General features: G+C 43.9%; 47 protein-coding genes and 4 pseudogenes. 25 read left to right on the forward strand and 26 right to left on the reverse strand.

Annotated features, from left to right (window positions below; all coding sequences use genetic code 11):
• Positions 1 to 25 precede the first annotated feature (25 nt).
• The gene (locus tag EYS00_RS18665; RefSeq protein ID WP_130639477.1) at positions 26 to 937 is read left to right on the forward strand and encodes an ExeA family protein; all 912 of its coding nucleotides are present in this window, start codon (positions 26 to 28) and stop codon (positions 935 to 937) included.
• Positions 930 to 1,940, forward strand: a complete 1,011-nt coding sequence (locus EYS00_RS18670) for a general secretion pathway protein GspB (RefSeq protein ID WP_130639402.1) — start codon at positions 930 to 932, stop codon at positions 1,938 to 1,940. Before EYS00_RS18665 ends, EYS00_RS18670 begins: the two co-directional genes overlap by 8 nt.
• A 14-nt stretch (positions 1,941 to 1,954) precedes the next feature.
• Here EYS00_RS18670 and EYS00_RS18675 read toward each other — a convergent pair whose 3' ends face one another.
• The 6 genes and pseudogenes from EYS00_RS18675 to EYS00_RS18700 form a co-directional block, all read right to left on the reverse strand.
• A complete protein-coding gene (locus tag EYS00_RS18675; RefSeq protein WP_130639404.1) occupies positions 1,955 to 3,151 on the reverse strand; it encodes an HD-GYP domain-containing protein in 1,197 nt (398 codons plus the stop codon).
• A 105-nt stretch (positions 3,152 to 3,256) separates the two neighbouring features.
• The gene (gene leuD, locus EYS00_RS18680; RefSeq protein ID WP_130639406.1) at positions 3,257 to 3,865 is read right to left on the reverse strand and encodes a 3-isopropylmalate dehydratase small subunit; all 609 of its coding nucleotides are present in this window, start codon (positions 3,863 to 3,865) and stop codon (positions 3,257 to 3,259) included.
• A 5-nt stretch (positions 3,866 to 3,870) separates the two neighbouring features.
• A pseudogene (gene leuC / locus EYS00_RS18685) lies at positions 3,871 to 5,270 on the reverse strand (3-isopropylmalate dehydratase large subunit).
• A 4-nt stretch (positions 5,271 to 5,274) separates the two neighbouring features.
• On the reverse strand, positions 5,275 to 6,372 hold the full coding sequence (gene leuB, locus EYS00_RS18690) for a 3-isopropylmalate dehydrogenase (RefSeq protein ID WP_130639408.1): 1,098 nt from the start codon (positions 6,370 to 6,372) through the stop codon (positions 5,275 to 5,277).
• Positions 6,373 to 7,932 carry a 2-isopropylmalate synthase gene (leuA, locus tag EYS00_RS18695; RefSeq protein ID WP_130639410.1) on the reverse strand — a complete coding sequence of 520 codons (1,560 nt, stop codon included), beginning with the start codon at positions 7,930 to 7,932 and terminating at the stop codon, positions 6,373 to 6,375.
• A 432-nt stretch (positions 7,933 to 8,364) separates the two neighbouring features.
• The gene (locus tag EYS00_RS18700) at positions 8,365 to 8,913 is read right to left on the reverse strand and encodes a hypothetical protein (protein ID WP_242618835.1); all 549 of its coding nucleotides are present in this window, start codon (positions 8,911 to 8,913) and stop codon (positions 8,365 to 8,367) included.
• A 684-nt stretch (positions 8,914 to 9,597) separates the two neighbouring features.
• Here EYS00_RS18700 and EYS00_RS18705 point away from each other — a divergent pair.
• Positions 9,598 to 12,549, forward strand: a complete 2,952-nt coding sequence (locus tag EYS00_RS18705; protein WP_130639414.1) for a TonB-dependent receptor — start codon at positions 9,598 to 9,600, stop codon at positions 12,547 to 12,549.
• 151 nt (positions 12,550 to 12,700) lie between these two features.
• Here the strand turns inward: EYS00_RS18705 and eno are convergent, their stop codons facing one another.
• The 3 genes from eno to mutS form a co-directional block, all read right to left on the reverse strand.
• Positions 12,701 to 13,993 (reverse strand): phosphopyruvate hydratase, encoded by a 1,293-nt coding sequence (gene eno, locus EYS00_RS18710; RefSeq protein WP_130639416.1) that lies wholly within the window; start codon positions 13,991 to 13,993, stop codon positions 12,701 to 12,703.
• A gap of 59 nt (positions 13,994 to 14,052) precedes the next feature.
• Positions 14,053 to 15,684 (reverse strand): CTP synthase, encoded by a 1,632-nt coding sequence (locus EYS00_RS18715; protein ID WP_130639418.1) that lies wholly within the window; start codon positions 15,682 to 15,684, stop codon positions 14,053 to 14,055.
• 139 nt (positions 15,685 to 15,823) lie between these two features.
• Positions 15,824 to 18,373: a DNA mismatch repair protein MutS gene (gene mutS / locus EYS00_RS18720; protein WP_130639478.1), complete on the reverse strand. Its 2,550-nt coding sequence runs from the start codon at positions 18,371 to 18,373 to the stop codon at positions 15,824 to 15,826.
• 292 nt (positions 18,374 to 18,665) lie between these two features.
• Here mutS and EYS00_RS18725 point away from each other — a divergent pair, with 292 nt between their 5' ends.
• The 5 genes from EYS00_RS18725 (at position 18,666) to EYS00_RS18745 (ending at position 23,021) form a co-directional block, all read left to right on the forward strand.
• Positions 18,666 to 19,181 (forward strand): CinA family protein, encoded by a 516-nt coding sequence (locus tag EYS00_RS18725; protein WP_130639420.1) that lies wholly within the window; start codon positions 18,666 to 18,668, stop codon positions 19,179 to 19,181.
• Between the two features lie 85 nt (positions 19,182 to 19,266).
• A complete protein-coding gene (locus tag EYS00_RS18730) occupies positions 19,267 to 19,587 on the forward strand; it encodes a hypothetical protein (RefSeq protein ID WP_130639422.1) in 321 nt (106 codons plus the stop codon).
• Between the two features lie 133 nt (positions 19,588 to 19,720).
• Positions 19,721 to 20,764, forward strand: a complete 1,044-nt coding sequence (gene recA, locus EYS00_RS18735; protein ID WP_130639424.1) for a recombinase RecA — start codon at positions 19,721 to 19,723, stop codon at positions 20,762 to 20,764.
• Between the two features lie 270 nt (positions 20,765 to 21,034).
• Positions 21,035 to 21,841 (forward strand): ABC transporter ATP-binding protein, encoded by an 807-nt coding sequence (locus tag EYS00_RS18740; protein ID WP_130639426.1) that lies wholly within the window; start codon positions 21,035 to 21,037, stop codon positions 21,839 to 21,841.
• Positions 21,825 to 23,021, forward strand: a complete 1,197-nt coding sequence (locus EYS00_RS18745; protein WP_130639428.1) for an ABC transporter permease — start codon at positions 21,825 to 21,827, stop codon at positions 23,019 to 23,021. The genes EYS00_RS18740 and EYS00_RS18745 overlap by 17 nt, the downstream gene beginning before the upstream one ends.
• A gap of 61 nt (positions 23,022 to 23,082) precedes the next feature.
• Here the strand turns inward: EYS00_RS18745 and EYS00_RS18750 are convergent.
• Together EYS00_RS18750 and EYS00_RS18755 are read right to left on the reverse strand one after the other, a co-directional pair.
• A pseudogene (locus EYS00_RS18750) lies at positions 23,083 to 23,298 on the reverse strand (EscU/YscU/HrcU family type III secretion system export apparatus switch protein); the annotation flags it as partial.
• A gap of 93 nt (positions 23,299 to 23,391) precedes the next feature.
• Positions 23,392 to 25,704: a flagellar hook-length control protein FliK gene (locus tag EYS00_RS18755; protein WP_130639430.1), complete on the reverse strand. Its 2,313-nt coding sequence runs from the start codon at positions 25,702 to 25,704 to the stop codon at positions 23,392 to 23,394.
• 217 nt (positions 25,705 to 25,921) lie between these two features.
• Here EYS00_RS18755 and ccmA point away from each other — a divergent pair, with 217 nt between their 5' ends.
• From ccmA to EYS00_RS18805, 10 genes and pseudogenes are all read left to right on the forward strand, one after another.
• Complete coding sequence (ccmA, locus tag EYS00_RS18760; protein WP_130639432.1) at positions 25,922 to 26,551, forward strand: cytochrome c biogenesis heme-transporting ATPase CcmA; 630 nt, start codon at positions 25,922 to 25,924, stop codon at positions 26,549 to 26,551.
• On the forward strand, positions 26,548 to 27,216 hold the full coding sequence (ccmB, locus tag EYS00_RS18765) for a heme exporter protein CcmB (RefSeq protein WP_130639434.1): 669 nt from the start codon (positions 26,548 to 26,550) through the stop codon (positions 27,214 to 27,216). Before ccmA ends, ccmB begins: the two co-directional genes overlap by 4 nt.
• A complete protein-coding gene (locus EYS00_RS18770) occupies positions 27,216 to 27,974 on the forward strand; it encodes a heme ABC transporter permease (RefSeq protein WP_130639435.1) in 759 nt (252 codons plus the stop codon). The genes ccmB and EYS00_RS18770 overlap by 1 nt, the downstream gene beginning before the upstream one ends.
• A gap of 22 nt (positions 27,975 to 27,996) precedes the next feature.
• Entirely contained in the window at positions 27,997 to 28,188 is a 192-nt protein-coding gene (gene ccmD / locus EYS00_RS18775) for a heme exporter protein CcmD (RefSeq protein WP_307723763.1), read from the forward strand.
• A 20-nt stretch (positions 28,189 to 28,208) separates the two neighbouring features.
• On the forward strand, positions 28,209 to 28,691 hold the full coding sequence (gene ccmE, locus EYS00_RS18780) for a cytochrome c maturation protein CcmE (protein WP_130639437.1): 483 nt from the start codon (positions 28,209 to 28,211) through the stop codon (positions 28,689 to 28,691).
• A 2-nt stretch (positions 28,692 to 28,693) separates the two neighbouring features.
• A pseudogene (locus EYS00_RS18785) lies at positions 28,694 to 30,698 on the forward strand (heme lyase CcmF/NrfE family subunit).
• A complete protein-coding gene (locus tag EYS00_RS18790; RefSeq protein ID WP_130639438.1) occupies positions 30,695 to 31,309 on the forward strand; it encodes a redoxin family protein in 615 nt (204 codons plus the stop codon). The pseudogene EYS00_RS18785 and the gene EYS00_RS18790 overlap by 4 nt, the downstream one beginning before the upstream one ends.
• The gene (locus tag EYS00_RS18795) at positions 31,306 to 31,743 is read left to right on the forward strand and encodes a cytochrome c-type biogenesis protein (RefSeq protein ID WP_130639439.1); all 438 of its coding nucleotides are present in this window, start codon (positions 31,306 to 31,308) and stop codon (positions 31,741 to 31,743) included. The genes EYS00_RS18790 and EYS00_RS18795 overlap by 4 nt, the downstream gene beginning before the upstream one ends.
• Positions 31,743 to 33,008 (forward strand): c-type cytochrome biogenesis protein CcmI, encoded by a 1,266-nt coding sequence (gene ccmI / locus EYS00_RS18800; protein WP_130639440.1) that lies wholly within the window; start codon positions 31,743 to 31,745, stop codon positions 33,006 to 33,008. Before EYS00_RS18795 ends, ccmI begins: the two co-directional genes overlap by 1 nt.
• 2 nt (positions 33,009 to 33,010) lie before the next feature.
• Positions 33,011 to 33,838: a VacJ family lipoprotein gene (locus EYS00_RS18805; RefSeq protein ID WP_130639442.1), complete on the forward strand. Its 828-nt coding sequence runs from the start codon at positions 33,011 to 33,013 to the stop codon at positions 33,836 to 33,838.
• 31 nt (positions 33,839 to 33,869) lie between these two features.
• Here the strand turns inward: EYS00_RS18805 and galE are convergent, their stop codons facing one another.
• The 8 genes from galE to EYS00_RS18845 form a co-directional block, all read right to left on the reverse strand.
• On the reverse strand, positions 33,870 to 34,889 hold the full coding sequence (galE, locus tag EYS00_RS18810; protein ID WP_130639444.1) for a UDP-glucose 4-epimerase GalE: 1,020 nt from the start codon (positions 34,887 to 34,889) through the stop codon (positions 33,870 to 33,872).
• Between the two features lie 2 nt (positions 34,890 to 34,891).
• Positions 34,892 to 35,188, reverse strand: a complete 297-nt coding sequence (locus EYS00_RS20720; protein ID WP_130639479.1) for a DUF6170 family protein — start codon at positions 35,186 to 35,188, stop codon at positions 34,892 to 34,894.
• 140 nt (positions 35,189 to 35,328) lie between these two features.
• On the reverse strand, positions 35,329 to 36,855 hold the full coding sequence (locus EYS00_RS18820) for a peptide MFS transporter (protein ID WP_130639446.1): 1,527 nt from the start codon (positions 36,853 to 36,855) through the stop codon (positions 35,329 to 35,331).
• 201 nt (positions 36,856 to 37,056) lie between these two features.
• The gene (locus EYS00_RS18825; protein WP_130639448.1) at positions 37,057 to 38,172 is read right to left on the reverse strand and encodes a capsule biosynthesis protein; all 1,116 of its coding nucleotides are present in this window, start codon (positions 38,170 to 38,172) and stop codon (positions 37,057 to 37,059) included.
• Positions 38,173 to 38,195: 23 nt separating this feature from the next.
• Complete coding sequence (locus EYS00_RS18830) at positions 38,196 to 38,861, reverse strand: ABC transporter ATP-binding protein (protein ID WP_130639450.1); 666 nt, start codon at positions 38,859 to 38,861, stop codon at positions 38,196 to 38,198.
• Positions 38,862 to 39,024: 163 nt separating this feature from the next.
• A complete protein-coding gene (locus tag EYS00_RS18835) occupies positions 39,025 to 39,636 on the reverse strand; it encodes an ABC transporter permease (RefSeq protein ID WP_242618836.1) in 612 nt (203 codons plus the stop codon).
• A gap of 1 nt (position 39,637) precedes the next feature.
• Complete coding sequence (locus EYS00_RS18840) at positions 39,638 to 41,458, reverse strand: polysaccharide biosynthesis/export family protein (protein WP_130639452.1); 1,821 nt, start codon at positions 41,456 to 41,458, stop codon at positions 39,638 to 39,640.
• Between the two features lie 13 nt (positions 41,459 to 41,471).
• Positions 41,472 to 41,789, reverse strand: coding sequence for a hypothetical protein (locus tag EYS00_RS18845; protein ID WP_130639454.1), 318 nt, complete (start codon positions 41,787 to 41,789; stop codon positions 41,472 to 41,474).
• A 376-nt stretch (positions 41,790 to 42,165) separates the two neighbouring features.
• Here EYS00_RS18845 and wecA point away from each other — a divergent pair.
• The 4 genes and pseudogenes from wecA to galU all read left to right on the forward strand — a co-directional run bounded on the left by wecA (position 42,166) and on the right by galU (position 46,302).
• Positions 42,166 to 43,250: pseudogene (wecA, locus tag EYS00_RS21235) on the forward strand (UDP-N-acetylglucosamine--undecaprenyl-phosphate N-acetylglucosaminephosphotransferase).
• A gap of 145 nt (positions 43,251 to 43,395) precedes the next feature.
• Positions 43,396 to 44,217 carry a glycosyltransferase gene (locus EYS00_RS18855; RefSeq protein ID WP_130639456.1) on the forward strand — a complete coding sequence of 274 codons (822 nt, stop codon included), beginning with the start codon at positions 43,396 to 43,398 and terminating at the stop codon, positions 44,215 to 44,217.
• A complete protein-coding gene (locus tag EYS00_RS18860; RefSeq protein ID WP_130639458.1) occupies positions 44,214 to 45,074 on the forward strand; it encodes a glycosyltransferase family 2 protein in 861 nt (286 codons plus the stop codon). The genes EYS00_RS18855 and EYS00_RS18860 overlap by 4 nt, the downstream gene beginning before the upstream one ends.
• A 331-nt stretch (positions 45,075 to 45,405) precedes the next feature.
• Entirely contained in the window at positions 45,406 to 46,302 is an 897-nt protein-coding gene (gene galU / locus EYS00_RS18865) for a UTP--glucose-1-phosphate uridylyltransferase GalU (protein ID WP_130639460.1), read from the forward strand.
• A 163-nt stretch (positions 46,303 to 46,465) separates the two neighbouring features.
• Here galU and EYS00_RS18870 read toward each other — a convergent pair whose 3' ends face one another.
• The 7 genes from EYS00_RS18870 to queF form a co-directional block, all read right to left on the reverse strand.
• Positions 46,466 to 46,768: a helix-hairpin-helix domain-containing protein gene (locus EYS00_RS18870; protein ID WP_130639462.1), complete on the reverse strand. Its 303-nt coding sequence runs from the start codon at positions 46,766 to 46,768 to the stop codon at positions 46,466 to 46,468.
• Between the two features lie 147 nt (positions 46,769 to 46,915).
• Positions 46,916 to 47,923, reverse strand: coding sequence for an isocitrate dehydrogenase (locus tag EYS00_RS18875; protein WP_130639464.1), 1,008 nt, complete (start codon positions 47,921 to 47,923; stop codon positions 46,916 to 46,918).
• Positions 47,924 to 48,280: 357 nt separating this feature from the next.
• Positions 48,281 to 49,801, reverse strand: a complete 1,521-nt coding sequence (locus EYS00_RS18880) for a hypothetical protein (RefSeq protein ID WP_130639466.1) — start codon at positions 49,799 to 49,801, stop codon at positions 48,281 to 48,283.
• Between the two features lie 6 nt (positions 49,802 to 49,807).
• Complete coding sequence (locus tag EYS00_RS18885) at positions 49,808 to 50,182, reverse strand: DUF3192 domain-containing protein (protein ID WP_130639468.1); 375 nt, start codon at positions 50,180 to 50,182, stop codon at positions 49,808 to 49,810.
• A 123-nt stretch (positions 50,183 to 50,305) separates the two neighbouring features.
• Positions 50,306 to 51,688 (reverse strand): nucleotide 5'-monophosphate nucleosidase PpnN, encoded by a 1,383-nt coding sequence (gene ppnN, locus EYS00_RS18890; protein ID WP_130639470.1) that lies wholly within the window; start codon positions 51,686 to 51,688, stop codon positions 50,306 to 50,308.
• Positions 51,685 to 53,259 carry a GGDEF domain-containing protein gene (locus EYS00_RS18895; protein ID WP_242618839.1) on the reverse strand — a complete coding sequence of 525 codons (1,575 nt, stop codon included), beginning with the start codon at positions 53,257 to 53,259 and terminating at the stop codon, positions 51,685 to 51,687. The genes ppnN and EYS00_RS18895 overlap by 4 nt, the downstream gene beginning before the upstream one ends.
• A gap of 36 nt (positions 53,260 to 53,295) precedes the next feature.
• The gene (gene queF, locus EYS00_RS18900; RefSeq protein WP_130639473.1) at positions 53,296 to 54,156 is read right to left on the reverse strand and encodes an NADPH-dependent 7-cyano-7-deazaguanine reductase QueF; all 861 of its coding nucleotides are present in this window, start codon (positions 54,154 to 54,156) and stop codon (positions 53,296 to 53,298) included.
• 95 nt (positions 54,157 to 54,251) lie between these two features.
• Here queF and syd point away from each other — a divergent pair, with 95 nt between their 5' ends.
• The 3 genes from syd to EYS00_RS18915 all read left to right on the forward strand — a co-directional run.
• Positions 54,252 to 54,806 carry a SecY-interacting protein gene (gene syd / locus EYS00_RS18905; protein WP_130639474.1) on the forward strand — a complete coding sequence of 185 codons (555 nt, stop codon included), beginning with the start codon at positions 54,252 to 54,254 and terminating at the stop codon, positions 54,804 to 54,806.
• A 244-nt stretch (positions 54,807 to 55,050) separates the two neighbouring features.
• The gene (locus EYS00_RS18910) at positions 55,051 to 55,422 is read left to right on the forward strand and encodes a DUF3192 domain-containing protein (RefSeq protein WP_130639475.1); all 372 of its coding nucleotides are present in this window, start codon (positions 55,051 to 55,053) and stop codon (positions 55,420 to 55,422) included.
• 93 nt (positions 55,423 to 55,515) lie between these two features.
• On the forward strand, positions 55,516 to 56,226 hold a 711-nt coding region (locus EYS00_RS18915), incomplete at its 3' end, for a GNAT family N-acetyltransferase (RefSeq protein ID WP_130639476.1).

Genomic DNA, 56,226 nt, shown 5'->3' on the forward strand with positions numbered 1-56,226 from the left:
AAAACTAAACGACGCAGTGGAACGCATGTATCTTAACTATTTTGGGTTGAATGATAACCCATTCTCAATAGCGCCAAATCCCGACTACCTGTATATGAGCCCAAGGCACAAAGAAGCCCTTGCGCATTTAACATTTGGCCTGCGTGAAAGTGGTGGCTTTGTTATGCTCACAGGAGAGGTTGGTACGGGCAAAACCACAGTGTCGAGAAAGTTGCTGCAGCAATTACCCGATAACACGCAAGTGGCAATGATACTCAACCCCACGCTGTCTGCTTTAGAACTTTTGGCAACGGTGTGTGATGAATTAGGGCTCGCTTACGATGCAGACAAAGCCAGCCTTAAGTATTTTACTGATTTGATTTTGTCTAAATTGGCAGATAATCATCAGGCGAGTATGAACACCGTACTGATGGTCGATGAGGCGCAGCATTTGTTACCAGAAGTGCTCGAACAGTTGCGGCTACTGACTAATCTTGAAACGAATCGGGAAAAGTTACTCAAAGTGGTATTGATTGGTCAGCCCGAGTTACAGCAATTACTCAAGCGCAATGAATTAAGGCAGTTGGCACAGCGTATTACAGCTAGATATCATTTGTTGCCGCTCACTGCGCCTGAAGTGTCATCCTACATTGCTCATCGCTTAAGTGTGGCTAATGGCGATATCAGTATCTTTGGTCGTTCGACCTTACGGGCGGTGCATCAAATTACTGGTGGCATTCCGCGAGTCATCAATTTGTTGTGTGACAGGGCTCTGACTCTCTCATTTACCAAGCAAAATGCGGTGGTTAAAAAATCGATATTTTTAGCGGCTGCTGAACAGATTTTAGGCGAAGATGTTGTTACTCAGCGTGTGCAAAACCAAAGGAAATGGTGGATGTTAAGTGCGTTTGCAGTGGCCATTGTTTGTGGCTACGGAATAGGAAGTTTGTATGTCTAATCTAGTAGCGATAGCACAGTTAAAACCTGGAATGGTGATCCTTTCGATTACGCAACAAAACGGCCCGGTTAAAATTCGAAAGTCAGGATTGGTGACCAGTGATGCCATGGTGCAAGGCCTGATGGAAATGGGCGTTCAAGAAGTCGAAATCGATCCTGAACAAACCGTTGAAATTGCACCAACCACACAGCACAGAACGCAAACCCAAGCGTTACTTCGCGGTGATAGAGATACTAACGCGCAAATAGATAATACCCTGTCTGAACAGTTTAATCGCAGCCTGTTTTTACCTACGGTACAAGGCTTGCCCTCAGTTTGGAAACGTTATGGAAAAGACGCTGCTGTTTATGCTGTGTTGATTGTGGGGGGGCTATGTATTGGTTACACCATAGCTACGTCTTCACAATGGTTGAGAGCATTCGAACCTATACCGGCAACGCGCATAGTACAGACAACTCCACCTTCAGTTGCTCCCAATCCAACGACAAGTGTTGCCCAGTTGCCGCCTGAGCAAACATTATCACCTGAGGTTAGCACGCAAGCTTCACTACCGGTGGAACAAAATGAGGCAACGACAGAAGCTTTGCAGCAAGTAGTCTCCTCATCTGCACAAGATGAAGGACGAATTATCAACACTCAAGATGAGGACGATGTGCAAGTATCCCCAGAGTTACTTGCTCGGTTTAATGCTGCTATCGAAGCACTGGATACACCATCAACGTCTGAACCGCAGACACAAGCACCAGAAGTGAATGTTCATAATGAACTACCTCGGGTAGACCAGCTCCCGGTGCGGCTAATGACTCGATTACCTACTATGAATTTCAGTGCTCATATGTATGCGTCACGCCCAAGTGATCGCTGGGTCAGAGTCAACGGAGCTCAAGCGGTCGAGGGAGATTGGATCGACGGTAAGGTTCAGATAGTCAACATTGAGGCACAGAAAGTAGTACTCTCCTTTGAAAACACCTTATTTACTATGGCTGCATTGACCGATTGGTAGTGAGATGATTGTTCTTACTTGTCGGGCATTTGGTGAACAAAGACTTCTCGGAAGAACTTACCTAGGTTGATGTTGAAGTCATCGGGCCTAACACCGGAGACGATTTCATCATCTACTAAGCTAAGGTCCAACCGTTTTATTTCGTTATAGTGGTTGGACGTGGCACTGTAGAATGTCATAACCACGGGGCTCAACATATCCTCTTTGCCTTGTTGGCTAACTATTCCCAATTTTCCACTTTTTAATCTGACAACAGATCCAACTGGGTGAACGCCGATACATTTGATAAATGTACTCACAAGGTTTTGGTCTAATGAGCTGTCTTTGCTAAGACGTTTCAGTGCTTGAGAGGGAGTAATACTCTTTCTATAACAGCGGTTGGAGGTCATTGCATCGTAGGTGTCAATAATACCTGCGATTCTTGCAAACTCTGGAATATCATCACCTTCGATACCTCTTGGATAACCCGAACCATCAACCCTTTCATGATGGTTAGCAATAATCGATAGGGCAAGGTCGGAGATTTCACCGGATTGTTCCACTAAAGCCTGACCAATTTCGGTATGCATTTTCATCATTTCACGGTCGGCGGGCGTATACTCGCTAGTAGAGTTTCTAATATCCTCTGGCAGAGTAGACATTCCCACATCCATCAAAAGCGCGCCTAAACACGCTTCTTCGATAGTGTCGCGGTCGTATCCTAGATGTTCCAAAAACATACCCATAAGAATACTGCAGTTAATTGAGTGTTCGAGTAGGTAAGCATCGGCATTTTTGATCATGGTTAAACATGACAATGCATCGCGATTGTCGAACATACTTTCGATTAAACTTTGCGATAGATCTTCTAAAGGCTTTAGGTCTTTAGCAGCCCCGCGCTTAAGCGATTCAACAAAACCATTCTGTATGTTGACAGCATCGGTATACAAATCAGAAGCATTAGAGAGTGATGCCTTGCTAATTGGCGGGCTCTGTTTAACTTCTGATTTTTCTGGGAGCGTTTCTTCTTCAACGGGAGGGGGAGGCGGTGCGATGGACGATTTACTGTAATCGACCTCAACCACAAGTATCCCTTTGTCTTTTAACGAAGCAATAACCGACGTGGTTTTTACTAAGCCTTTAGAGCGCATTTTTAACGTACCACGTTGTTCTATCACCTGATTTACATACATGCCAGGTTCGAGATCGTGAATGGGTACGTTTTTAAGCATGCTAGCTCCAAGGGGGAAATGATTAAACGTCGGCTAATAAACAATAGCGCAGTTTTTTTAAGTTTGTTGATAGCCTAACGACTATCAACATTAACTTATTTTAACCTATAACCAGGCAGGTTGCTTGGCTTCAAACCCTTCAATTGTATCGATAAGTGCAAGGGTTTGGCCTATTGCGTCAAGACCCTGAACAAGATTTACCTTATGGTGTTCCGCGATATCAAAAGTATAGCTGTGATCACCAAAGGTGACTGTTTGCGCTGGTAGATCAACAGTAATCTCTACCGAAGGGTTAGCCTGTACGTCGGCAAATAGCGTGTCCATTTGCTCGCTTGATAATGCCACGGGTACTAACTGATTGTTGATACAGTTGCCATAGAAAATGTCTGCAAAGCTGGTGGCAATTACCGCGCTAAAACCGTAGTCAGTCAGTGACCATGGTGCGTGCTCACGGGAAGAGCCGCATCCAAAGTTTTCTCGAGCAAGTAGAATCGACGCACTCGCGTGTTCTGGTTTGTTTAACACAAACTCTGGATTAGGTTCTTTTTCTTCCAAATCCAAGTAACGCCAGTCGTGGAATAAGTGTTTTCCATAGCCTGCTCGGGTAACACTGGTTAGGAATTGCTTTGGAATGATTTGGTCCGTATCCACGTTGGCTTGATCAAGTGGAACGGCACTTCCTGTGTGTTGCGTAAAGCCTTTTGTGTCTGTCATGTGGCTTACTCCTGAAAATCTCTAACATCTGCGAAATAGCCTTTTAATGCAGCAGCCGCTGCCATGGCTGGACTCACCAAGTGGGTTCTTGCACCGCGACCCTGGCGACCTTCGAAGTTTCTGTTACTGGTAGAGGCGCAGCGATCACCAGCGACAAGTTTATCGTCGTTCATACCCAAACACATAGAACATCCTGGTAAGCGCCACTCAAAACCTGCGTCGGTAAAGACTTTGTCTAAGCCTTCGGCTTCCGCTTGAATCTTCACTGCACCTGAGCCTGGTACCACAATTGCGGTGACGTCTTGGGCGACCTTACCGTTGCGAGCAATATGCGCGGCTGAACGAAGATCTTCAATACGACCATTGGTGCACGAACCAATAAATACGTGATTAACGGGAATGTCGGCTAGCTTCTCACCTGGGTTTAATCCCATATAATCCAGTGCTTTACGGGCACTTTCTTTCTCAATCGGATCACTAAAAGACTCTGGTGCAGGTACGGGAGCATCAACACCGATAACCTGACCTGGGTTTGTCCCCCAAGTGACTTGAGGTGCTATGTCTGCGGCTTCAAGGTTAACAACCGCGTCGAACTCTGCTCCATCATCGCTGTGTAGCGACTTCCAGTAGGTGACTGCATCGCTCCATTTGTCGCCTGTTGGTGCGTACTCACGACCTTCTAAATAGTAAATGTAGTGTCATCAGGGGCGATTAAACCCGCTTTTGCACCCGCTTCAATACTCATGTTACAGATAGTCATACGCTCTTCCATAGACAGGCTACGGATGGCCTCGCCGGCGTACTCAATAACATAACCCGTAGCACCTGCGTGACCAATTTTACCAATAATGGCAAGGATAATGTCTTTTGCAGTAATACCTACAGGAAGTGCTCCATTTACATTGATAAGCATGGATTTAGCACGAGACTGCTTCAATGTTTGCGTGGCTAATACGTGCTCAACCTGAGAGGTACCAATACCAAAAGCGAGAGCGCCAAATGCACCGTGAGTTGCCGTGTGTGAGTCGCCACACACCACCGTCATACCCGGTTGAATAAGGCCTAGTTCAGGCCCCATAACATGTACAATACCCTGCTTTTTGTGACCCACAGGGTAAAGTTTTATGCCATGGGCTTCACAATTGTTTGCAAGGGTTTGCAATTGGAGGGCGTTTTGTGGGCCACAGGCATCAATGGCTAAGGAGCGTGTTGAAATACTGTGATCCATAGTACCTATAGTGCGGTCAGGACGACGTACTTTGCGTCCTTTCTCGTTTAATCCTGCGAACGCTTGCGGTGATGTCACTTCGTGAATAAGGTGACGGTCAATGTATAGTAAGCTGTCGTCACCGACCTGTTCGATAACATGTGCTTCAAATACTTTGTCGTATAAGGTCTTGGCCATGGTCTTATTCCTGATCCAACAATTGTTTAACGATTTCACTACCTACTTGTTCGGTAGTTGACGCGCGGTCTCTTTGGTCTTCTGGTAGTAACTCGCCCGTAAGTACACCAGCTTCCAAGGTAGAGACAACCGCTTTTTCGATGGCGTCTGCAGCTTCACCTAAACCAAGACTAAAGCGCAACATCATGGCGGCAGATAATATTTGTGCAATAGGATTTGCTATACCCATACCAGCAATGTCTGGTGCCGAACCGCCCGCAGGTTCATAGAGGCCGAAACCTGCTTCATTCATACTGGCAGAGGGAAGCAAGCCCATAGAGCCAGTCATCATGGCGCACTCGTCAGACACGATGTCGCCAAAAAGATTAGAACACAGCATAACGTCAAATTGTGCTGGGTTCTTCATGATTTGCATGGTCGCGTTATCGATATAGATGTGGTCTAGTTCCACATCAGGGTAGTCTTTGGCGACTTCTTCGGCGATTTCACGCCACAATCGACTGGTAAGCAATACATTAGCTTTGTCTACTGAGGTAACTTTACCGCGGCGCTTTTTCGCAGCTTCAAAGGCTGCAATAGCAATGCGACGTACTTCGCGTTTACTGTATCGCATGGTGTCGTAAGCGAATTCTTCTTCGCCTTCACCTTCACGCCCTTTCGGCTGACCGAAATAGATACCGCTGGTCAGTTCGCGAACCACCAATACATCAACACCTGACTTGGCAATATCTTCTCGAAGGGGAGATAGTGCTTCTAGTCCCGGATAAATGCGAGCCGGGCGAAGGTTACTGAACAAATCAAAATGACTACGCAAGGTAAGTAGTGCTGCCCGTTCAGGGCGTTGGTCTAAAGGCAAAGTATCCCATTTTGGACCACCAATACTACCGAATAAAATAGCATCGGCGTCTTCGCAGCCCTCAAGGGTTTTCTTAGGGAGTGCTTCACCTTCAGTATCAATGGCAAATCCGCCCACTGGGTATGCTGTTCGGTTAATTTTAATGTCGAACTTTTGTTCAACTGCATCCAACACTTTGTTGGCTTCTTGCATTACCTCAGGGCCTATACCGTCTCCGGCTAATACCGCTATGTTGTACTGACTCATTTACACTCCTGAAACACGTACTTGTTGATTTTTCTGCTGGTCAATTTGGTCAGCCAAATAGGTATTGTTCAATACAAAAATAAGGGCTTTTACGCCAGCTTCTACAATGTCTGTCGCCAATCCAATACCATGGAATCGACGTCCGTTATAAGTGGCAATCACACTAACTTGAGCAAGGGCGTCTGCGCCTTCACCTTTTGAGTCAAGTTTAAAGTCAACCACTTCGATATCTTGATGGCCGAGAATGGCTAATATGGCGTTGTACGCGGCATCAACAGGGCCATTACCAATACTTGATTGGGTAATTTCTTCACTACCGACTTTTAAAGTGACGGTAGCACTTGGAATAATTTCTTTGCCTGAGTTGGCTTGTAAATAAAGCAGTTGATAGTGCGCTTGATCGTGCTTTTGTTTATCAAAGAACAACAGCGCTTCTAAGTCATAATCGTAGACCTGCCCTTTTTTGTCTGCCAACTGCAAAAAGGCCGCATAAACTGCTTCTAAATCGTACTCATCGCTACTGTATCCGAGTTCGGTCAAGCGATGTTTAATTACATGACGCCCCGAGCGAGAAGTCAGGTTCAAGTTGTTTTTATTAATACCGACACTTTCCGGTGTCATTATCTCGTAGGTGTTTTGCGCTTTTAAGACACCGTCTTGGTGAATACCCGACGAGTGACTGAAGGCGTTAGCACCAACAATGGCTTTGTTGGCTTGAACAGGCATATTGCACAGCTGACTAACAAGCTTTGATGTACGAGAGATTTCCGTTGCATTAATATTGGTATCGATACCTAGCATGCCCTTACGAGTTTGCAAAATCATTGCTATTTCTTCTAACGATGCATTACCCGCTCGCTCGCCAATACCATTGATAGTACATTCAACTTGTCTCGCGCCTTGCTCTACCGCAGCCAACGAGTTGGCAACCGCTAATCCCAGGTCATTGTGGCAATGCACAGAGATAGTTGCTTTATCAATATTCGGAACACGATTGAACAATTGCTGGATAATTCCGCCAAACTCTGTTGGCGTGGTGTAACCTACGGTATCTGGAATATTAACTGTGGTAGCACCTGCGTTAATTGCTGACTCGACCATGCGACACAAATAATCGATATGAGTTCGCCCAGCATCTTCGCAGGAGAATTCCACATCGTCGGTATATTTACGGGCGTGTTTAACTGCAGCCACAGCCATTTCGACGATTTCGTCTTGTGACTTTCTTAGTTTAGCACCTACATGAATTTCTGAGGTCGCAATAAAGGTGTGAATTCTGAAGTGCTCAGCAACACTAAGTGCCTGACCACAGGCATCAATATCTCCAGCGAGTGCCCGAGACAAACCACACACCGTCGAATTCTTTACTTCTCGAGCGATCATCTGCACTGATTCAAAATCACCCGGCGATGATACGGGGAAGCCAGCTTCAATAATGTCCACGCCTAACCGTTCGAGTGCGAGAGCGATCTGCAACTTTTCTTTAGCACTTAGGCTCGCAGGCAATGCCTGTTCACCATCTCGCAAAGTGGTATCAAATATTTTTACTTGATTTGTCATGACGCTCTCTCATTGTGAAGTTAAAAAAAAACCCCGTGCGATGCACGGGTTTTTGTGTGATTTGTTGCTAGATGCAATCTACCCGTGCAGTCTTGCTGCCATGAGGAGTAGAGTTGTCAGTAGAATGCGTGAGTTCATTTACGCTTCGCCAGTGCACCTTCAAGTTATGCCGACAATGTAACCAGTAGTGGGGAACAGGTCAACCTTTAGTTAGCAATAATAACTATAATTTTTGATTATAAAGTGTGACATTTCGCGGGAGGGTAAATTTATCCTAATTTTCAGGGTGAATATGGAGTGATAATCGTTTTTTATCGGATAAAGTTGCTATTTCTCTGTATTACTAGGATGTTTATCCTAAACAGTCGCGAATCTAAATGGTGAAAAGTTGCTATTGGGTGGGGTTTTTATCTACTATTTTTGACTAGTTATTCACTTTTTGGCTCGTAGTGTAAAACCTTTCCAATTGATTTGGGTTGATAATCGCATTTCTCTGAGTTGCAGAGAGCGGTTTATACCCTTTCCTTTGTGTCGCCACGTATGTCCACAACAAGCTGCTGTTAAATTGGCCTTACTCGGCTTAAGTAACGCTTTGCTGATGTGTTTATTGTCATCTGGAGTGAGTTGTTCACCACGAAAGTCAAACCAGCCATGCTTATTTAAATGAACGCCTTCACTGGGCAAAGAGATCTTGTCAATCGCATCAAGCTCGATATGTTTGCCCTCCATTGATTCTATGAGAACCGGCAATACCAAACCATAATCCGCGTATTTAACCAGCCAGCTAAACAATATGTCGGGTGTTTTGTTGGTGTTGGGGCATTGAGTCGCTTGCTTGGCAAACCAACTGCCATTATGAGCATCGATGGCTAGGGGAGAGGAGTTGTCGAGTAAAAAGCGCGCTACGCTGCGAACATGATAGGGTAGGCCACCAACTTTTCTTCGCATGATAGAAATATTGTTAGGACTATTATGCGCCAAATACAATAACTCCCTCTCGTACAGCGCCGTACATATTTCAGCAAACTGTGGATGCGAGCTACTCAGCTCCCCAGATTCTTCGAAAAAGCCAGATTGCAAATCAGTCTGATCGCCAGAGTTAACCATAAATACGGATGGAGTTTGGTTGATTTTTCTTCAATGTCGTCACCCTATCAGGATTTTCTCACATTAGCTAGCGGCCGAGTAACGCCAGAACACAGGAAAAGCTTTGCTATAGTTTGAATGGCAAGTTGAATAGTTTTTACATTTTGGTTTTTGTAAGACCAATTTTGTGTGTTGGTAGATGTTAGAGCACATATTAAGACTATTTAGAATAGTCTTAAATGTATTGTTTAACATTTTGGTTAACCAGGCTTTATAGCTTCTATATATGTATTGATAAATTTTTAAATTCTTGTTTTTTATGGTTTAAATTTTATTTATGGATTATTGGTATACCTTTTTGTGTTTGTTTTTAAAGTATTGGTATGGCCAATATGTTAAATTTGTTAAAAAAATATCTCGTTAAAGATTGACCAATTTTTATTTTTGGCATATTTTGTAATAACCTTGTAAACCTGTTGTGAGGTTCTTGGTTTTCAAGGTAAGTCGTTAGCACATTTAATACGGTTAAAATGGGCAAGTGAATTGGTTGTCCATTTTGTGCCGAAAAGGAACACACACATGGGTCACAAACTATCAAAAATCACGTTAGCACTGCTATCAGCGAGCTCGCTAAGCATTGCTGCAACAGCAAACGCACAAGAAGAACCAACTGAAGATTCGCTTGAGGTTATTCAGGTTTCTGGTATTCGCGCCTCTCTAGCCAGCGCACTCAATGAAAAACGTTACAGCAATAACCTTGTTGAGGTTATTGAAGCCGAAGATATTGGTAAGCTTCCGGATCAAAATTTGGCGGAAGTATTAGAGAACATCACTGGTATCCAAATAACTCGTGAAGCGGGTGTAGGTACCGGTGTACAAATTCGTGGTACTGATGCGAACCGTACGGAAATTAATGGTGTGTCAACAGTAGGCTCCGGCGCAGGCCGAAGCGGTATTGACTTTGAAGACGTTTCTGCCTCAATTATCGCAGGGTTAGAGGTAACAAAATCACCAGACGCGAAGACTATTGAAGGTTCAGTAGGTGGTACTATCAACCTTAAAACCATTCGCCCATTACAACTATCAGAGAGACTTGCAGCGTTTCGCGTTCAGGGCGAAAACAGCAGCTTAACTACAGATAGCAACTTTCAACCAAGGTTATCAGGTACATTCGGTGATAACTGGGAAAACGAAAATGGTCGTTTTGGTGTAGTAATTAGCGCAAGTTATGCTGAACAAGACGTATCAGCATTCCGTCCTCGTGCTGACCGAGACAATTTGGTGGCATCAGACAGTGGTTTTGCCAGTGCACAGTCTTTCGATTTTCTACCTATTCAGTTTTTAGTACAAGACTACGATAACTTTGAATATGAAACTAAGAACTTCGTGGGTACTTTCGAATGGGCTCCTAATGACAATACAAAGTTCTTTTTTGACGCGGTAATCAATGACCAAGAGCGTTTACAAGAGAGTTCTCGCGTACAGGCGTCTGGTGTAAGCGCACTGAATGACATATCTGTTCCCGACTCTTTTGAAACTGTCAATTTTGGTTCATTAGGTGGTACAAACTTGGGCAGTATTCAAGCAGCGTTAACTGGTATTATTCCAGTAAACTTGGATAACGATGACGACGATCCAAACCTTCGTCTATCCACAGATACAAACTCTCGTGTAACAAAAAGCGAAATCTTCCGTCTGGGCGGTGAGTGGCAGGGTGATAAGCTGTTTGTCAGCGCAGAGATTGCGTCTTCCTCTTCAGACACAACAACACCTAGTTTTAACACCACACTCAACTTCATTAACCCGAACGCGCCGCTGGACGCGGGTGGCGGTAACGATAATAGCGTGCCTTTCCAATATGACTTAACAGGTGGTGCATTAACTTTCGGGATTGCTTCAGGTGCAGATTATGCGCCAACGGTAGAGCAGCTGATGGACCCGTACAACGTTGTTTTACGTGACGTGAATATTGGTCGTGATACTACTGAAAACAGCGAAGACGCAGCTCGTGTAGACTTCACTTATTACCTAGATAGTATGATTACTTCTGTCGATTTTGGTTATCGCTACAGTAAATCTACTAGTGTTAGAGAAGATATAGGTACAAGTGTTGGCTTGCGTTCAATGACTGATAGTCCGCGTGGTGATTTGTTCTCTGAGCTATTAGTCGCTGGTCCAGATAACTTTGACGCTGCAGATGGTCGCGAGCTCTTCGTAAAAGATTTCTTACTTATTAACCCTGAGTTGGTCGCGTCAAGCCCTGACTATGTGCTTTCCGTACTTCAAGATGCGATGACCGCGCATGGTTCGAGCCGTTCGCTAAGTGCGCCTACTGCTAGCTCATCAGGCTTCTTCGATATTGAAGAGGAAACGCACGCGCTATACGCACAAGCTAACTTTGAGTACGAAATGTTCCGCGGTAATTTCGGTGTTCGTTACTTACAAACAGACATCACATCAGTGGGTAACTCTATTACTGAAGATGATGCTGGTAACGAATTAGTTTCGCGTATTGAATCTACGGGAGATTACGATTTTGTGCTTCCTCGCTTGAACATTGTGGCTGATGTTACTGATGACGTTATTGTTCGCTTCGGTGCAGGTAAAGATATTCGTCGCCCAGACTTTAATGACTTATCTACGTCTGTAACCTTCAGCACGAGTCCGAACCCTAACGTTGAAATCGGTAACCCAGGTCTACTGCCTGAAGAGGTTATTTCTTACGACCTTTCTGCCGAATGGTATTTTGCTGAGGCTAGCGTGGTAAGTGTGGGTATTTTCCACAAAACGCGCAAAGATCTTCACGTTGAACAAATTGTGAGTCCGTTTGAAGACCCAACAACTGGCTACCGTGACTTAACTGACCCTTGTGAACAAGGTGGTATCTTTAACCCTATTGCAGACATCAACGTTTTCGGACCTGATTTAGGTACTGGTGTTTGTGTGGGTACAGAAACTAAGATCAATGATACTGGTGAAACTACTCAAAAGGGTATTGAGTTCGCGGTTCAGTACGACTTGGCAGGCTTTGAAGATGAGCTAGGTTGGGCTTCTGGTTTCGGTATTCTCGCTAACTACACCATTCAGGAGTTCTCTGGCGGTGAAGCAGAAAATTCTGCGACTAGCCGTGCAAGCAATGTGTTTGCAGCGACTACAGGTGTCGACGACATTGATGTATCAGCAGTTCAAGGTCTACTGAATCTTTCAGAAAATGCGTACAACATTACGCTTTATTATGAAAAGTATGGACTATCAGCTCGTATGAGATATACATGGCGTGAAGGCTATCGTTCAGATGACTTTGGTAGCACGTCAAGCTTCCCTTGGGGCTTCCCAGTGTATCAAGATGACCGTGGTCAGCTAAATGCGAGTATTACGTATGATGTGAACGAGCAACTTAATATTGGTCTAGAGGCAGTAAACATCACTGAATCTGAAGTAAACCAATATTGTGTAAACGAAGGTTCATTGCTTTGTTTCCAAGGTCTAACAGACCGCCGTGTAACACTGGGAGCAAGCTACAGATTCTAAGAAAATAATCATAATTGTGTAAAGCGTGTGTCATTTTGCCCCAGCTAGTCTGGGGCTTTTTTATGCCTATGTAAAAGACGGGCATAAAAAAACGGTGTGAGCTTGACCCACACCGTTTTCATTTAAAATACCATTAGACGATATTGATAACTTACTGACCTTTGATTTCTGAACGGCCGTTGTAAACCGCTGCATCACCAAGAGCTTCTTCAATACGAAGTAGTTGGTTGTACTTAGCTACGCGGTCTGAACGACACAATGAGCCAGTTTTGATTTGACCAGCCGCTGTACCTACTGCCAGGTCAGCAATGGTTGCGTCTTCAGTTTCGCCAGAACGGTGAGAGATAACTGCAGTAAAGCCAGCATCTTTCGCCATTTTGATTGCGTTAAGAGTTTCAGTCAGTGAACCGATTTGGTTGAACTTGATAAGGATCGAGTTACCAATACCGTTATCGATACCGCGCTTAAGGATCTTAGTGTTAGTTACGAACAAGTCGTCACCCACTAGTTGAACCTTATCACCAATCTTTTTAGTGAGGCTTGCCCAACCATCCCAGTCGCTTTCGTCTAGGCCGTCTTCAATTGACACAATAGGATATTGTGAAGAAAGCTCAGCTAGGTAGTCGCCAAACGCTTCTGAATCAAAGCTCTTGTCTTCACCAGAAAGTACGTATTGACCTTCTTTGTAGAATTCAGACGCTGCACAGTCTAGTGCAAGTGTTACGTCTTCGTTCATTGTGTAGCCTGCTTTTTCTACTGCTTCAACGATAACAGCTAGCGCTTCAGCGTTAGAGCTAAGGTTTGGTGCAAAGCCACCTTCGTCACCCACTGCGGTGTTAAGGCCTTTGGCTGAAAGCACTTTCTTCAGGTTATGGAAAATTTCTGCACCCATGCGAAGTGCTTCTTTGAAGCTTTTCGCGCCAACAGGCTGAACCATGAACTCTTGAATATCAACGTTGTTGTCTGCGTGCTCACCGCCGTTGATGATATTCATCATTGGCACTGGCATAGAGTATTCACCAGAAGTACCGTTAAGGTCGGCAATGTGTTCGTATAGCGCTACGCCTTTTTCTGCAGCAGCAGCTTTTGCAGTTGCTAGAGACACAGCAAGGATAGCATTCGCGCCTAGTACTTCTTTGTTTTCAGTACCGTCTAGTGCAAGCATAACTTCATCGATGTCCGCTTGTGCAAGTGCGTCTTTACCTAAAAGCGCTGGTGCAATGGTGTCGTTAACGGCAGCAACCGCTTTAGTTACACCTTTACCCATGTAACGTGACTTATCACCATCGCGCAATTCAAGTGCCTCACGGCTACCAGTTGATGCGCCAGAAGGTGCTGCGGCACGACCCATAACGCCAGACTCTAAGTATACGTCTGCCTCTACGGTTGGGTTGCCGCGAGAATCCATAATTTCGCGTCCAATAATGCGACTAATCTTCGCCATGTTTTTTCCTCAACGATTGATGGGAACACCACGGGAGAAAGTGTTCCCTTATTTAGAATTTAGTGATTTTCTTTCTGGTATTCGCCCGCTGCGGCAACAAAGCCCTCAAACAACGGATGTCCATCTCGTGGTGTAGACGTAAACTCTGGATGGAACTGACCTGCTATGAACCAAGGATGGTCAGGTATTTCCACCACTTCTACAAGTCGTTTGTCAGTGGACAAACCACTGACTTTCATCCCTGCCGCTTCGATTTGGTCGCGAAGGTTGTTATTGACTTCGTAGCGATGGCGGTGACGCTCGTAGATTTCCGTGCTGCCATACATTTCGTGTACTTTGGTGTCTTCCAACAGATGGCAAAGTTGGCTACCCAAACGCATGGTTCCACCAAGGTCAGATGATTCATTTCGGGTTTCTGTAGAACCGTCGGCGTCTAGCCATTCTGTGATAAGGCCAACTACCGGGAATCCAGTTTCTGGGTCGAATTCAGTACTGTTGGCGTTTTCCATCCCCGCAACGTTACGAGCGTATTCAATAAGCGCCACTTGCATGCCTAAACAAATACCTAAATAAGGCACCTTGTTTTCTCGAGCATATTTGGCGGCAGCAATCTTACCTTCAACACCCCGTTCACCAAATCCGCCAGGTACTAATATGGCGTCGAGGTGTTCAAGAATTTGGGCACCTTTACTCTCAACATCTTGAGAGTCAACATAGTGGATGTTAACGGTGAGGCGATTCTTAAGGCCTGCGTGTTTAAGCGCTTCATTTACTGACTTGTATGCGTCGGGAAGCTCTACGTATTTGCCCACCATACCAATGTTAACTTCACCGGTTGGGTTAGATTCAGAATAAAGCACTTGTTCCCACTCAGTAAGGTCGGCTTCGTCGCACTCTAAACCAAAACGGTCTACAACCAACTGATCCATACCCTGTGCTTTCAGTGCTGCAGGAATGCGATAGATACTATCAACGTCTTTAAGTGAGATTACTGCTTTGTCAGCAACGTTAGTGAAAAGCGCAATTTTAGAGCGTTCACTGGTTGGCAATGCACCTACTGAGCGACACACCAAAATATCTGGCTGAATACCAATTGAGCGCAGTTCTTTCACCGAGTGCTGTGTTGGCTTAGTTTTAACTTCACCAGATGCTGGTAGATAAGGTACGAGTGTTAGGTGCATGAACATTGCGCGTTCACGACCTACTTCTGTACCAAGCTGACGGATAGCTTCTAAGAAAGGTTGTGATTCGATATCACCCACAGTTCCGCCAACTTCAACAATAGCCACATCGTGGCCTTCCGCACCAGCAATAACACGGCGCTTTATTTCGTTAGTAATATGCGGGATAACCTGAATGGTCGCGCCTAGGTAGTCCCCACGTCTTTCGCGCTTTAGTACTTCTTCATACACCCGTCCAGTGGTGAAGTTGTTGCGCTTGCTCATGCGGGTACGAATAAAACGTTCGTAGTGACCTAAGTCCAAGTCTGTTTCTGCACCGTCGTCCGTAACGAATACTTCACCGTGTTGGATTGGACTCATAGTACCGGGGTCGACATTAATGTAAGGGTCGAGTTTTAACATGGTAACGGTGAGCCCACGAGCCTCTAAAATTGCAGCCAATGACGCAGCAGCAATACCTTTACCTAGTGATGAAACGACACCACCGGTGACGAAAATATAATTTGTCATGCGAAACCTAAGACGTTGGATATTTGGGTAATAATGCGAGCAATGAGAGAAGACCATCACTAGCACTTTGGACGGCGTAATAGTATACGCAAAATTCACTGGGCAAACAAATGTGTTTGCCCATGAAATGGCCTCAGATTTACGCTTTTGATAGACGTTTAAGGGTGTATAAGAGGTCTAGCGCCTGTCGTGGCGTGAGTTCATCAGGAGACACCTGATTTAAAGCATCGATGACTGGGTGAGGTTTGTCGTCAAAAATGATCTCTGCTTGGTCAGACTGAGTGCGGTTACTTTGCTTTGTTTTCTGAGCGGGGGAATCAGCTGAGCCTTGTTCCAGTGCTTTGAGTTTGGCTTTTGCTGCGCGAATAACCGTTTGTGGAACGCCTGCAAGCTGCGCGACTTGCAACCCAAAGCTCTTACTTGCCGCCCCTGTCTCTACAGCATGCATAAAACGAATAGTATCTTCGTGCTCTAGGGCATCGAGATGCACGTTAGTTACTTTGGGTAGGCTATCTGGAAGTTCTGTCAGCTCAAAATAGTGAGTGGCGAATAAAGTATAGGCATTCACTGACGACGCTAAATAGCTTGCACAGGCCCACGCTAACGACAGTCCGTCATAGGTACTTGTGCCGCGGCCGATTTCGTCCATTAACACTAAAGAGTGCTCAGTGGCATTGTGAAGAATATTGGCAGTTTCTGTCATTTCTACCATGAAGGTAGATCGGCCAGAGGCTAAATCATCAGAAGCGCCAATACGGGTAAATATTCTATCGACTTTACCTATTTGGGCATTTTGCGCAGGAACGAAACAGCCAACATACGCGAGTAACACGATAAGCGCTGTTTGGCGCATGTAGGTTGATTTACCGCCCATGTTAGGGCCGGTAATTATCAGCATACGTTGTTGGTCTGACAGTGTAAGTGGGTTGGCAATAAAAGGCCCTTCCATTACGTTTTCTACCACAGGATGTCGGCCGGCATCGTAGGTTATCTGTGTGTTTGAGGTTAACGTAGGGCGATACCAATCAAGACTCAACGCTCGCTCTGCGAAGCAACAAAGTACATCTAGTTTTGCCAATGCTCCGGCAGTATCTATCAGATTATTTAGGTGAGGTGCTATGTGATCAAACAAAGCTTCATATAGCTGTTTCTCTAACGCTAAAGCACGGCCCTGACTGGTCAGGACTTTGTCTTCGTGTTCTTTAAGCTCAGGAGTAATAAAACGTTCTGTGTTTTTGAGTGTTTGTCGACGAATATAGTCTGCTGGTGCACTACCACTCGTGGCTCGACTCATTTCTATAAAGAAACCATGTACCTTGTTATAGCCGACTTTTAATGTTGATACGCCGGTGCGCTCACGCTCTCGTTGTTCTAACGCATCAAGGTAATCTGTTGCACCTTGAGACAAGGCGCGAAGCTCATCAAGTTCGCTATTATAACCTTGTGCAATAACACCGCCATCGCGGATCACTACAGGCGGATTGTCTATAATTGCACTTGTGAGCAGTGCCTGTAATTCAGGGTACTCATTAATTACATGGGCGAGTTGGTTGATGAGTGGAATGTCATAATCTTTCAGTGCGCTTTGTAATTCAGGTAGTGTATTGAGCGCATTTCTCAATCGGGCGAAGTCTCTAGGTCTGGCTGAACGAAGTGCAAGACGCGCCATGATGCGTTCGATGTCTCCAATGGTTTTTAGGCCGTCTGCAATGGCGTCAAAACCGTTATCCATCAGCACTTGTATAGCGTCTTGTCGGCTAGATAGTTCGTGCATGTCGGTAATTGGTGCGTGTAAATAGCGCTGCAACAAGCGACTTCCCATTGCCGTGGTAGTGGTATCTATTACGCTAAACAGGGTGTTGTCTTGTCCACCCGAAAGGTTGTGTGTGAGTTCAAGATTTCTTCGTGTGGCAGCGTCTAATTGCACTCGGCTGTCTTGTTGTTCTTTTTGAATACTGCGAATGTGGGGCAGAGCGGTACGCTGTGTATCTTTGACATATTGAAGTACGCATCCCGCAGCACCTAAGCCGAGTGTGATATCAGTAACCCCAAACCCAGTTAATTCTTTGGTTTGGAACTGTTTGTTGAGTTGGCTATTGGCAGTGTCTTCATCGAATTCCCACTCTGGACGACGGCGCAACCCCTTTCTGTGTTCGATGGCGTGCATGCAGGTAAAGCTTTCAGGGTAAAGCAGTTCTGCTGGGTTTAATCGCTGAAGCTCGGCTTGGAGTGCCTCGGCTGATTCGCACTCAGTCACAATAAAGCGCCCGCTCGTAATGTCTAATGCGGATAAGCCGAAGCGGTCTTCATTACCGCAAACGGCGGCAAGCACGTTGTCTTGGCGTTCTTCAAGTAAAGCTTCGTCAGTCACAGTACCGGGAGTCACAATGCGCTGAACTTGTCGTTCCACAGGGCCTTTACTCGTGGCTGGATCACCCACTTGCTCGCAAATAGCAACTGATTCTCCCATTTTGACCAATCGGGCTAAATAGCTTTCTACTGCGTGAAAAGGTACGCCCGCCATTGGGATGGGCTCGCCGCCAGATTTTCCTCTAGCGGTTAATGAGATATCGAGTAACTCCGCAGCTTTTTTGGCATCGTCGTAAAACAATTCGTAGAAATCGCCCATGCGATAGAAGAGTAAAATAGTGGGGTGCTGCGCCTTAATTGCCAAGTATTGGCGCATCATGGGAGTGTGTGTTTCCAAAAAATGCCTCGTTTGGTGACTGCGTTTGTTAACATCGCAGAGGGAAGCCGACGTTTTATAAAACAGGCGGTTAACCCGTCCTTGAGCGCTCTGCCGCAGCATCCTTGCTGCGGAAGGTTTTATAAAACGTCGGCTCCCTCTTATACTGTGTTGACGTTCAGCGTTGTATTTAATCAGCGTAGTATTAAGCCCAATATATTGATTGGAAGATTCAACTGAGCAAAAAATCAAAACGACATTTTAAGTAATGCCTGATGGGGCAACAAGTATTAATATGTCTTTTAACTATGGATGTGCTGGAGATCGAGTGGTGACGACAAGAACACAATCAGTATTGGCTTTAGGTGAACAACTTCGACAAAGAGGGTGGACGATTTCTTGTGCGGAATCTTGTACTGGTGGTGGATTGGCATATGCCTTTACTAGCGTGTCTGGAAGCTCGGACTGGTTTAATGTGTCTTGGGTGACCTATTCCAATGACGCTAAGCATCAGAAATTAGATGTGCTCGAGCACACGTTAACCCAATATGGTGCTGTGTCTGAACAAACTGTTATAGAGATGGCTCAAGGTGTTGCGGCCAAAAGTGGAGCACAAGTGGCTGTGAGTGTAAGTGGTATCGCCGGGCCCGGTGGTGGTAGTACTGACAAGCCGGTGGGAACCGTGTGGTTCGGTTTCTCACTCAACGGAAATATCAGTGCTGCAAAAATGCGATTTAGTGGTGACAGAGAAGCGGTAAGAGAGCAAGCCATCGATTATGTACTTGCCAGATGTAATGATTTTTTAGCGTAATTTTATCTTTTGCTTCCAAGGCTGTAGGCAAAAGTTTTGGAACCCTTCTATACTCAAGGATTACCTTCATTAACCGGAAAACACTGTGGAGCTTGAGTCTGGGCTTGTTGCCGCTCAAAATGCGCTGGTAGTTAATCCGCCTGTTCGAGAGCCTCAGCGGGAAGAGGTTAATCGTCAGCAAGAGCAAAACCGTCAAACGACGGAGTATCCACGCACTCAAGTGGTTGTACGCCAGAGTGCCGAGGCATTTGAACAAGCCGACCAGTTCCAACGACAAAACAATGTTTCTTATGATCAACAGTCAAATTTCAAAGCACGCCGAGCCCTTGATGCATACGCAAGCTTAGAGCGAGAAGAGCGACGAGAAGAGCTTCAGCAGATATTGGGTGTCGATACCTACGTTTAGTGGAAGTAGGCCAAAGTTATCCAAATAAATTTTAAATACTGTATTGAAACTGTATGCCTGTACAGTATAGAATGCACCCATTCGTTGGTAGTATGCCAATCCAAAATTAATTATTACTCCAGAGGATCGCTCCGTGGACAACAACAAATCTAAAGCCTTATCCGCCGCCGTTGGACAAATTGAAAAACAATTTGGTAAAGGAGCCATCATGCGCTTGGGTGATAACCAAGCCATGGATATTGAAGCTATTTCTACTGGCTCACTCACCATTGATATCGCGTTGGGTATTGGTGGTCTTCCTTGTGGACGTGTTGTTGAAATTTACGGGCCTGAGTCATCAGGTAAAACAACTCTAACACTTCAAGTTATTGCCGAGGCACAACGTGCAGGTAAAACTTGTGCATTCGTTGATGCCGAGCACGCGCTCGACCCTGTATATGCTGGAAAGTTGGGCGTGAATATTGACGATTTGTTGGTATCTCAGCCAGACACAGGTGAGCAAGCACTAGAAATTTGTGACATGTTGGTGCGTTCTGGTGCTGTTGACGTTGTGATTGTTGACTCAGTTGCGGCGCTAACACCAAAAGCTGAAATTGAGGGTGACATGGGTGACTCTCACGTCGGTTTGCAAGCGCGTTTGATGTCGCAAGCACTACGTAAGTTGACGGCTAACATTAAGCGTTCGAACACACTGTGTATCTTCATCAACCAAATTCGTATGAAGATTGGCGTTATGTTCGGTAACCCTGAAACAACGACGGGTGGTAATGCACTTAAGTTCTATTCTTCTGTTCGTCTAGATATTCGCCGAATTGGTGCTGTTAAAGAAGGTGACGAGGTTGTAGGTAACGAAACCCGAGTCAAAGTGGTTAAAAATAAAGTTGCGCCTCCGTTCAAACAAGCTGAATTTATGATTCGCTATGGTGAGGGTATTAGTAAAGAAGCAGAGCTTATCGATTTAGGTGTTAAGCAAAAGCTGGTAGACAAAGCCGGTGCTTGGTACAGCTATAAAGGGGATCGCATTGGTCAAGGTAAAGCTAATGTGATGAAATTCTTAAAAGAAAACCCTGAAATTGCCAACGAGATTGAACAGAAAATTCGTGCTGAGTTGCTGTTGTCAAAATCACTAAAAGCTGAAGAAGAGTTACCAAGCGACGATGAAGCGGAAGCTCCATAAATAACAGCATCGCGTTTTTCTGCGGACAAGTTATAACGATTGCAAGGCCAGTAGTGTTAACACTACTGGCCTTTTTTCTTTTCAGAATCAGTAATTAAGGTCTATATATAAAAAGATTCAAAGAGTATGTAATAAAAACATACATCATAGGACTATTAGAATAGAGTGTTGTTGATACTAACGACAAAACAGCAAGTTAACGTACGAGCGTAACGTAATTACGTAGCGTTATGAGCGTATTATGACTAATGATAGAAAAGGGAATCAAAGATGATAGAAATATCGGGCTTGGCGAAGCGGTTTACAGTAGAAAACCCAAAAAAGCTAAGTGAACAAGAGAAGAAGGACCCGAGATTACAAGGTCGCTATTTTCAATCAGTGCGGGATGTGTCATTTACCTGTGAAAAAGGTCAAGTGCTTGGGTTACTTGGGCCGAACGGTGCGGGTAAAACCACCTCTTTACGTATATTGTCTACGGCACTTACCCCTGATGCCGGTACAGTGAAAATTGCTGGTGAGAATGTACTAGAAAATCCTCTTATCGCTAGAAAGAAAATAGGCTTCTTATCCAGTTCTACTGGTTTGTACGGCCGTCTTTCTGGGCGCGAAAATATCGCTTATTTTGGTCAGTTGCACGGTATCGATGACAACATAATCGACGCGCGAATTTCAGAGATGGCAGACCTTCTTGATATGCATAGTTTCTTGGACCGTCGAGCAGAGAATTTTTCATCGGGAATGAAGCAGAAGATATCTATTGCCCGTGCGGTTATTCATGAACCTGAATTGGTTATTTTAGATGAGCCAACTACGGGGCTGGATATTATGGCCACTTCAACGGTGATGGAGTTTATTCAGCGTTTAAAAGACAAAGGGACGCCAGTCATCTTTTCTACCCATCACTTAGACGAGGTGCAAACTTTGTGTGACAGAGTCGTCGTGATTAATTTAGGCGAAACTGTGTTTGATGACACTGTGTCTGCATTTAGTGATTTGTCAGGTGGACGTATGCATGAAAGCTTCTTAAAAACACTGGAAGGCAGCAAGGAGGTAGAAAACAATGTGGTTAATCTTTAAAAAAGAATTCAAGGAACTCATTCGCGATAGGAAAACGATCATGTTTATGGTGGTTTTGCCCGTATTGTTGTTTCCTCTTATTATCGGCGTTACTGTGTTCTTCACTAGCTCTGCTATTAAAAAGGCAGAGAGTGAAGTACTTCAATACGCTATCGTGGGTGATGCGTTTGCGCCTCAAATTGCTCAAGCATTTGTTGATGACACCGAACATTTTGAGCGCGTGGATATTGGCGACAATACCGACTATGCATCCCTCATCAAAAGTGAAACCTTAGATTTTGTGCTTGTTATACCCGAAGGGTTTGGTGGAGACATCTTGGCATCAGGACAACAAAAGTTGTCGCTGTATTTAAACGATGCAGGTTTAAATAAAGTCATGAGCCGAGTCTCAGATATTACCGATAAATTTGCTTCAGAGTATCAGGCGACCGCATTCGGAACTTTGGGTTTAAACACTGAGCAACAGGCCGCACTAATCGAGCCCTTAGTTATCGAAAAAGAGAACATCGCTGATGATCGAGAAGTCTGGGGGGAGCGGATTGGTGGCTTGTTACCCTATTTTATTTTCTTCCTTTGTTTACAAGGCGCGATGGCACCTGCAGCAGACCTAGGAGCTGGCGAAAAAGAGAGAGGTACATTAGAGACTTTACTCATATCGCCAATGGAGCGCTATAAATTGGTATTGGGTAAGTTTCTAACGATTTGTGCTGCTGGTTTGATCACCGCACTAATAACGGTAACATCAATGGCCACGTGGGGCATTGTCATCTCTCAAGGGATGGCTATTGAATTCGTTGCTGAAATTATGGCACTTGTTGGTATTTTAGATTTTGTACTGATCTTCTTTATGTTGATTCCCATTGTGGCAATCTTTGCATCTGCCTTACTCACTTTGTCTATCTATGCGCGGTCATTCAAAGAAGCACAAAGTTATATGGGTGCCATGGTGATGGTGATTATATTCCCTGTACTTATTGCAATGATGCCTGGCGTGGAGTTAAAAGGCGGCTGGGTTTGGGTACCGTTGACTAATGTAGCTCTTGCCATGAAAGAGCTGTTCAAAGGTACGATGGATTACTTTGCACTATTTGGAATATTTACTTCCACAGCAGCAATCGCAGCATTGCTAATTACTTTCTGTGTTTATTGGTTCAACAAAGAGAAAGTACTGTTTAGATAGCAATTGTATCAAGTGGCGGTAATCGGTACCGCCACTTGTAAGTTGTACTGGGTGCTTAGAATCAGGCACTAGTTTTCACCTTACCCAGCACGCTTTCCCATCCCTCCGGGATCTTTCCCTGAAGTACATAAGAGTATGCAAGCAGTTCTGCAATAACAAAGTAGAGGGCCTCCGGTATGTCTTGGCCAACGTCCAATGTGCTCAATATATTACTTAAGTAAGGATCTTCATGAACCAAAACGCCATTTTCTTCAGCAAGTGCAATTATGGCTTCCGCTAGATCGCCATAACCTTTCGATACTACGCTCGGGGCAGATTTATTATCTACCCTGTTGTATTTTTAAACCGATAGCGCGTTTTGCTTTTTCACTCATACTCGCGTCTCGAATATGTGGTGAGGGCGATGCTCTAAAGATGTGGGTATCACCCCTTGTTGCACGCTTGTCTTGTCTACAATTAGACCCATCTCAGTCAGCCGCCTCTTTAGATAGGGTAAAGTGTCCGCGACTTTCGTCAATAACAACTTATTTGAGGTGTAAAAGTCGAGTGTGATGTCGTTGTCATTAATTTTAGACTTAGCAAGTAATTGGCCCAGCTCACCTATGTCCAATTTCATGGTGATATTCCACAGTTTGCGTTTCCCTTTCTGTGTATTTTTATGCTCTTTGTGTTCAGGCTCACGGTAAATCTTTATTTCTGGCGGTAACCGATTCTCTGAAAGCGAGGGTAAAACATAGTAAAAGCTATCTTGTCCGTTAATTCTGGATTCCGCTGACGATAGTTTGTTTTGCTGATGATTAGCGAGAATCGTCTTTAAACTTTCTAGAAGCTGGCCTTTTGTATCTGCTGAACTAACATCTTGCAGCACTTTACTGGGAAGCGCTTTATTACTGGTTACCCCGAGTGTTTTTGCAATAACCCCATTTGGCGCATCAATTTGCTGTTTTAACGAGGGATTTCTTTGTAGTGCTTTAGACGCTAATGACACTTGCAGCAGAGCAATAATACCCTGCATGAATGAGTTACCGGGTGCCGAGGTAGTAAGCTGTATAGGAGAGACCGGCAGTGCTGATGTCTGAACTAATCGAGCAATCGCATCGGGTAACCGTGGCGCGGATTCATTACCTATACTTATTTCAGCGGTGAGTTGTTTGATATTTTGCAAAGGCATAGCGCTATTTTTGCTCTTGCTCACCAAAGGAAGTAACTGCTCAATGTTCGTTGACAATAAATGGGACTTCTCACTATTTACATCGATTTTAGCATTGCTAATAACGCGATCGTGTAACGCAGAGATAACGTCATTTTTAATTCGTAAAATACTGGCATCTCGCGCTTCCTTGGGGCTGTTTGCGACTAAATCTGTAGCAGGCGATTGCAAAGGAATATTAGCTTGTTTGGGGGTGAGATCACTAATGCTTGTGGCAAATCGTTGTGCGATTGTTTTCAAGGCATTCGATGCGTCTGCATTGGATTGCGGTAAACTGGACAGTTGCTGTAGGACGGCGTTTAACTGAGTTAGCGCAGCATTAGTGGAACCTGTTTTAGTTAGCAAAGCGCGGGAAATATCGATGATTGCCTTATGAACGTCGGTTCTTTTTAGTTCTGTGGGATCGGCAACTTGAACGGTAGATTTAACACTTATGACTTCGTTTGCAGTCGTGCTTTGTTTGGGTGCATCAATAGTCTTGTATGAAACTGGCTGGCCGATAGTTGTTTTAGGAAGTTCGGCAGTAGGGGCTTTCTGAATTTCAGCTTTTGGCAAAGATACGAGAACTTCTTTGGCGACGGGAAGGCTATTGCCTGAAACAGGTAGTTGAAGAGGTGATGGTACCGATAGCATTATTTGAGGAGTACTAGCTATGGCTTGAATCACTTGCTGTCCATGGTTCACTTTCACGAAGGCTGCCGCTTTGATGGCAGATTCTGGAAATATTTTAGACACTTGCGCAGGAACTTTAGACATCGATTTTTGCGAGGTATCCGAAACTAGGATAACGCCCGCCCGAGTCAACCCTTCTTTGATAATAGGTTCCAAAATACGCTTTTGCGACGACTCATTCAAAGCGATAGAGGTTGGTGTGGCTGATGCGCTGTTAGTCCGATTTAGTACAGGTAAAATCTGTACTTCTGGTTTGGGGTTACCAAGGTTATTTTTTACAGATAGTGAGTAACTTTTCCCCTCTGGCAATGGCTTATCTGCTGGTGGTAGTGACACTTTGTTACCGCTTTCTAATTTCATCACTAAAGCATTTGGGCTCTGCGAAATTACTTTTCCTTGAACCTTTGTTTCAATAGCTATTGTTGGAGAGGTCATAGTCGATAGTTGTTGAATCAATAGCTTAAGGTTGGACTCAGAAATAGGCGTGGTTGACTTGTGTAGTGACTGAGCGATTAACAGACCAGTAGCATCATTTTGACTATTAACTTTAGCAAACTGCCATTGCTTTGCTGGAGGTATTGCCAGTGAAGGCGGTAGTTTTAGTTGCAGGGTCTCAGTACCTAAACCCTTCAACGCTATGATTGGGGCGTTCTTCAGACTGTTAGTGATAGACTCAATTTGCACCCGTGGTAACCCTTCGATTTGACTCAATTTGGTAAGTGCTTCCAACAATGCACTGTCACTAGGTGCAACAGACTTTGATGTGGCGTGGGAAATAATTTGAGACAACAAGGTATTCATAAATGGCTTATCGGCAACGGTGTTACTTTTCTTAATAATCCACTACTAGTTATTATGAGACAAATTTTGGCCGGTGCGTGTACTATTTATCCAACAACTTAGCGTAAGATTTGAAGTAAATCATAATTAATGACTTTCATCTTGGGTTGGAGGTGCGATGAAGTGATGTTGTGGTAAACTACGCTGAATTTTTAGTAGCTTATCAAAGGGCGGTAAATTGTCGGGGTTATCTGCATCGAAACTCACCTGTATTAAACGGGATCGCCTGCTTTTTACCGAGCTATCATTGCAGGTTTCCAAAGGTGAGTTATTGTACCTCCGAGGCCCAAATGGCGCCGGTAAAACCAGCCTTTTGCGCATTTTAACCGGGTTGACCATGCCTGAAGAGGGAGAGGTTTGCTTCGACGGTTTGAGTATATTTTCCCCAGATTCCACTTATACCGACCACCTTGTTTATCTTGGGCATAAAAGCGCACTCAACTCCATGATGTCTGCAGTAGAAAATCTACAGTATTGGGCAGCGCAACATAGCGTATCTCTGAGCTTACAGAAGTTGTATGACGTATTAGAAACCCTTGGGTTAGTCGGTTTAGAAGACGTTCCAGTTAAGTTTCTATCGGCAGGTCAACAGCGACGAGTGGCTTTGAGTCGCTTATGGTTAAAGCCTGCAGAACTTTGGGTGTTGGATGAGCCTTTTACCGCGCTTGACGTTGAGGGTATCGCGTTATTAGAAAGCTTATTTGCTTCCCATTGTAGCGACGGTGGAATGATCATTACCACGTCTCACCAAGCGCTTTCTCCGAGTGCGGGTAAACATCAAGTCTTTGATTTGGAGTACAGTTTATGAGTTCGCTGTACACCGGGGTGTTTAAACGGGACCTCACGCTAGCTTTTCGTCAGAAAGCGGAATTGCTGCAACCACTCATGTTTCTTGTGTTGGTGGTCAGCTTGTTTCCTATTGGCGTTGGCCCTGCTCCTGAAATCTTACAAATGATCGGCCCAGGTGTGATATGGGTTGCTGCGATATTGTCTTCCCTGTTGGGAATGGAACGGCTTTTTAGGGATGATTTTAATGATGGTTCATTGGAGCAACTCATGTTGAGTGGACTGAACTTAAACCTTGTGGTTGCCGTAAAAATAACCGTTCATTGGTTAGTCAGTGCGGTGCCTTTGCTTTTGCTTTCCCCTTTGTTGTCGATGTTTTTACATATGACCGTCGACATGTATATTGCATTGCTAATGACCTTGCTGTTAGGGACGCCACTCATTTCTATGATCGGCGCAATTGCAGTAGGTTTAACTGTCGGTGTAAGTCGGGGAGGCGTACTGCTGGCACTGTTGCTCATTCCAATATTTATTCCGTTATTGATATTCGCCACGTCTGCGGTGGATTCTGCCGCACTGCAATTACCTTATTTTTCACAGCTTGCTATCATTGCTGCCATGTTATTGCTGGCTGTGGCATTCTCACCCTTCGCAATTGCTTATTCTCTTAAAGTGAGTCAAAACTGATGTGGAAATGGTTACACCCCTACGCTAAAACAGAAAACGCTTATGCGTTGTGCAACACGTTACTACCTTGGTTTTGGGCCGGTACTTGTGTGTTCTTATCCGTAGGTGTGGTTTGGGGATTAGTGTTTGCACCGCAAGATTATCAACAGTTTGAGTCTGTTCGTATTATCTACATTCACGTACCCAGCGCGATTTTATCCATGGGAGCTTATGTGGCGATGGCGGTGGCTGCCCTTGTGGGTATAGTCTGGCAGTGGCGCACTGCATTTATGACAATGATAGCCATAGCTCCGGTGGGGGCTGTCGTTACTTTTGTGGCTTTGTTTACTGGCGCTGCATGGGGCAAGCCTATGTGGGGTACCTGGTGGATTTGGGACGCTCGTCTTACCTCAGAGCTTATTTTACTTTTTTTATATATTGGTGTTATTGCACTTTATGGCGTGTTTGACGACAAACAGCAAGCTGGAAAGGCTGCGGGTGTTATGGCGCTTGTTGGTGTAGTTAATGTGCCGATTATTCATTATTCCGTGGTGTGGTGGAACACCCTCCATCAAGGGGCAAGTATTAGCAAAGTGGATAAGCCAGACGTTGCCGATCCTATGCTTTGGCCACTATTAATTTGCCTAGCAGGCTTTGCATTTTTTATTGCCGCAGTAAGCACAGTAAGACTTAAAAGCGAAATTGTCCGCCGAGAGATGCATCGTCCTTGGGTACAAAAATTAGTGAGTAACGATGGAGTGTCCTCAGATGCAATTTGATAGTTTTTCTGAATTTTTGCACATGGGTGGGTATGCCTTTTACGTCTGGCTTGCCTACGGCGTTACGTTCGTTGCACTCGTGGGGATTGTGACTCAGTCGGTCCTCGAACACCGAAATTTATTAAAAAGTATAGTGAAAGAACAAGCACGCCAAGAACGTATTAAAAAATCTAAAACGAAGTCCAAGCAGACTTTAATCGACGTATCCGAATGAATGTTGTAGTGAGTTGATAGATGAATCCAAGAAGAAAACAGAGATTAGCCGCTGTTGGTATTGTAGGTGTGTTAGTGTTTGGCGCTATTGGTTTGATGCTGTACGCACTAAACGACAGTATTGATTTGTTCTATACCCCCAGTGAAATTATCGAGGGTAAGCAAGGGCAGATTCCTCAGGTTGGTCAGCGCTTACGTATTGGCGGTATGGTCGTTGAGGGGAGTGTAAATAGAGATTCTCAAACGCTAGATGTGTCATTCGATTTGATCGATACAGGGCCAATTGTCACCGTTGAATATAATGGCGTATTACCTGATTTGTTTAGAGAGGGGCAGGGTATTGTGGCTACTGGCGTGTTGGTATCACCTACAAAAATTCGAGCTCAACAGGTATTAGCCAAGCATGATGAAGAATATATGCCGCCAGAGTTGGCCGAAAAGATGAAAGGAATTAAGCACGTTAAGCCCAGTGATGTTGATACTTATGGCAACGGAGGCAACTAGCTGTGATACCCGAAATAGGAAATATTGCACTTACTCTCGCTTTGGTCGTTTCTATTCTTCTAGCCATATATCCTCTATGGGGAGCACAACGACAACATGAAGCCTTAATGGCGAGCGCTAAGCCACTCGCAGTTGGTTTGTTTACACTCACCCTTATTGCCTACGTTTGCTTAACATACTCTTTTGTTACTGACGATTTCAGTGTGGCCTATGTTGCACAGCACTCCAATAGCAAGTTACCAATATATTACAAAATCACCGCGGTATGGGGTGGCCACGAAGGTTCATTTCTATTGTGGGTGTTGATGCTATCTGTATGGACGGTAGCCGTTGCTATATTTAGTCGAGGTATCCCGCTGGCCATGGTTGCGCGAGTGCTTTCGGTGTTGGGTATGGTCAGTATCGGCTTTTACCTATTTATGCTGTTAACTTCTAACCCGTTTAATAGCATGCTGCCGTTTTTCCCTGTGGATGGGAGAGATCTAAACCCACTGTTACAAGATTTCGGTATGATCATACATCCGCCTATGTTGTATATGGGGTATGTAGGGTTCTCTGTAGCGTTTGCTTTTGCCGTTTCTGCATTGATTTCTGGTCAATTGGATTCAACGTGGGCGCGTTGGTCTCGTCCATGGGTGATTTCTGCATGGTCAGTTTTTAACCGTAGGCATTGCACTTGGCAGTTGGTGGGCATATTACGAGCTTGGTTGGGGCGGCTGGTGGTTTTGGGACCCAGTTGAGAACGCTTCTTTCATGCCTTGGTTAGTGGGTACCGCGTTAATGCATTCTCTTGCGGTGACCGAAAAGCGTAAGGCGTTTAAGTCGTGGACAGTGCTTTTGGCGATTGCTGCATTTTCTTTGAGCTTGCTGGGCACTTTCCTCGTTCGTTCAGGTGTGATTGTTTCAGTGCACTCTTTTGCCAGTGACCCAGAACGAGGCTTATTTATCTTAGGTATCCTGGTTGTATTGAGTGGGTTTGCATTGTTTTTGTACGCTCTTCGGGCTTCTTCACTAAAGAGCGCTGGTCATTACAAAGTATTTTCCCGCGAAGTCTTATTAATTGGCAACAATGTCTTTTTATGTGCTGCAACTATTGTTGTATTGCTTGGAACACTATTGCCTCTGGTACACAAAGAACTTGGGCTAGGCAGCATTTCTGTCGGGGCTCCCTTCTTTAATCAAATGTTTACCCTGCTCATTGTGCCATTTGTTTTGTTTTTAGGTTTAGGGCCTCTTACTCGTTGGAAACAACAATCAGCTAAAGCGCTACAGAATCAACTGTTGATAGCGGGTGGACTTGCATTAAGTGCTGGAGTACTTATTAACTTTGCATATGACGAAGCGGCCTACATGGGTATGCTCGGTATGGTATTAGTGTTCTGGATTTTGATCACCACGGTTCAAGAAGTTATGCAGCGTATTTCTTCTCAGTCTGGCAATGCGTCGGTGTTTGCTCTTTTGCGCAAACTAACACCCAGCCATTGGGGCATGGTGTTAGGACATTTAGGCTTTGCCGTACTACTTATCGGTGTGACCCTAGTGTCGAACTATGAAGTTGAACGCGATGTCAGAATGAATGTAGGCGATTCGCTTAACGTTTCTGATTACACGATTAACTTTAACGGACTGACGAAAGAGGAAGGCCCAAATTACCTGGCAGATGTTGGCGTGTTTACTGTGCAACAACGGGGCGCAATAGTCGCTGAGTTACGACCAGAGAAACGGCTATACCTAGTTCAACGTATGCCTATGACAGAGGCGGCGATTGACACGAACTTGGCGAGAGACGTATTTATCGCATTGGGTGAACCTTTGGATAATGGCGCCTGGGCGGTAAGAGTTTACATCAAACCCTTTGTAACCTGGTTATGGTGGGGAGCATTAATTATGGCCATAGGTGGAGTATTCTCCATCTCCGACAAACGTTATCGCATGGCAAAAAAGGCAAAAATTAAAAAGGTACTGAGTCGTTCATCAGACTCAGAAGCTGAGGAAGCGCTACAATGAAAAAATCTGCTCTCTTAGTTATTCCTTTGGCCCTATTTTGCGTGTTGATCGTGTTTCTTTTTCAAGGGCTATTTTCTGACCCTCGAACGCTAGACTCTCAGGCAAAAGACAACCCTGTGCCATCATTTGAACTCCCCGATTTAATGACACCCACTAGGTTATATACGCCCGATGTATTTCGCGGTGAGGTCACCATTTTGAATGTTTGGGGCGTATGGTGTGTTACTTGCGCGGTAGAGCTTCCCTTCTTGACCCACTTGAAAGAGGCTGAACAAGTGCGGTTTGTGGGTTTGTATTTTGATCAAGATCTCGATCCTGATTTTGGTACAAAGACGCTGTCGAGAGTGCAACAGGAAGTAATTTCCATGCTTGGGCGCTTTGGTAACCCTTACCAGTTTAATATCTTCGACGTATATCGAGACACTTCACTTGACCTTGGAGTTACTGGTGCACCGGAGCATTTTCTGATTGATGCCAATGGTGTTATTCGGATGCATCACGTGGGTGATATCAATGAGAGAGTTTGGGCCAATAAGATTAAACCTCTCTATGATGTTTTACTTCAAGAGAAAAATAAACCGCTAGCTGAGTCGCAGGGAGGTGAGTTGTGAGGTGGTTACTATTAACACTATTAGTTCTATCGAACTTGGTGCTAGCTACTGAAGATAGTTATGAGTTTGATACGCCCCAGCAGCGGGAGACATTTCTCACATTAACTCAAGAGTTGCGTTGCCCCATGTGTCAGAACCAAAACATTGCAGATAGTGATGCAATGATTGCTCATGATATGCGACGTAAAGTTTATACACTGGTGCAAGAAGGCAAGAGTGAACAACAAGTTATTAATTACATGAAGGTGCGGTATGGCGATTTTGTTCATTACAAGCCACCGGTAACTTTTGCAACGTTATGGCTTTGGTTAACCCCTGTCATGTTTGTGTTGCTGGCATTGCTATTTGTTGTGTTTCGGAAAAAAACCTCAACTCAAGAAGATATAGAAGCGAAGTTGGCAAAAGCGAACGCCATGCTGGAGCAAGAGAAATAATGAGTTGGTCAGAATTTTATTTGATAGTTTCTGGTCTTATGACCTTCGTGGCCCTTTGTATCGCCTTTCCATGGTTGAAAAGGAAAAATCACGCGCAAGCCGATAGTATTAGCAATACTCAGATAGTCAAACAGCGACTGAGTGAACTTGAACGAGAAACGAATGAAGGACTCTTGCTAGAGTCTGATAAGCAGTCGGCGATTAAGGAACTCAAGTTGGCTTTGGTTGATGAAAGCGAGTTTTCATCGACAGCGAAAGGGGGAGCATCGATTCCTATTATCGTCGGTGCACTTATAGCGTTTGGCACCGGTATTGTTCTGTATCTCAATGTAAACCAGTTAACTCCCATGACCCGTGGACAAGGTGCTATCGAGGCGTTGCCAACACTTAGTGCTCAGTTGGCAAGTGGTGGTTCTGACCTTACGGCGGAAGATATTTCCAACTTAACGTTAGCTATTCGACAACGGTTACGAGACAACCCTGAAGATGATCAAGGCTGGATGTACCTTGGTCGATTGTGGATGTCAGTAGGGCAAGATCAACAAGCGATGGAAGCGATGGATAAGGCCTTAGCTTTGTCGCCTGACAATGACAGCTACAAGATAATGCTTGCACAAGTGTTGATGACATCGGGCGACATTACCGTAATGGAAAGAGCTCAACAGCTGTTAAAGGAACTGCTCGTTGGGCAACCGGAGAACGACAACTTAAACCTGATGACAGCAGTAGTCTCGGCCCAACTGGGTGATTTGACCAGTACGCAGTTGCACTTCGAGAGAGTGAAAGACAAACTCCCTGATGGCAATGAGGTCAAGGAACGTCTACGCAGTCGTATCGCGGAAATGAGTGGTTCAACAGCGGGATTGATACCCGCTGAACTTGCCTCAGGTAATAACAATGAACCTGTCGTAAAAACAGGAGTCACAATAGTCGTAGATATAGACCCTGCAATTGAGAAAGAGCTACCCGAATCAGGTTATTTGATTGTATTCGCTCAAGATGCTCAAACCGATAATCGTATGCCTGCAGCCGTCGTTAAAATGCCGTTACAAGTTTTTCCTGTTAGTGTAATGCTAAACACGGATAATGCGATGCTTCCGCAATTCACACTGGACACACTGAGCGTTGCAAAGTTAACCGCTAGGATTTCGGTTGATGAAAATGTGGTCGCAGCGTCTGGAGATTTCGAAGGCAGTGTTGAATTGGACGTCATCAGCAATACAGTTGTTGATGCTAATATACTGATAAATAGGGAAATACCTTAATTATGCAATTTGCTAAATCCTTGATAACGCTTGTTGTTGTTCTCGCCACGCTTGGAGGTTGTGCAAGCCAAAACGGTGTCGAACAAGCCAGAAGCGATAATACGGGGGAAGAAAGAGACCCTTTTGAGCCAATTAATCGCGTGATGTGGGATATAAATTGGAATGTGTTGGACAGATATCTCTTACGTCCAATCACCGTAGGCTATGTAACTGTAATGCCTCAGTTCGCTCGTACGGGCTTACTGAATGCTGCCAACAATTTGCAAGAACCCGCTAACTTCATGAATAACGTTTTTCAAGGCAAAGTCGATGATGGTATGGACAGCCTTGCACGTTTTATGTTGAACACTAGCGTTGGAGTGTTTGGCACGATTGATGTCGCAACTAAACTTGGCATTGATATGAAGCAAGAAGAATTCGGAGAGACACTCGGAGTTTGGGGGGTCGATACAGGCCCTTACATGATGCTTCCTGCGCTCGGCCCGAATGATCCTCGTAGTTTTTCAGGCGATGTTGTTGATGGCATGGTTTATCCAATGGCAATTATAGAGGGGAACTTTGCCGTTGCTCGGTATGTAGTTTCTTTACTTGAAAATCGAGCTGCACTGATAGAGCAAGAAGGGCAACTTGCTCAATCTCTTGATGAATACGCATTTGTCAGAGACGCGTATTTTGCACGACTTGAATTTTTGGTGACTGATGGGGCCAATTTAGAGGATGATAATATAGACGAAGCTCTGGATGATTTTGCTGAGTTCGAGGCTATGTTTGGTGACTTTGAAGAAGACTCTGATGGCTCTGAAGACCAAGATAAAGAAAAGCCCCATTAATTGGGGCTTTTTCATCTGAGTTAATGGCAGTTTATTTGGGGTACCCCATTGGGTTTTGTGATTGCCAGTTCCATGTACTTGCACACATTTCGTCAAGCCCCTTGACGGCAGTCCAACCCAACTCTTCACTCGCAAGCACAGGGTCTGCATAACAAGCCGCTATATCACCACTACGCCTTGGTTTAATGGCATAAGGAATAGTTTTACCGCTCGCTTTTTCGAAAGCTTTCACCATATCTAGCACTGAATAGCCTTGACCGGTACCTAGATTGTATTTATCTAGTCCTTGTCCTTTCTCAAGACGACTCAAGGCTTTTAAATGACCATTAGCTAAATCTTCCACGTGAATATAATCGCGTACGCCTGTGCCATCAGGCGTGTCATAATCGTCACCAAATACACCCAGTTCAGCAAGCTTACCTGTTGCTACTTGAGAAATATAAGGCATCAGGTTGTTAGGAATACCATTGGGATCTTCCCCAATTTGACCCGACGGGTGGGCACCTACTGGGTTGAAATAGCGAAGCAGTACTATGTTCCAGTCGTTATCAGAGTTGTAAAGGTCGGATAATACGTGTTCGACCATTAGCTTAGACATTCCATACGGATTGGTAGGTTCACCTGTGGCCATATTTTCACGTAATGGTAAGGCTGTGGGGTCGCCGTACACAGTGGCTGATGAACTAAACACTATGTTCTTTACATTGTGACGTTGCATTGCCTGGCACAGCGTTAGTGTGCCGTAGACGTTGTTCTCGTAATATGACAAAGGCTTCTGAACTGATTCTCCAACCGCTTTTAAGCCTGCAAAATGAATAGTCGCGAAGATATCATGCTCACTAAAAATACCGTCTAATACGGCGGTGTCACGAATATCACCCTGAACAAAGGTAACGGTTTTGTTGGTAAGTTGTTCGACACGTCGCAAAGACTCAGCGCTCGCGTTGCAAAGGTTATCTAAAACGACGACGTTAAAGTCTTGCTCCAGTAATTGTAATACAGTGTGACTGCCTATATAGCCCGCGCCGCCGGTAACTAATATAGTCTTCATGTTTACTCCTTTTCAGATAATGGTGGCAAGTACTTTGCGCTAATTGAATGTTGTATTGGTTTTACGATGAGCGGATAACATAAAAAAACTAACCCAGCCCATAAAATTGATGTCCAGTTATTGGCCGTTTGAAGGATAAACGCGAAGGCAGGCACAATAACTAATAGCTTTAATACGTTTAACAGTGTTTTTTCTGGTACTGACAACTGCTTAGAAGCTGAGTGTAAACGTTTAACCCTCTCTGTTAAAGGAAGTCCTTTTAATGCAGGAATATGACGGGTCGAAAAGTAAAATGTCATCGTGTTCTCGTTACACCTAGTTTTCACATCTGTTACTTCACCATTGTAGGTGATAGCTTTGCTGGATAAAACACCTAATACAAAAAATCCGATATCTAACCTAGATATCGGATTTTTATTTTCGATGAATAATTCAAACGTTACGCTGAGTCCTGTAGACCAGATTTTTCCCATACGCGTGATTTGAAGTTAAATAATGCAATGACAATACCTATCGCAATACTGAATAGTGCAATTTGAAGGTAAAGGTTTGGCATTTCTTGCACATTTTCTGGGTCAAAGTTACCAGAGAGCAAGCCAGCGATAATGTTTCCGATTGAATAGGTTAAAACAAAAACGCCCATCATCTGGCCGGCAAAACGTTTTGGCGATAATTTGCTTACAGCACTAAGTGCTACTGGACTAAGACACAGCTCACCAACAGTATGAAGGAAATAAGTAGTAACCAGCCACATAGGTGCCACTTTAAGTCCTTGAGCTGCGTATTGAGAAGCCATGAACATAACAATGAAACCACTCGCCATGATGACGATACCGATAGCGCATTTGAGTGTGTAAGACGGGTCTATCATTCGCTTGGCTAGGTTTATCCAAAGTGCGGCGAAGAACGGCGACAAGATGATGATAAACAAAGAATTAGACAGTTGGAACCACACAGTAGGGATAGAGGATAATCCGAACCATGAAGTGAGTAACGACCCATCAGATAATGCTCTTGCTGTGTAATCCTGGGCGAATAGGTTGAGAGACGAGCCTGCTTGCTCGAATCCAGACCAGAAGCATGCGGAAGCAACGCACACGAGGAACAATGCCCACATTCGTCGTTTTTCATCATCACTCAATTTGCCTTTGAAATAGATGAAACCAAAATAAGCGAAGAAAATCGCAGTAAAGAATACTGCCACTTGTTTAGCAAGCGCCAACGGGTCTATCGTAATTGTACCCAAGTGTGCAAGCACAATAATCAGTACTGCGATAGCAATTACCGCATATACTGCCGTCCAAGCTTTTCTTTTAGCAGCACCCTCGTAAGGGTTTGCTGGTAGCACAGAATCTGACGAAAGTGAGTTGTTGGTGAAATGGTATTGGATTAATCCCAATGCCATGCCTACCGCCGCAATACCGAATGCATAGTGCCAGCCCCAGTTCTCTTGTAGGTAACCTGTCGTTAGGTACGCTATGAGCGAGCCGATATTGATGCCCATGTAGTAAAGAGCATAACCACTGTCTCTTCGGCCATCATTGTCACCGTACTGCTGACCAACCATAGCTGAGATATTGGGTTTTAGTAGACCTGTACCCGTTGCAACAAGAATCAATCCGACAAAAAATAGGTTTTGTAGGTCAATTGCCAGCACTATGTGACCAGCAAATATGACTAAACCGCCATACCAAACGGCTTTTTTACCACCAATGAGTCGGTCTGCTAACCAGCCTCCAGGTAATCCTAGAAAGTATACTGCGCCAGTATACAAACCGTATATGGCTCCAGCGGTAGCAACGGTAAAGCCTAACCCCTCTTTTTGCAGGCTGGCAGTCATGAATAGTACTAAGAGTGCACGCATACCGTAGTAGCTCATGCGTTCCCACATTTCAGTGAAGAACAACGTACGCAGGCCCCCTGGATGGCCAAAAAAGCTGTTGTCGTTAGTTTTATCTGTAGTCACGATTTATTCCAAATCTGTTATCTTTTTTATATGAACTACGCTGAGCGTAGCGTGGGGAAACCCCGAGTTTGCTTAGCCGTTATACTAGAGCTTTTGATAGGACACAAGGGAAGGGATAATTCAGTACAAAAATTGGTCGACACTTTTCGTGTTAAAACAAATGTGCCAAGAAATTTCTCCCTTGGCACGAATGTTCTTTAATTATAGCTCTCGGATAGTCGCCAATACTATTCTGACAATTCCGTAGGTGAGGAGTAGTACTACTCCAAACAAGGTAAGGTTATACAAAATAGTTGGATAGGCGTTGTCTTCTGGGAGCGTAGGGGATTCTACTGTCACCAAGTGCTGAAGCTTTTGATAGGCTTCTACACGTGCATTTTCGAGTGTAATTAATGACGAAGAGTAAGCTTGTACTGCAAGTTGTAGCTGCACCTGAAGATTACTATAATTTGCCATCAGTTCGCCGACGGAGAGTGGATTACCATTTTCTTCCGGCATACTTATCTTCAGCTTTTGTGCGCTAATTTGACTCTCCAGTGCTGCAATTTCTCGTTTGAGGTTTATAACTTCTGATGCGCTATCAGACATGACTCTCGATATTGTATTCAGTTCTGCTTGTTTTTGCGCTAGCGTCGCTTCTAGCGTAAATGCAATCTGTTGAAAAGCTGCGCCCTCAGCGGTTGGGTCCAACACATTGTAGCGAGCCTGAAATGCAAGAAGTTCGGTTTTGGCTTGTTGAAGTTTTGATTCAACAATTTCATGTTCCCCTTGAGCAAATTCTAGTTTGCTACGCGCAAGATCGTTATTTATCGTGTTTATAAACTCTTCCGCTTTTTCAACAATTGCCGCATTGATGGCTTGCGCAAATGATTGGTCGAATGCTCTTGTTTGCAGAGTAATCAAAGACGACATCGAGTCTACTGTTACAGAGATATGGCTTAGGTAGTACTCATAAAATTCCTCTCGATAATGGTCTTCATCGAGTTTGCTTGCAAAGTCGGCATTGGCGGAAGAATAGTGCCCGCGCAAGTCCAGTTTTTCGTCTAAGTATTCGAGCATATCGTAAGACTGAATATACGCTTCGACTAATTGACTTTCTGTGTTGAACCCTGCTGATGAAACCGTAGATAGCAGAAGGGAAGAGGGATCAAAGCTACTGCCTCCTTCAGTTGATTTTACTATTAATTGACTTTTGCTCTCATATTGAGGTGTAGCGATAAAAACTAAATAAATTGCATACAAAAGCCATGGAAGCAAAAGTGCATAGCTTTTGTGCTCTGATAAAAATCGACTTGTTTTTTTGAGTATGTTTTCCACTATAATTGGACCTATTTTACGACTCAACGAGTTGTGACGCTTTCTTGCGTGTATTGTTCAATGCCTTCCTCTAAATCTTTGAAATAATGAAGTTCTCCGTTCTCAATGATTATAGCCGAGGTACAAAACTCTCTGATTTGATCGAGCTCGTGGCTCACCATTATCACGCCCGCTTGTTTACTTTTCTCTTTTAATGAGGATTTTGCTTTTTTCCGAAACAAAGGATCACCGACAGAGGTTGCCTCATCGATAAGATAAATGTCGAAGTTGATATTCATACAACAAGCAAAGATGAGTTTTGCCCTCATACCCGCGGAGTAGGTTTTTACGGGTAGGTCATAACGTTGTCCAATTTCAGCAAAATCTTGAACTTTGTCCTCATAATCTTTGAGTGAAGGTACGTTGTTTATACGACCAATAAATCTCGTATTTTCTCTACCTGTCATCTGAGGGTGAATACCAGTTTGCAATGCTACCGGCCAAGAGAGCGATTTTTCCGATTGGATAGTGCCACGGTCAGGATATTCGCTCTTTGCCAACATTCTAAATAATGTTGATTTACCAGTACCATTTTTTCCGAGTATGGCTACATTGGTGTTCGTTGGTATATCAAAATTTAAGTTTTTGAACACATACTGATTGCCTAGTTTACTAGGATAGCTTTTTGTAACGTTGCGTAAATATATCATCTAGCTAGCACCTTTCGCCAAGAGAGATGGTAGAGCGCTAAGCTAAAGAAAAGCGTTACTAATGCCGAGCCAAAGATGTATTCTATTGATAGCCCTCGATTACCATAACCCGCATCGACTGTATAGCGAGCATACTCAATGAAATGTAATAGAGGGTTCCAAGTTAAGTAGTGCCAGTACTCCTCTGGAAAGTCTTGTAAACTAAAAAAACACAAGATATGAACATCAAAGGTCTGGTAACAAGTGACTTGATCTTGTCAACTTCGGGTACAAATGCAGCTGCTACACCAAATATTAGACCGGTGCTAACCCCAAACAACCATAGAGTAAAGAACAGAGTGATTAGCATGAGTGTCTCGTCAACGGAAGCTGGCATTCCTAATAAATATAGAGATGCGCAAAGCATACCTACAACGATGCATTTTATTGAGAGCTCTATAAAACCTGAACCAACCACCGCAGCCAGAGGCTGTACCTGCCTAAAGGCATACAGAGGTTTATTTCTTTTTATTGATATCGATACTGATTGAAGTGTAGTGATAAATAGCTGATAACCAACCATACCTACGATCATAAAGATAACGACTGGTAGTCCATGTACATCGTCCCCTGAGATCGCTCCACGAGCAAATGACAAAGTAAAAATAAAAACAAAAGGTTCAACAAAAGCCCAACTAAGTCCAAATTTGTCATTAAATTTGCTTTGTAGCTCTCTCAAGAAAAGCGCAAAGACAACGTTTCTCCAAGCGTAAAACTGATCCCTTAGAGGTATCATGTTAGTCCCTATCAACTATGTTCGTTGCAGCATTTGCCGCTATAGCTATTTGATACATGATTTGGGTAATATCTTTAACAGATTGCAGCAATTTTGGATCGATTGCTGGTAAGACGATGACTTGGTCGCCAGCGCTTAAGCTGGTTTGATGTCCACTATTCAACCAGGTTGAATCGCCTACAGATGCAAGCACAACGCTGCCATTCGATTTTATAACAAGAATTTTCTCATCTTCCGCACGTTCAGTAAAACCTCCGGCCCAAGCGATGTAGTCTTCAGCATTTGCTTCAGGATTGAATACCAAAGATTGAGGAAGTAGCACTTCACCACCAACATGTATCAAGTCAGTGGTCGTCGGAATCACAATTGTATCATTCGGTTCAAGGAGGATATTTGCGATCTGTCCCGCCTCGGATACAACTACTCTGCCGAGAGGTTCTACTTGGCGTGCTCGTGCAATGAAGTCGGAGACCATTTGCGCTTCTTGAACACGTATTGCACCCTCACCCGTTGAAGCGATTGGCGCTGTATACATGCTCCTCTCTAGGCGTTGCAGTCCCTGCTCAATAATTTCTTTTTGCTTAACCGCAACACTTTCTCTTAGCAAGAATACATTTTTACTGTCAGACAAAATTCCATCAGCAGCGACGTGGTCTAGGACATCCAACAGGCGGGTTCCTTTGTCGACCATTACTTGTGATGCCCCTCTAAATGACCCTGCGATATTGATTCGATAGATCTGTGGATCGTTGTCCGCAACGTATTCAACATTGTCACCACTTTGAAGCACCAGAGATTCGAATTCGGCCAGTGGTACATATCTGGCAAACTGAGTGTTGTTTCTAACTCCTGAGATTGATGCATGTGATATATGGTCAGCTGGTCTGGAATAATGAGTAACAGATGCTCCATTTTTTTCACTTTCAGTGACTTCAAAAGTAAAACTGTTTCTTGCGCCAGTTGATATACTTATTGTCTCGCCTATTGGATGGACAAGGATAATATCTCCATCTTCAAATGATATAGAAGGAAGTCTTCCATCCTTGAAAAACGCGTAAAGATCTGCGGTAGCGACAACGTCGCCTTCACGAACAATATCGATTTTCCTGAAGCTTCCACGTTTGAAGTCTATTCCGCCAGCTCGCTTCAAATAGTATAGAACGCTGTCAGATGCTAATCCGGCATATTGACCAGGCCTAATAACTGGGCCGGTTATGTACACGGACACCGGTGTTGAGGTTAAAAGGTTTACATATATATTGACGCCGCTGGTATATACTTGACCGATCTTCGCGCTTACAGTTTGGTTTATATTTCCCGCCGGAGTTCCCGAAACGCTTATTGGTCCGACATTAGGGATAAAAATATTGCCCTGATTATCAACAGTAACAACATCAGAGAAGTTCACCGTTCCCCAGATCCAAATCGATATTTTATCTCCGGGAGCGATAAGGTAATTCTCATTTAACCCGTCTGTGCGCTCAGATTCGAAACCTCCAATAAACAAATTAGCGGCAAATGGAGGATTATCCATTGCCTCCGTCATCGGAAAAACGGTATCAAGAGTTGGCTCGCCGGGTAAAACTCGACCGCTTCTGGGCTGAGTCGTAAATTGCCCGGTTTGACTCATAGGCGATGTCGCACCTGGCAACGTACGCTGAGACTGAATGTTCAGTGGAGAGATGGTACCAACAGAAGTCTGAGTATTACCTTGAAGTGCTTGTGAGCGAAGTGTCTCTAGTTGTTCCAATGTCTGGCTATTCACATTGAAAACGAACAAAAGACTTGCAGCTAAACCGATATAGAATTTTTGAAATTTCATTGTGCTAAACCGTTTACTTATGGTCTTCTTGAACTAGGGCTTTGAGATAATTCCACTGACCGTTACTTTGGCAAGCAACTTTCAAACTGGTATTGGGCGTTGAAAAACGGACGCAATTCTTTCCCGTGATTGAAGTATATCTCGACGTGATATTATGACGAGTACCTCCGATAAAAATACTATTCCCATCAACCTGAACACTGGGCGAAAGTGCTGTCTCTTCCGCTGATAGTGAAAAAGAGAGTGACGAATGAATCAGAGGTAAGTCGGCAGTGGTTTCTTTGGGAAGAGAGCTACACCCTCCGCAACTAACCACTAGCAAAGTGCTCATTAGAAAGCGAAATTTGAATAACATCTATTGTCATGTCCATATAGCAAGTTGCGAGTAGAATACCATAAGATAGTAAAAATGCATGATTAATGAATTGCTCGACGCCATTTGTAAATTTCGTGCATATTTTTGGTTTTGTTTGTTAATACGTAAGTTTTTTACTTCTTTAGGCTAGCTACTCGCCACATTGTTGATTATCATGTAGAGAAAATATATGTAGACGTATCGTCACAGTTCAACGAGCACGAAAGCTCGACTTAGGAAAGTCGTTTCTCAAAATGGAACTTAATTCTTTGATTTCAATTACATGCGATGATAAGAGACCGCAAGCTTGTCTCAAGTGCATGCGCAGTTCTGCTTTAGTTGGGAGTGGAACGTGCTCGCGTATCTAAATTTCATACCGCTCTTCACTGCTTTTTTTGTAGCGCTAATCTTGCTGGTAGTGATGACTCCGCTCGCCCATCAATTTGGTTTGGTTGATCAACCAAATGGTAGAAAGCGTCACGCGGGTATTGTTCCTTTGACTGGCGGTGTTGCGATATTTATGGCTGTACTCGTTGCCAGCGTAGTCACCGATGTGTGGATGAAAAATAACCCTCTTTTCTTTACAGCGTCTGCCTTCATAGTGCTTCTGGGAATGTTAGATGACAGGTTTGAACTCAGCGCTAAGGGGCGTTTGATGTGTCAATTCGGAGTCGCATCGATTATGGCTTGGAGCGCACAAAACTATATTACCTCCCTCGGCAATATCTTTGGAACTGGCGCGCTAAGTTTTGAAATTCTCGGGTATTTCTTTACAGTCATCTGTGTCGTGGGTGTTATAAACGCTTTCAACATGATCGACGGTATTGACGGCTTGGCTGGTGGTATGAGCCTAGTTGTGTTGCTAACCGTGGTAGGTTTTTTGCTCGCCTCCGGAAATGGTGCGGCAATAATGGAACCGCTAATTATTGTTGCGGCAATTGTCCCCTTTATGGCCTTCAATTTAAGTTGGAAAGGTTTCAAAGGAATAAAATCTTTATGGGTGATGCCGGTAGTATGTTTATCGGTTTGACTATCGTGTGGCTGCTTGTCGACCACACTCAGGGCGCTGAGGCGGCATTTAGGCCGATTACAGCGGTTTGGTTGATTGGACTTCCGTTGATGGACATGGCAGCGATCATGTATCGCCGGGCGAAAAAAGGACAATCAGTTTTGAGACCCGACAGACAACATCTTCACAATATTTTTATGAGAGCTGGTGTTTCAAGTCGCAAAGCATTGATAGCTATTCTTTGTCTCGGTGCTTGTTACTGTGCGGTGGGTATATTGGGTGAAATATATCAAATCCCTGAGTACGTAATGTTCTGGGGCTTTATCGCGATCCTGGTGCTATACAGCTACGTCATTCAGAACATTTGGTCCGTTCTGAGACTATTCAAGAGAATCACCAAAAAAAATACTGTTCAAACAAAGGCGTAAAACGTTTATAGTACGTCACAATTTTTAGGTATTACTTAGTAATGCAGGTCATCAGAGCAGTGTTAGTTTGGTTTTAGTTCCACACACTAATTTTTCAATTTTATCTTGTAAGTTTACAGAGAAACGCATTGAGACGGTCGTCGGTATGGCTGTTTACCATGGCGACAATCTCGTGTGGATTGAAGAGGCTGTGGATAGTATTCTTCGCCAAACATACAGAACTTTCTTGTTCGTTATTGTTATAGACGGTGACATCTCAAAAGATGTAATGGCAACTCTATTGCAGAAGGCCGGTGATGACGAGCGCGTCGTGCTGACTAAAAACGCTGTCAATTCCGGATTGGCAGCAAGTATGAATAATGCTATTGCTTGGGTCTATCAATATTCACCTACCTTCTTCGTTAGGATGGACGCAGATGACATATCTGCACCCAATCGATTAGAGCGGCAGGTAGGGTACCTTCGTAAACACAAGCACATCTCAGTTTTAGGCTCTGCTCTCAATGAAGTAAACGAATTGGGAAAAAAAGTCGGAGCTCGCGTGATGCCAGCATCTCACGGTCAGATAGTAAGTTTGCTCCCACGACGCTGCTCCATGAATCACCCCACGCTGGTCATACGGTACTCAGTGTTTGAGCATGGTTTTCGTTACGATCCAGACTTAAGAAATACTCAAGATTATTTTCTTTGGATAACATTAGCTTCGAGCGGTTTTGTGTTTAGAAATCTTAAAGACAAACTACTGGATTTCCGCAGAGTTAATGACTTTTATAAACGTCGAGGTCTAATGAAGTCCATCAACGAGTTTAGGGCAAGGTTTTTTGCCATGAGAAAATTAGGTAAAATAACCCCGTTAAACGTTGTCTACGCTTTCGCGGTACTCACGCTGAGATTGTTGCCAAGTCATTTTGTGAAAGTCGCTTATAAACTGGACAGACACATGTTGAATAGGTTTGGAAAACATTGAAACTTGGCATTGTTATAGTTCTCTACAATCCAGATATTCGACATGTGAGCTCCATTGTAAATAGTTTTCTATCACATAATGTTAGCGTTGCTCTCATTGATAATTCCCCTGAATCAAAAGCCTTTACCGCGGAATCGGCGTCTCACTATCTGCACTTTCCCGAGAATATTGGTATTGCAAAAGCGCAAAATGAAGGTATGCGGCTGCTTTTCGATGAGGATTGTGAGCGTGTGATGTTACTCGATCAAGACAGTCATATTACTGTTACTGATTTGTTTAAGCTGAACGGGCAGTTTTCTGAAATTGCTAGCTCAAGATTTATTGCTGCGATTGGACCTTCAATACTTTGTGAATTCTCGAACACTATTGAGAAGCCCCGAGTTCAGCGCGAACAAAAGTCTGATAACGAAGTTAAACAAGTCAGGCAAATAATAGCGTCTGGAATGCTGCTATCAAAAGAAGCGTTTGAATGTGTAGGAGCTAAAGAAGTAGAACTATTTATAGACGGCGTTGATCACGAATGGTGTTGGCGCGCCGCTGTGAAAGGTTTCGGGGTTTATAAATCCGAACTCGTTGTTATGCGTCACAAGCAAGGCGATGATAGGGTCAGATGCTGTGGTATAACCTTTAAACAGGGCGCCCCGGTCAGACTTTACTATCAGTTTAGAAACATCTTTATTCTCACTAGACGCGGCTACGTCCCTTTTTATTGGAAAATTCGTAATCTTTTCGCAATACCAATACGGTATTTTGTTAATCGTTTTGTTTTCACTAATGGTAGTGAAAGGGCGCGTTACATGCACCAAGGAATTAAAGATGGGCTTGGTGATTCACGGGGTCGAATTAAAAAAATATAGTGTGCAATAATGGTGCGCTGAATTTCACTGTTTTGGTGCCATTGTGCTAAATTGGTGCTTTCGATGAGTTGTTGCCACAAAAAATGTTGTCAGTTGGTAAGTGTGTAAACATACTTGCAAACGTTTTCAGCGTTCGTATTTTAATAGCATAGTTAAGCTAACCTATTATTATACGGGCCAAAATTTTTTAAGTTTAATATTTGAACTATTTTACAATAACGTAAACCATTAAGTATTAATGGATGAGAACACCGGTTGGTCGATACCCATGGAATGTTGTTTGCATTCTCGTTATCGAACCGAGGTTTATCAGTACAAGGATATATATAAAATGAGTCAGGTCAAAAAAGCCGTTATTCCTGTTGCTGGATTGGGAACAAGAATGCTACCAGCCACCAAAGCGATCCCGAAAGAGATGCTTCCTGTGGTTGACAAGCCACTGATACAGTACGTTGTAAAGGAATGCGTTGCGGCGGGGCTGAAAGAAATTATTTTGGTTACTCACGCGAGTAAAAACAGTATTGAGAACCACTTTGATACTTCATTTGAGTTGGAAGCTACCTTAGAAACTCGCGTGAAGCGTCAGTTACTAGAGGAAGTTCAATCAATCTGTCCCAAAGATGTAACGATCATGCACGTACGTCAAGGTGTTGCTAATGGTCTAGGACACGCCATATTATGCGCTCGTCCTCTTGTCGGCGATGCACCATTTGCTGTGGTCTTGCCGGACGTTATTATTGATGACGTAGCGAGTGATGCTAAGAAAGACAATCTCGCAGACATGGTTGCCAAGTTTAACACGAGTCAGGTGAGTCAAGTAATGGTCGAGAAAGTACCAGAGGAAGACATCACTAAATTCGGTATTGTGGACCTAGATGGTGCGGGTATTGAACCTGGCGACTCAGCAAAAATTCATAAGATGGTGGAGAAGCCACCGCTGGAAGAAGCCCCTTCAGATCTAGCTATTGTTGGTAGGTACGTACTTTCACAAAACGTATGGGACTTACTTGAGTTTACTCCGCCGGGTGCGGGTGGTGAGATTCAGCTTACTGATGCTATTGACTCATTGATGAAAGTCGAACAGGTCGATGCCTACTCAATGAAGGGTAAGAGCCACGATTGTGGTAGTAAGTTGGGTTATATGATGGCGAATGTAGAATATGCACTACGTCATCCTCAACTAGGTGAAGAATTCAAATCATTTTTAAAAGAAAAGCTCGAAGAATAATTACTCTAAACACTATTTTCGTAAAAAGCCCTGAACTTTTCAGGGCTTTTTCATATGTGGGTCAGATTTCTACCCTAATCAATTTCGCAGTTCGTATTTGGCGGCTTTATTGTTCAGTAATGCACCAAAAATAAACTACGGCAAGGATTGACCGAACATAGCCTCAGTGAACGATGACAAATGGAGTGAGCTTTTCTAGGATCGTATGGCCAATACCCTTCACTTCAGTAAGTTGCTCTACCTCTAAAAAAGGTCCTACTGTCTCTCTGTACGTCACAATAGCACTAGCTTTCGATTTTCCGATTCCGGGAAGTGCTTGAAGCTGCTCCACAGTTGCAGAGTTTAAATCTAGTTTTTCAGATACTTCCGTACTCGCAGTCATGACGGAGTTGGGCTCGGCGTTAGCACAATCTATTTGAAATGCCAAAGTGGTGAGCAAAAGTAGAGAGGTTAATAGTCGTTTCATCGTCTTTCCTTATATCGTTAAGTACATCATTTGTACGATTGTGATATTAGGTGAATGAAATTATTTGAGTAGACCAGTTTTAGATCAGTATAAAAAAGGCCCGAGTACAAAACATACCCGGGCCTCTACAAGATAGGCTGACTTATCTTATAAGCGCTCTAAGAGTGCTTCTGTGAACTCAGTTGTACCCGCTTCACCACCTAGGTCACGTGTGGTTCTGTCACCAGATTCAATAACATCTTTAAGTGCACTACGGATTTTCTCTGCTTTGTCACCCATCTCTAGGTATTCAAGCATTTGTGCTGCTGCAAGGATCACAGAGGTAGGGTTAGCTAAGTTCTTTCCAGCAATATCTGGCGCTGAGCCGTGAACCGCTTCAAAAATAGCGCAATCTTCACCAATATTGGCGCCAGGAGCCATTCCTAGTCCACCTACAAGACCTGCACAAAGGTCAGACAATATGTCACCAAATAGGTTTGTGGTGACAATTACATCAAACTGATGTGGGTTCATAACAAGCTGCATGCAGGTGTTATCAACAATCATTTCTGCAGATTCTATATCCGGATAGCGCTCACCGACTTCACGAGCGACTTTTAAGAATAGACCTGAAGTTGATTTAAGAATGTTAGCTTTGTGAACCGCAGTCACTTTTTTGCGTCCTTCGCGACGAGCCAGCTCATATGCGAAAGTAACGATTTTTTCCGCGCCATCACGAGTAATCTTACTCATCGCTTCTGCTTCAGTACCGTCTTCAGATACGACTTGTCCAAGACCAGAGTACATACCCTGTGTATTTTCGCGGACTGTGATGATGTCGATATCTTCGTAGCGTGCTTTGGTGCCTTTGAACGAACGCACTGGGCGCAGGTTAGCGTATAACTTGAATTGCTTACGTAAGCTAACATTAATTGATGTGAAACCTTCACCTACAGGAGTCGTCAGTGGACCTTTAAGCGCCACTTTATTTTTCGCGATAAGGTCTAGCGTTTCTTGTGGCAACAACTCACCGTGCTCTTCTAATGCTACTAAGCCGGCGTCTGCATAATCGTAAGCGAAATCACAGCCAACTTTATCAAGAATTTTTGTGGTTGCATCGATGATATCTGGGCCGATGCCGTCACCGCGGATGACCGTAATGCGTTGCTGAGTCATGGAGGGATCCTTAGGTAATTCTAATGTCTAAATCGTTAGGTTTGTCTAATTGTAGTCTGGCGCAAAGAACTCGCCAAATTGGTGTCTGCTCCTACAGGTAGAGACAGCGCTTAAACCCGCGTATTCTATACGATTCAGTAAAAAATATGTAGCTGATATAGTCGGTATTCACAGACCGAATGGGGATTGTTTTTATCGGTTGAAATGTGTGATTGGCTTTGGTTTTATTTGTCTTGTTTTGAGCGGTTTTATAGTGGGCACCACAACACATCACTAAGTTCATTTTGGATACTCTCTATATCCGGCAGTCCTAAATCGAGAGTCGCTAATAACTGTTTTAGTTGATTGGATGTTAAGTTATCCCTCGCTTGTATCCCAAATAGCAGTTCTCTCGCTAGACCAAAAGAAAGTTGAATAACCGCATGCTCGTTTTTTTAGTGATGCTGACACTTGGTGATGAAGTAAGCTAGACTGATGAATCATTATTCGAGTGCGTTTAGCTTGATGCCATTTTCCAGCGAGCTCTCCTGCAACATCGTGCCACTGACCATCGAGTATGAGATTAAATGTGCTGTTCGGTTGGAAGTATCCCGAAAGGCCCACTGGAAGGGACGTACGTACTTTGAGTCCGGGCAACGTAAACAGTGGAGCGCACATGAAGGTGATAATTAAACCTGCGTTCTGTGGCGTGAGGTTTAAGTTACAACGCGTGCAAAGAATACTAGCTATATGAGAGGCAATAGTCGTGAACTGAATACTTAAGGCCCTCAATGGATAGTAGTGTTGCGTCAGTCGTTCCATCAATGCAAACTGAACTAACATATCGCCGACGCGCTCAATTCCATAAGTAAGGACGGCCTGTTTAATGTTACTAACGGGCAGTTGTAATCTATTGTCGTGACTCGCCGAAGAGAGCAAAAAGTGGCTGAAAGCGTCGTGTTCATCTATTTGCTTACTAAGATTGTTGATATTGACCTTAGTACTCTGCAATGTATCAATGATAGACGTTAGTGAGCCTGGTGGCCTGATCAGAGGGTATGTGTTAGGTAGTAATGATTTCCCAGCCCTTGCGTCTATAAACTCTTTGTTATTGTCGAATGCTATTAAGTATTCTTTCAGCGAAGTTGAAGGGGAGTAGCCGCTGAGAACTATTGAATTTGGTGCAAGCCAATGAACTTCATCTGAGCCATCATTTAATAATATGCATACCTTTTCCTGATCTGCGGCCAACACTGTTGCTGGTATGTCTTTGAAGAGCACAGATGAAAGGGGGAGTGTGCGTTCAAATAGTAGAAGCAATCGAGCCAGGAATTCCCTGTCGCCAACGTTTGCGTTTGCTGCACATTCGGATATCGTTTTTGTTTGAGACTGAGTTGAACCAACACTCGCGATAACTGTTCCTATGAGTGCTTTTCTTTGAATACTGCTGAGTGACGATGCCGTAACATACTTCATCGCGTTTTTACTGAACATCACTTTTTGAAGCACAATAATATCGAGCCAGATGTTCAATTGCTTACGGGTGAGAAACTTACGAAAGCGCGCCGCCAGAGGTTTGAACTTATCACCTATTTGCTTTCTTTGAACACTAATCCAGTACACAGCCACAATAGAGGCAAGAACATGTTGAATGAAGTGCTCGTTGGCATTATTCGCTTTTTGACTGATATATACTGCGAGGAGCGTTCTAGTGATACTCGACGTTTCTGAAGGTGCACAGCGAAGCATCGCAAATGCCAAGTGAGGGTTTGCCTTGCCGAAACTCACCACAGACTTTCCGATATTTAGGCAGAAATTAACGAGTTTCCTGGGGTCAGTGTTCGCAGGCGGTAAAGATTTATGAAGTTGTGACAACTCGTTAAAATAACGAATGTCCATGCATTACTAGCTCTCTTGGTAACTGGAGTAAGCACCCTCTCCCCAAGCAATCAGTTTATCGTTTTCAAACAATAGTGGGGTGCATTCATCTTGCGTTGTTAAACCGTCAGCACGTACGTGCTGAGTGCGATAAAACATCACTTGTATAGTTGTTCCATCTTCAATTTTTGCTTCAGTAATATCCGGTGAGCCAAGCAGCGCCAGTACTTCTTCTCGGGTGATGCCGAGTTTAAGTTTAGTAATTTGAACTTTGTTGTACGCCTCGCGATCTTGCCAATCCATGTTTTCAGGTTTGTCGGGATAAAATGCGACAACCAAAAATACAAAAATAGCATACAGTGCAATACCTGAGACGATCAAACGAGTTACTTTAGAGTTCATGGCGATATCTTGCTAATTTCCTTTGATGTAAGCAGCTTTGGCCAGTAGACAATTACTTATACCAAGATGCGAACGTGTTACCCTTGTTCATAGTGTACTTAAAAAACACGTTGGCAACATGCATTAATCGTAACCAATTACTACATCATCGCTTTTTACCTTGTAACAGGGCACATAAGTGCTACCGGGAAGTTTCATTCTGTGTTGGGTTACGAAACTTTCTAACAGTTTATCTAATTGCTGCATGAGCTTTGTATCGCCATCGATTTCAAAAGGGCCAAACTCTTTTATTTGTGCTATTCCCTCAGCTTTTACATTACCTGCGACAATTCCGGAGAAGGCTTTACGTAAGACTACGGCTAAATCGGCTGCTGATTGGTTCTGATGTAGTGCCAGTGAAGCCATTGTTTCATGGGTGGGATCAAAAGGATGTTGGAATGCGTGTTCGATCTTGAGTGACCAGTTGAAACTGAAAGCATCCCCCATAGCTTCTCGGTAAGATTTTACTTTTGCCAGTCCGCGGCACATTGCGCGAGCAACTTCAACGGGGTCGTCGATGATAATTTGATATTTACTTTGTGCATCACTACCCAGGGTTTCTCCGATAAACTCGTCTATGGCTTCAAAGTATTGTTCTGAACCCACTGGACCTGTAAGAATGATAGGTAAAGGTTGTCGACTATTTTGTTCGTTGAGCAAAATACCGAGAATATAAAGTAACTCTTCGGCGGTTCCTGCGCCGCCTGGAAATATAATGACGCCATGTGCCAGACGAACAAAAGCCTCTAAGCGCTTCTCTATATCGGGCATAACAATTAGTTCGTTAACGATGGCATTGGGTGGCTCTGCAGCAATGATACTGGGCTCGGAAATGCCAATATAACGCCCTTCTTTGTATCTTTGTTTGGCATGACCAATAGTCGCACCTTTCATCGGCCCTTTCATTGCCCCTGGGCCACATCCGGTACAAATATTTAGCGCCCTCAATCCGAGTTGGTAACCCACCTCTTTGGTATACTTGTACTCATGTGGTTTTATAGAATGCCCCCCCCAACAAACGATGGTATTCAGGTTATCGTTACCTTCTAACGCATTCGCATGCCGCAGCATGTCAAAAACCGCATCGGTAATTTCTGCACCGGAAAAGGTTCTTGGCTGGTTTGATAATGGGTACTTGTTACCCATATATAGTAAGTCGCGAAGCACAGCAAATAGGTGCTCATGGACCCCCTTTAACAACACGCCATCCACAAAAGCGACCTGTGGAGGATTGATTAGCTCTATTTTTACGCCACGCTCTCTGCGAACTAATCTGATATCAAAGTCTTTGTAGGGCTCGAATAATACTTCGAAGTTATCCTCGTCAACACCGCTGTTTAATACTGCTAGGGCACAGTTTCGGAACAATCTGAACAGTTCACTGCCAGTTGAATCCTGTAGGTTAGCCACCTCTCCTTGTGAAAGTTGACTCATCCATCCTACTGGATTCAGCTGAAGTGTATTCACTGGGGGAAGTCCTCATCTGTGATAACTTGATTGCGACCGTGACGTTTTGCGTGATAAAGATAGGTGTCTGCACGCTCAAATGCATCGTCAGATTGGTCGCCGGTAGAAAAGCTAGTTGCACCGATGGATGCAGTAATTGTGACCTTCTCCTTTTTAAATTTGAACGGTAGTGCTGCTAGCGACATTCGTAAAGTCTCTAGGCGAGACTTTAATTGCTCGCCCGCAACGTCATGTAGTAACAAAATGAACTCTTCTCCACCCCAGCGTGCAATAAACTCGTTGTCTTGCAATTGCTGCCTGAGGTGTTTTCCCATCACTTGCAGGGTTTTATCACCTGCAGCATGACCAAATTTATCATTGATTGATTTGAAGTGGTCAATGTCGAGGATGGCTACAGATAGGTCTCCTCCAGACTTCTTCCAATGAATAAAACTTTTACCGAGTTTATCGTTATAAGCTTGGCGATTAGGCAAACGTGTCAATGGATCTGTTTGACTCAACATCAGCTGTTCGGCGAGCTTTTTCTTATACTGCAGCGTTTGTTTTTGAAGCTTAACAATTTGCGACTGCATGGCATTAAAGGTCGCCATGAGTACTTCTTGTCCTGCTTTGTCAGATTCCTCTTGCGAATGCAATGTACTTGTAAGCTCAGATATTGCGCTTTGTGCTTGCGTTTTTAAGTCTTCCAATGAATCGCTATCGTTGACAACAGCCTCGATATTCTCGATGTGAGAATATAGCTCAGTATGACCTGATTTTCGTTGTTCATATTGACTTTGAGTGTCGTCAATACTCAGTTGAATGTCGTTGTTAATGTTACCTAACGCATTGTGCAAGCTTTGAATAACTTTGCCCGTGATGCTTGCTTCAGACATTGCGTCTTGAACAATCATGCGTAGAACCACGACACAACTTTTCAGCAATGCGTCTTCTGACACACCACTTGATAGCCTTTCACGTACTTTTACCAGTTGTAAATCGTTTGGCTTTCGTTTGGCGTAACTCTCGATGAGTAGATTGAGCTCTTCGAAAATAGATTTGTATAGGGGCTGCTTTTCTGGTTCAGTCTCACTCGTGTCTGGTTGAGGTACCGTTTTGGTACTGCCAGATTTTGTTGGTGATAGCTTTAGCGCCTTTCTGTGAAGGATCAAGGCTTTTTGAAATAAGGGATAAACGCGGAATAGGTCGTCCACAGGCTGATTTAATGCAACCAACTGCAGTGCCGCTTCTTTTGTGAGTTCAGGGTCAGAAGCTATGTCCTGCTGTAATGATTTTACAGAAGACTCCAACACTGACACCGTGTCCGCTGAGTACTTTTTGACAGTGAGCTCTTGATGCTGAAGCGACCTATTTAGTTTGTTAATGCTTACGGTTGCCAGCGTGAAATTTGGCTTACCTGACAAATGACCTCGTAAAACCTGAAGTTCATTGTCTAAATCATCAGAGAAACCTTCGTAAAACGCGGAGAGACGCACAATAAACTGAGACAATAGTTCATTGTGCTGTTTGTAGGATTGTAGTTGCTTGTTGTCCATATCTCTCTTCTTAACGCCAGAATACGGAATTGCCATCTTTTAAAATTAAACCTAAAAAGCGAAGAATGAAAATTATTGACGTGCCTGTCGATGATTCGCGTAAGGTTGCTCGTAATTTGAACGAAAGGGGTTGATGTCTAATCCACCTCTTCGAGTATATCTAGCACACACTGTCAATGTATCGGGTTTACAGTGGCGTAAAATATCACAGAAAATACGCTCTACACACTGTTCGTGAAACTCATTGTGCTGCCTAAAACTTATAAGATATTTCAATAAATTTTCGCGATGGATTTTATTACCACTGTAGCGAATTTGAACGCTCGCCCAATCGGGCTGACTGGTAATTAAACAGTTAGATTTTAGCAGGTTAGAACAAAGGGTTTCTTCAGTTACTGTGTTTTCGCTATCACATGAAAGCAGCTGAACATCAGGCGAATAAGTATCAATATCCACATCTAAATCATCAAGCAAAAAACCATCAAACTCCTTAAAAATAAGCGATGGGAATTGTGCTGGTAGAATCAGGTTGATCTCTACGGCTTCACCCGCGCAATCGGAGAGATCGTTCGCAAGTATCTTTTCAAGCTGTTCAGCACTAGCGACTTTGGTCTGGTTGAAACTGTTCAAGTAAAGCTTAAACGATTTCGATTCTATTAAATTTGGAGAAGTAACAGGAACAAAACACTCCAAAATGGCGATTTGCGGTTTGCCCCTTTCGTTTAACCATGAGAGTTCAAATCCCGTCCATGTGTCTATACCTTGGAAAGGTAATGGGGCGTCGCTATCAAGAGAAATAGCGTCTCTTCCTAATGTGCGTGGAACAGGTTGTAAAAGCCTTGGATTGTATTCGTATTCATACTCGACCTGTTTACCTAATGTAAGTTGATCGGGTAGTGATGTGCTTGGCGTTGCACTTTTATTCTGAGCCATGGTGACCTTGTGATAAAAAATGTTACTCAGGTGTCTGTCTTGACATCTTTTTCATTAAGTATAGTGTACCTTAAAAATTGCTACTTCACTGAAAAATGACACTTTCCTTAAATAAAGCGCTAGACCAATTTATTGAAGATTTTATTACGCTGCAGCGTGAGCGAGGCTCTGAGGGCTTTGTTCAATTTGATGCCCAGTGGCCGTCGCCCTGTCTGTCTGAAGATGCTAAAAATGGTGATTGGATCTCGTGGGAGCCAGTGTTACAAGCTAACACTAATAGCTTTACTAATGTAGAAGAAGCCTTGGATATCACGCTAAATCCAGAATTTTGCGCATATTTTACCCGTTACTACAGCGAGAGTATCAGTGTTGTGGCGCCTCAAGGAAAGTGTGAGTTGTTGTTTGCTTGGTCACATGAGGATTTTGAGCGTCTTCAGCAAAATCTTATTGGCCACTTGCTAATGAAACAGCGATTAGGACAGCCGTTGACCCTGTTTTTTGCGGTAACAGACGAAGAAGATGTCATTCTTAGTGTCGATAATGAGAGTGGAGAAGTCGTTGTAGAGCAAGTTGGCAAGCTTCCATCAAAAGTTTTAGCCTCATCTCTCAGCGAGTTCATCAGCACTCTGACTCCCGACACTGCACGTTAAATTGACTCGATATAGCCTGGTTGGCTTTTTGTCGTTGTACCATGCTTCAGCTTTTGTTCATAGTAACAAGCCTAATATCTAGATAACGATAAATGACAAAATTGACCGATTAGTGGTTTAATTAGTAATTATTTAGCATTTATAACAATTTACGTGTTTTCCATTTTCAATAAAATCAATGAGTTACACTTGGCCCCAAATTTGTTTACCAATGCTTGTTATACAACTAAAAAAAGGATTCACTGTGAAAGCACTTCTTCTTACTTTGGCATTAGCATCTCCGTTTGTTTTGAGTGGCTGCGTTGTTTCTGTTGGTGGCGATGGCGATAGTCATTACAGCACGGATTGGGAAGACCGAGAGTACAACAATAGAAAGCATATCGCTCAGCTTGAGCAAGATATGAGTTATGAATCAGTACTTCGTAAAATGGGCATAGCTGATTTTAACGAGTTATACCAAAAAGATGATGGTACTTATCGGGTATTGTTCTATCGCACACAACGCACTATGGAAGATGGTGTAACTACTAAGGATGAGTGTACGCCATTAGTTTTCAAGAACAGCTTCTTAGTGGGTTGGGGTGACAGTGCATACTCGCTAATGGGTAGTAATTAATTTACCAAAATTTAACAAATCTCTTTGTTTTTTACAAGTGCGCCGTTATAGTACGTTTTATGTACTAACTTCGTGCTTCAAAAGAGATTATTCATGACAAAAGCGGCAATTGATCAAGTTGAGCCAAGCCAACAAGAAATCAAAGCAATGTTTCTAGACATTGATGATTTATCAGTTGCCGCTTCCATTCTTTACAATGCTTATGCCGACGACCCGCTTTTTTTAGATATCTTTCAGCGCGGAAAAGACGGGTATGAGAGTAGGCTTCGTTCTGCCATTCGAGAAGAACTCAACGTTTTTTGGGGAGCGGATCAGCCCATCATTGGTCTCTATCATGAAGGTCGCTTGATAGCGGTTGCGTGTTTGACAGCTCCTGATGCTGCATTCGGCGCAGGGCGCTATTGGCATTGGCGTTTGAGAATGCTACTCACCGCAGGCCTCTTTGGTACGAGACAAATGCTCGAAAAAGAAGAGAAGGTGCGGAGCCTCATACCAGCAAAGAACTTCCATATGCTGAGCTTTATTGCAGTTCACCCAGACCATCAACATCATGGACTTGGACATATTTTACTGGGCGCAATTGATAGTGTGGTTATCGATGATCCAAAAAGTGAGGGGTGTGGAGTGTTCGTCACCGTGAAAAAGCATCATAGCTTTTTTGATGATGATAACTATCAAGCCGTTGGCGAGTTAACATTGTCACATGTCACCGGTACTGTGATGTATCGCGTCGAATTCAATAGTCAGATTTTCTATATTCCATCATACTGTACATATTACTTACAAAAAACTCGATATCGTCGA

The sequence above is a fragment of the Alteromonas sp. KUL49 genome, assembly GCF_006538345.1.
In the GTDB taxonomy this organism is placed as follows: domain Bacteria; phylum Pseudomonadota; class Gammaproteobacteria; order Enterobacterales; family Alteromonadaceae; genus Alteromonas.

Bases quoted from the DNA above. Each gene is read 5' to 3' on its own strand.
- EYS00_RS18665 (WP_130639477.1), top strand. From the start codon at position 26: ATGTATCTTAACTATTTTGGGTTGAATGATAACCCATTCTCAATAGCG.
- EYS00_RS18670 (WP_130639402.1), top strand. From the start codon at position 930: ATGTCTAATCTAGTAGCGATAGCACAGTTAAAACCTGGAATGGTGATC.
- EYS00_RS18675 (WP_130639404.1), bottom strand. From the start codon at position 3,151: ATGCTTAAAAACGTACCCATTCACGATCTCGAACCTGGCATGTATGTA.
- leuD (WP_130639406.1), bottom strand. From the start codon at position 3,865: ATGACAGACACAAAAGGCTTTACGCAACACACAGGAAGTGCCGTTCCA.
- leuB (WP_130639408.1), bottom strand. From the start codon at position 6,372: ATGAGTCAGTACAACATAGCGGTATTAGCCGGAGACGGTATAGGCCCT.
- leuA (WP_130639410.1), bottom strand. From the start codon at position 7,932: ATGACAAATCAAGTAAAAATATTTGATACCACTTTGCGAGATGGTGAA.
- EYS00_RS18705 (WP_130639414.1), top strand. From the start codon at position 9,598: ATGGGTCACAAACTATCAAAAATCACGTTAGCACTGCTATCAGCGAGC.
- eno (WP_130639416.1), bottom strand. From the start codon at position 13,993: ATGGCGAAGATTAGTCGCATTATTGGACGCGAAATTATGGATTCTCGC.
- EYS00_RS18715 (WP_130639418.1), bottom strand. From the start codon at position 15,684: ATGACAAATTATATTTTCGTCACCGGTGGTGTCGTTTCATCACTAGGT.
- mutS (WP_130639478.1), bottom strand. From the start codon at position 18,373: ATGATGCGCCAATACTTGGCAATTAAGGCGCAGCACCCCACTATTTTA.
- EYS00_RS18725 (WP_130639420.1), top strand. From the start codon at position 18,666: ATGTCTTTTAACTATGGATGTGCTGGAGATCGAGTGGTGACGACAAGA.
- EYS00_RS18740 (WP_130639426.1), top strand. From the start codon at position 21,035: ATGATAGAAATATCGGGCTTGGCGAAGCGGTTTACAGTAGAAAACCCA.
- EYS00_RS18745 (WP_130639428.1), top strand. From the start codon at position 21,825: ATGTGGTTAATCTTTAAAAAAGAATTCAAGGAACTCATTCGCGATAGG.
- EYS00_RS18755 (WP_130639430.1), bottom strand. From the start codon at position 25,704: ATGAATACCTTGTTGTCTCAAATTATTTCCCACGCCACATCAAAGTCT.
- ccmB (WP_130639434.1), top strand. From the start codon at position 26,548: ATGAGTTCGCTGTACACCGGGGTGTTTAAACGGGACCTCACGCTAGCT.
- EYS00_RS18770 (WP_130639435.1), top strand. From the start codon at position 27,216: ATGTGGAAATGGTTACACCCCTACGCTAAAACAGAAAACGCTTATGCG.
- ccmD (WP_307723763.1), top strand. From the start codon at position 27,997: ATGGGTGGGTATGCCTTTTACGTCTGGCTTGCCTACGGCGTTACGTTC.
- ccmE (WP_130639437.1), top strand. From the start codon at position 28,209: ATGAATCCAAGAAGAAAACAGAGATTAGCCGCTGTTGGTATTGTAGGT.
- EYS00_RS18790 (WP_130639438.1), top strand. From the start codon at position 30,695: ATGAAAAAATCTGCTCTCTTAGTTATTCCTTTGGCCCTATTTTGCGTG.
- ccmI (WP_130639440.1), top strand. From the start codon at position 31,743: ATGAGTTGGTCAGAATTTTATTTGATAGTTTCTGGTCTTATGACCTTC.
- EYS00_RS18805 (WP_130639442.1), top strand. From the start codon at position 33,011: ATGCAATTTGCTAAATCCTTGATAACGCTTGTTGTTGTTCTCGCCACG.
- galE (WP_130639444.1), bottom strand. From the start codon at position 34,889: ATGAAGACTATATTAGTTACCGGCGGCGCGGGCTATATAGGCAGTCAC.
- EYS00_RS20720 (WP_130639479.1), bottom strand. From the start codon at position 35,188: ATGACATTTTACTTTTCGACCCGTCATATTCCTGCATTAAAAGGACTT.
- EYS00_RS18830 (WP_130639450.1), bottom strand. From the start codon at position 38,861: ATGATATATTTACGCAACGTTACAAAAAGCTATCCTAGTAAACTAGGC.
- EYS00_RS18835 (WP_242618836.1), bottom strand. From the start codon at position 39,636: ATGATACCTCTAAGGGATCAGTTTTACGCTTGGAGAAACGTTGTCTTT.
- EYS00_RS18840 (WP_130639452.1), bottom strand. From the start codon at position 41,458: ATGAAATTTCAAAAATTCTATATCGGTTTAGCTGCAAGTCTTTTGTTC.
- EYS00_RS18845 (WP_130639454.1), bottom strand. From the start codon at position 41,789: ATGAGCACTTTGCTAGTGGTTAGTTGCGGAGGGTGTAGCTCTCTTCCC.
- EYS00_RS18855 (WP_130639456.1), top strand. From the start codon at position 43,396: ATGGCTGTTTACCATGGCGACAATCTCGTGTGGATTGAAGAGGCTGTG.
- galU (WP_130639460.1), top strand. From the start codon at position 45,406: ATGAGTCAGGTCAAAAAAGCCGTTATTCCTGTTGCTGGATTGGGAACA.
- EYS00_RS18870 (WP_130639462.1), bottom strand. From the start codon at position 46,768: ATGAAACGACTATTAACCTCTCTACTTTTGCTCACCACTTTGGCATTT.
- EYS00_RS18875 (WP_130639464.1), bottom strand. From the start codon at position 47,923: ATGACTCAGCAACGCATTACGGTCATCCGCGGTGACGGCATCGGCCCA.
- EYS00_RS18880 (WP_130639466.1), bottom strand. From the start codon at position 49,801: ATGGACATTCGTTATTTTAACGAGTTGTCACAACTTCATAAATCTTTA.
- EYS00_RS18885 (WP_130639468.1), bottom strand. From the start codon at position 50,182: ATGAACTCTAAAGTAACTCGTTTGATCGTCTCAGGTATTGCACTGTAT.
- EYS00_RS18895 (WP_242618839.1), bottom strand. From the start codon at position 53,259: ATGGCAATTCCGTATTCTGGCGTTAAGAAGAGAGATATGGACAACAAG.
- queF (WP_130639473.1), bottom strand. From the start codon at position 54,156: ATGGCTCAGAATAAAAGTGCAACGCCAAGCACATCACTACCCGATCAA.
- syd (WP_130639474.1), top strand. From the start codon at position 54,252: ATGACACTTTCCTTAAATAAAGCGCTAGACCAATTTATTGAAGATTTT.